We start from the raw sequence: 57,671 nt of genomic DNA on the forward strand, positions 1-57,671 counted from the left end.
GGCGCAGGACGATATCAAGCGCCTGATCGCCTATTCGTCCATAAGCCATCTCGGCTTCATTCTGCTGGGTGTGTTTTCGGGCACGCGCATCGGTATGGAGGGCGCTATCGCCCAGATGGTGGCGCATGGTCTGAGCACTGGCGCGCTTTTCGTAATCGCCGGTCTGCTGGAAGAGCGTCTGGGCACGCGTGACATGTCGAAAATGGGTGGTCTCTGGCCTGCCATGCCGCAATTCTCGGCGCTCGCCATGTTCTTCGCTGCCGCGTCGCTTGGCCTGCCGGGCCTGGGGAACTTCGTTGGTGAGTTTCTGGTGCTGATGGGAACGTGGCAGGTCAGCCATGTCATGACGTTCTTTGCAGCAGCAGGCCTCGTTCTTTCCTCGGTCTATTCGCTCACGATGATGCTTCGTGTGTTCTACGGCCCCAAGAAGACCGAAAGCCTCGCTCCGCTTGGTGCGCCCTCCGTGCCGCATATCGCCGTTCTTGGTGTGGCAGCCCTTCTTCTCCTTGCGCTTGGTGTCTATCCGCAGCCGGTTCTGAATCTTTCAGTCCCTGCCAGCCCCCATGTCGTGAGCATCGCTCAGGAGCAGGCACAGTAATGTCTTTCTCGTTCCTTCCCAACGCTGTGCTGGTGCTCTGCCTCGGGAGCCTGGTCCAGCTGGCCGCCATCTCCTGGCGGCGTCATGTCGCCCGTGATGCCATTCTGTGCGTCATCGTGCTCGTAGCCGCCCTAGCCTCGATCATGATGCCGACAGCCCTTCTCATGAACGGGGCGCTGCCGCTTTTTGCGCCCGATACATGGGCCTCCTTTGCCGGTGCGCTGATCATTCTCTCGGTGCTTGCCATCGTTCTGATGTCGCGCCATGGCGCGATCAGCGCTGACCCGACCGTCAACAGCGAGTATTTCCTGCTGCTGACGCTGGCGACGCTGGGCGGTGTTGCCATGACCGGCGCCGTTCATTTCATCTCGTTCTTCCTCGGCCTCGAAACGCTCAGCCTTGCCCTGCTTGGTCTGATCGCCTTCCAGAACAAGCGTCTGGATGCCGGTGAAGCCGCGATGAAATATCTGCTGCTCTCCGGTGTGGCATCGGCCACGATGGTTTTCGGTTTCGCGCTCATTTATGCCGAAACCGGATCGCTGCGCTTCGCTGTTCCGGATCTGTCGCATGCTCCCGAGCCGATTATCGGCACGATGGGCGTGATCCTGGTTCTGACGGGTATGTTCTTCAAGCTTTCCGCCGTACCGTTTCATCTCTGGCTGGCTGATGTGCTTGAAGGCACTTCGGTGCCGGTGGCAGCTCTTGTGGCGGTTACCTCGAAGATCGCGCTTTTCGCCGCGATGCTGCGCTATTTCTCGTCCGTCAATCTCGGTGTGCCCAGCGCACAGGTCAACGAGATCCTGATCGTGGCCATCCTCAGCATGCTGGGTGGTAACCTGATGGCCGTGGTGCAGACCGATCTGCGCCGCCTGCTGGCAGGGTCGTCGATCGCCCATGTGGGCTATCTGCTGGTGGCCTTCCTGTCGCCGGTTCCGTTTGGCGTGGCGTCGGCTGCTTTCTATCTGGCGGCCTATGCGATCTCGACCATTGGCGTATTCGCCATCATGAACGGTGTTCTGCCGCAGGGTACGGATATCCGCGAATGGCACGGTCTGTTCCGTCGCAAGCCCGCTGCGGCCTTGGCAATGTCTGTCATGCTGGTTTCGCTGGCTGGTATTCCGCCCGCAGTCGGCTTCTTCGCGAAGTTCTATATCGTGGCAGCCGGCGTATCGGCGCATCAGACCCTTCTGCTTTTCGTGCTTATCCTGAGCAGCACGATCGGCCTGTTCTACTATCTGCGTCTGATCCTGATCATGCTGACCCCGGCACCTGCCGGTCGCGAGGCTCATGCCGAGGTAACGTCGCCGACGCCGGTCAATGCCGCGCTGATCACGGTTCTGGCCTGCGCCACCATTCTGCTGGGTATTTGCCCCAGCACTCTGGTGCAGCACAGTCAGGCCCTGATCGTTGCTTCGCCTCTGCCGGTTGCAGCGCCGACCCAGCTTCCCTGAGACAGTTCTGCCTTTGCAGGCATAGAGAAAGCTGCATGTCGCAAGGTATGCAGCTTTTTTTTGTGAGCACGATCCTGCATTGGGCGCTATCAGGCGGGGATGAGCCGTAACCCGATGCGAAAAGGCTGGTGCCCAAGCCTTCATGCCCCCATGCAGACCCATGACGGGTGGCTCGTACGTGTCACGCCCGATCTTGAGGGACTGAGCCCGGCGCAGCTGTCGTTTCTGGCTGAAATGGCAGCGCGACAGGGGAATGGACGCATCACCCTGACCCTGCGCGGCAATCTACAATTGCGCGGCTTTCAGGAAGAAGCGGCGCGCCGTTTTGCGCTGCAAGCGGCCGAGGCCGGGCTGGGTCTTGCTGACCCGCAGCGGGAATCCCGCCGTCGCGTGCTTTTCATGTCTCCTCTGGCAGGGCGTGACCCTGCCTGCGCCCCTGACACGCTGGCTCTGGCGCGTGAGATCGAGGCTGCAGTCACGGCATCGGGCTTCGACTGGCATCCTCCTGAGAAATTCGGCGTGGTTGTCGATGGGGGAGGGCTCGTGCCGTCGGGCGCCATGCGCGCCGACGTGATGCTGCGTCATGAAGGCGGCTCATGGGTGCTCCATCATGGTGCCGTATCTCAGGCGACAGACAGGCAAGGGGCTGTTGCCCTTGTGATGGAGTGTCTCGAAGCGTCTTGCAGGCAACGGATGGAGGGGAGGGCACTGCACAAGGCATCGCCTTTCATCGGCAGGAGACCTGCTCTCATGGGGGCATTTCTTCCGGGTTGTTTCGGGGTGGAAGCCGTTCTTGGCGAAATCAGCAGCCAGAGCTGTGCCTTTCTGTCAGCGACAGGCGCCACGACGCGGGTTACCCCATGGCGTGGTCTGATTCTGGAAAGCCGGATCGAAGCCGCCGATCTGATGAGCGATCCGCAGGATCTACGCCGTGCGTTGATTGCTTGCCCCGGTGAGGGGAACTGTCATCAGGCGCTCAGCCCGACCCGCAAGGATGCGCTGTCTCTTGCCCCGGCCCTTCTGGGACGCAGTCTGCATGTATCGGGTTGCGCGAAAGGCTGTGCCTCGCGTGGTCAGAGCAATGTGACCCTCGTCGCGCGCGAGACAGGTTATGATCTCATCTGGAATGGCACAGTGGCTGACCGGCCGGTCGAGACTGGCCTTGGCATCGAGGACGTGCGAAGGCGTCTGCATCGGGACGATCCCGCCGGGAAAGACAGGAAGGAAGAAAACCGCCCATGACCGAGGGGAGCTATGATTACATCCGCGACGGGGCGGCAATCTATGCACGGTCCTTTGCGACGATACGGGCAGAAGCCGATCTTTCCGGGTTCACGCCGGATCAGTCGCGTGTGGCCGTGCGGGTGATCCACGCCTGCGGCATGGTCGAGGTGACGCGTCACCTGTCTTTCTCTCCTGATTTTGTCCCGGCGGCGCGAAACGCTCTCCTCGCGGGCAAGCCGGTTTTGTGTGATTCGGAAATGGTGGCGCATGGTGTGACCCGTGCCCGGCTGCCTGCGGCCAATCAGGTCATCTGCACCCTGCGGGACAAGCGAACGCCTGAAGTCGCTACGTTCATAGGCAATACGCGCTCGGCTGCAGCGGTCGATCTCTGGGGGGATGATCTCGATGGCGCGCTCGTGGCGATCGGCAATGCCCCCACGGCACTTTTTCGCCTTCTCGAGCTGATCGAGCGCGGCGGCAAACGCCCGGCGGCGATCATCGGCATGCCGGTGGGTTTTGTCGGTGCGGCAGAATCCAAGGAGGCTCTGGCAGTGTTCAACGAAATTCCCTGGGTCGTCGTTCGCGGCAGGCTGGGGGGGAGCGCCATGGCGGCTGCCTGCGTCAACGCACTCGCAAGCGAGACAGAATGAGCGGTGTCTGTCGCATCCTCGGCATGGGGCCGGGTGATCCTGAGCTACTGACTCTCAAGGCAGTGCGTCTTCTGGCGGAAGCCGATGTGGTGGCGTGGTTTGCCGCTTGCGGCCGACCCGGACATGCGCGTGTGATTGCAGACGGGCATATCCCCCGGAATGCGCATGAGCTGCGCTTCGACTACCCCTTTACCACCGGCGTGTCGGTTGAAGACCCGCGCTATCTCGCCGAGATGGGGGCTTTTTACGATTCCTGCGCCCGGGATCTCGCGAAGGAGCTCGCTGAGGGGCGGCAGGTCGCTCTTTTATGCGAGGGCGATCCCTTCCTTTATGGTTCGGCGATGTATCTGTTCGACCGGCTCAGTCCCGCCTATCGCTGTGAGATCGTACCGGGAATTTCGGGCATGAGCGGTTGCTGGTCGGCGGCGCACTTACCGATGGTGCATGGCGATGACGTGCTGAGCGTGCTGCCTGCCACACTGGATGAAGAGAGCCTCGCGCACTGGCTCGGTCGGGGCGATGCGCATGTCATCATGAAGCTGGGCCGGAATTTCGAAAAGGTGCGTGCGGCATTGCATCGAAGCGGCCGGGATGAAAAGGCGGTCTATGTCGAGCGTGGCACGCAGAGCGGCCAGATATGTCTGCCGCTTGATCAGGCTCCGGAAAAGGCCCCCTATTTCTCGATGGTGCTGGTGCCCGGCCGCAAACGCGCCCGATGACACCGCGTCTTTTCATCGTGGGACTTGGGCCGGGCGCAGAAGACCAGGTCACGCAGGAAGCGCGTGAGGCTCTGGCACAGGCGACCGATCTGCTTGGTTACGGGCTTTATGTCACGCGGGCTGTGATACTTGGCGCAGCAGATCAGGCCGTGCCCCATATGACTGATAATCGCGAGGAACTGGGCCGCGCTCGCCATGCGCTGGAGCTTGCCATGCAGGGGCGGGTGCCGGTGGTGGTCTCTGGTGGTGATGCCGGTGTATTCGGAATGGCCAGTGCCGTGTTCGAGGCCGTGGCTGAAGGGCCCGAGGCCTGGCGCGGAATCGATATCAGGGTCATTCCCGGTGTGACCGCGGTACTGGCAACGGCGGCTCGGCTGGGTGCGCCTCTGGGCGGCGATTTCTGTGTCATCTCTCTTTCTGACAATCTCAAGCCCTGGGACGTCGTGGTCAGGCGTCTGCGCCTTGCCGCAGAGGCAGGGCTTGTGATCGCGCTCTACAACCCGCGCTCCCTGGCGCGACCGGGGCAGCTCGATCTGGGTCTGGCGGCGCTGCGCGACGTGCTGCCGGGAGAGATCCCGGTTGTATTCGCGCGTGCGATCGGACGGCCCACCGAGCATGTGCTGAGCACGACATTGTCTCAGGCGAGAGGGGAAAGCGCCGATATGAGCACGCTTGTGCTGATCGGCTGCGCCCATACGAAGCAGATAGAGCGACCGGGCCAGTCCCCCTGGCTCTATACGCTGCGTCGGGTTCCCTGACGCGCGTTCTGTGCGACCCAGTCGAGAGCTTCCCCGACGCTCTCGCATTCCTGCGCAGGCGGCAGGACAGGGCGATCGACCATGATCACTTCAAGATCGAGCTGTCTTGCAGCATCGAGCTTGGCAGCAGTGGCATCCGAGCCGGCATTTTTCGTCACGAGACACTCGATCCCGTGCTGCGTCATGAGCGCGATCTCGTCATCCAGCGAGAAGGGGCCCCGCGCCAGAATCAGGGTCGTTCGAGGCGGAAGAGACAGAGTCGGCGTTTCGATGCTGCGCAGGAGGTAGCGGTGCGGGGTCATCATGAACGGGGCAAGGTCCTTGCGCCCCGTGGTGAGAAAGACATGACGAGGCGTTTCACCCAGAACGGCTGGTACCGCGTCGATGCTGTCGACGTGCCGCCACCGTGCCCCTGGCGACGCCTTCCATGCCGGTCGGGACAGACGCAGTAAGGGAAGGGCGCATCGCTTTGCGGCCTCGACGGCATGGCGGCTCATTTGCGCGGCAAAAGGATGGGTGGCGTCAATGACCGCATCGATCCCGTTGGCGCCGAGATAGGTCGTGAGCCCGTCAACGCCACCAAATCCGCCGATCCGCTTTTCAGAAGGGACGGGAAGTGCCGAGTTTGTGACCCCCGCCAATGAAAAAATGATATGATGACCGTGCCGAGACTCTAACGCCTGGCAAAGCTGGCGTGCCTCGCTCGTTCCTCCAAGGATCAGGATCTGCATCGTTTGCCTTCTCTTGCTTTTCACTCAGGCGCCACGCCCTGGCTCACCCTCATAGGGCTTGGTGAAGACGGGTTTGAGGCGCTTTCCCGGCAGGCGCAACGGGCAATCGCCGAAGCCTGCTTCATCATGGGGGGAAGGCGTCATCTTGCCCTGATCGAGGGGAAAAGCCACGCCGAGCAGCAGTCCTGGCCCTTGCCCTATGCGCAGGCTATGCAGGTACTTGAACGTTATGAGGGCAGGAAGGTGGTTGTTCTGGCTTCCGGCGATCCGTTCTTCTTTGGGGCCGGAACACAGCTTGTCGCGCGTTTTGGGCGCGAGGCGATGAATGTCCTGCCCGGGCGTTCCTGCCTGACCGCTGCCTGTGCCCGTCTGGGCTGGTCGGCGCAGGATATCAGTGTCGTTTCCCTGTGTGGGCGCCCGCTTTCGCATCTTGTGCCACATCTTCAGCCCAATGCGCGGTTGATGCTGCTTTCTGCTGACGAGACGACACCCGCCCGGGTGGCAGCCTTTCTGAATGAACGTGGATGTGGCCAGAGCAGGCTTCATCTGCTTGAGGCCCTTGATGGCCCCCGTGAAAGCCTGCGCACTCTGCGCGCCTGCGAGGCAATGCCGGAGCCTGTTGCCCGTCTCAATATGGTGGCGGTCGAGATCGTGGCCGAAGCCGGGGCCCGGCTTGTCCCCTTGAGCAGCGGCCTGCCGGATGATTTTTTCGAGCATGACGGGCAGATCACCAAACAGGAGATCCGTGCTGTCACGCTTTCAGCCCTGACTCCTCATCCGGGGCAGGTCTTGTGGGATCTGGGGGCGGGTTCTGGGTCGATCAGTATCGAGTGGATGCTGCGTCACCCTGCCAATCGTGCCTTTGCCGTCGAGCGTGATGCGGCGCGTGCAGCGCGCATTCAGCGTAATGCCGAGACATTGGGAGTGCCGGAGCTTCACGTGGAACAGCAGGCGCTTCCCTGCACGCTACCGGCTTTTCCGCCGCCCGATGCTGTATTTGTCGGTGGGGGTGTTGGTGTGCCGGGAGTGCTCGAAACGGGTTGGGCTGCCTTGAAACCCGGTGGTCGTATGGTGGCCAACGCTGTGACGCTCGAGGGTGAACAGAGGCTTTTCCAGGCTTTTCAAGCGTGGGGCGGTGCGCTATCGCGCATCGGCGTAGAGCGTCTAGGACCGATAGGAAATGTGTTTGGATTCAGGCCCGCTATGACAGTAACCCAGTATCAGGCTGTCAAAACATGATTATCGGGGGATTGGGCTGCAAGCTCGATGCCTCACCAGAGGCGATGATTGCGGTGGTACAGCAGGCTGTCGAGCGCTGGGGATTGCCCCAGAGTTTTGCCGTGCCGCCTTTCAGGCAGAATCACGCTGCGGTCCAGGCTGTTGCCCAGCTTTTCAACCTGCCGATTGCCATTGTCGATCTTCTGGCGCTGGCTTCGGCCCAGCCGCGTTGTCTTACCCATTCCGAGCGGGCGCGTATCACCATGGGGTTCGGCTCGATCGCCGAGGGCTGCGCGCTGGCGGCACTGGGCCCGCATGCGCAGCTTCTGGGCGCGCGTATTGCCGGAGAGGGGGTGACCTGTGCCTTTGCAGCGATCGCTACCGAGATGTCTGCTGCATGACTGTGCATTTCATTGGCGCTGGTCCGGGAGCCGCCGATCTCATGACCCTGCGCGGTCGCGACCTGCTGGCGCGACTGCCTCTTTGCCTTTACGCCGGGTCGATCATACCGCGTGATATTCTGGGTTTTTGCGGACCCCAGACCCGGCTGGTTGATACGGCACCGCTTTGCTTGGACGAGATCGAGGCCATTTTCGTTCAGGCCCATCATGACGGTCTGGATGTTGCCCGTCTGCATTCGGGCGATCTCTCGATTTACAGCGCCGTGGCTGAACAGGTGGCGCGCCTGAACAGGCACAATATTCCTTACACTCTGACCCCTGGTGTGCCGGCCTATGCAGCCTCTGCCTCTCTTTTGGGGCGGGAGCTGACGGTGCCTGGATTAGTGCAGAGTCTCGTGCTGACCCGAATTTCGGGGCGGGCCTCAGCGATGCCGGAGGCCGAGACGCTGGAGGCGTTTGCAGCAACTGGCGCGACCCTTGCCATCCATCTCGCCATACACAGGCTCGATGAGGTGGTGACGCGCTTGCTGCCCTTTTATGGCCCGGCCTGCCCTGTTGCGGTTGTTGCCCGCGCTAGCTGGCCGGATGAACGTTCCGTCGAGGCGACACTTGGCGAGATTGCTGCAATCATGGCCGCCGAACCCGAGACACGCACGGCCCTCATTCTGGTGGGCCGCGCGCTCGATCCGCCTATGGCGAGAGAGAGCGCGCTCTATGACGCGCATTATCAGAGGCGGTTTCGCGGGCGCGATGAATCGCCCCTGCGTGAGGTCGTCTGATCCATTTTTGTGCATCGGCGTGAACGGATCGGGGCCGGGCAATGGCAAGTAGCCTGAATCACCGGGATGACAAGGTCACCCGGCAGGCGGACTGACTCGCTCCGCCTTGCCCGTGACCCCGACTCTATCAGATGGCGCTGTCGCCTTCCTCTGCCTGTTTTGCCGTCGCCTGCTTATGGACCTGACGCTCCATCCATTTTTGCGCAGTCAATTTCAGTTCAGGGTCGAGTTGCCGGTAAAGGCGCAGAAGATCGTCTTCATCCGGGGTGAGAACAGCCGGGATATCTTCTTCGACCATGCCTGTCAGAAAGGCTTCGGTCGATACATCGAAGAGAACAGCGAGCTTGGGGATGTATTTACGCAGACTACCAACGCGCCCTGTTTCCCAAAAAGCAACAGCAGAGCGTGAGACCCCTAGCGCATCGGCAAGTTGCTGTTGACTAAGACCCTGACTCTTGCGAAGCATTGCGATGCGCCGCGTGAGAGCAAAGCTGGGTGAAACTTCTCCCTTCTGGTTTGTCGACATGATTTTTTGTTCTCTATTCTATCAAAAATAATCAGAGTTGATATTAGCACTTGCAGGTGAGGGAAATCAGCCCCCTTTTGAGTAAAATTGGCTGGATTAATTCCATGGTTTTTTTCGTAATATATTGCCTATATGGTCAAGAAAAGCTGAGACCCGCGCCGGGTGAGAGCGGCCCGGCGGCGTCAGCAGGCTGAGTTCGGTCTCGGGAAAGCGCCAGTCAGGCAGCACGGTTTCCAGCCTGCCGTCACCAAGCGGGGCTGCAATCATGAATTCCGGAAAGACGCCCATACCATGCCCCGCCAGAAGGGCGGGCAGAAACGCCTCGGCATTATTGGCGCTATAGCGCGTTCTGGGCGGCTCAACCTGAAGCGTCTCGTGCTCGCAACTCATGCGCAGGAAATTGCCAGCCTGATTGCTCGTATAGAGAAAACCCTCATGCTGCCTGAGCTCTCTCGGATGAGACGGCCGCCCATGCCGGGTCAGATAGCCGGGTGAGGCGACCAGCAGCAGGGGGATGCGGCAAAGGCGAAGCGCACGCAGTGATGAAGGGGCATGAGCCGCAATTCTGACCGCAATATCGAACCCGCCTTCAATCAGGTCGAGCTGTTCATCCGTATAGGTGATCGACAGGGTAATATCTGGAAATCGTGCCAGAAAATCCGGCAGGAGAGGCGCAACATGGCTGAGCCCGAAAGAAATGGGGGCCGTGATCCGCAGCAGGCCGTGTGGATGATGGACGGCCCGGCGCAATTCGGCTTCGGCGGCTTCGCCCTCTCCCAGAATACGCGTGGCATGAGCCAGAACGCGATGACCGGTCTCGGTCAGGGCGAGCTTGCGTGAGGTCCGGTTGAAGACAAATGTGCCCGTCGCCTGTTCGAGGCGTGTTATCGCCTTCGAGACTGTCGGGCGCGAGAGGCCGAGAACGCGGGCCGCAGCGCTGAACGACCCCAGCTCAACAATACGGGCAAAGATAGCAAGCGCTTCGAAATCCGGCAGGCGTGTTGTCATGAAATGGAACCAATCTGTTTCCATTATTTCTATATCTTGACTCTGTCCGGTTTTCCTATGGTGAGCGCATCAAAGGAAAAGGATTTTCTCATGATCGACTATCGTCCTTTCGCCTCTCTGGGCCATGCCGATCACGGCTGGCTCAAGGCGGCCCATCATTTCTCGTTCGCGAGTTATCATGACCCCGATCGCATGGGCTGGGGGGCGCTGCGGGTCTGGAACGATGACGAGATCGCTCCCGATAGCGGCTTTCCCTCTCATCCGCATCGCGACATGGAAATCATAACCTATGTGCGACGCGGGGCTATTTCGCATCGGGATTCCCTGGGGAATGAGGGGCGCACCGAGGCGGGGCAGGTTCAGGTCATGTCAGCGGGTACAGGCATCGTGCACAGCGAAGCCAATCTGGAAAGCGAAACGACAACGCTGTTCCAGATCTGGATCATGCCTGACCGTCGCGGTCACGCGCCCTCCTGGGGCACCCGGCCTTTCCCGGTCGAGGCACGCGACAACCGTCTGGTGACGCTTGCCTCTGGTGTGGCAGGTGACGAGGACGCGCTGAAGATCAATGCCACGGCACGCGTCAAGGCCGCGACGATCAGGCGTGGCGAGACGCTTTCCTGGGCGCTTGAGCCGGGATGGTCGGGTTATGCCGTTCTGGCCTCCGGGGCGGTCAGGCTCGGTGATCTGGCGCTGAAGCCACGCGATGGCGCAGCCATTCGCGATGAAGGGTCGCTCACGATTCTTGCTGATGAGGATTCTGAAATCGTTGTGGTCGAAACAGCGGGCTGACTACCGCTGATATCGCAAATCCTGCTTTCCTACACCCTCCCCCCTAGGGTATAGGGGTTCATATGAGCGTTCAGAAGCACAAGCAGATTGCCCTTCGCCTCAAACAGGCTCGGGGTCACCTCGAGAGCATTCTCGAGATGATCGAGGCCAATCGCAGCTGCGCTGATCTCGCGCAGCAGATACAGGCCGTCGAGAACACGCTGCGCAATGCCAAGCGCAGCCTGATCCAGGATCATGTCGAACACTGCATTGTCGAGGCCATGGCCGATGGCGGCATCACCCGTGAAGATGCCGTTCAGGAATTCGCCCGTCTCGTGAAATATCTTTGACAGGAACGCGCAGGATGCGGCTTTCGCTCTCACCGGTCCTGATCTCGGGCGCCCTGCTTGTGCTTGGCGCCCTTGTCGTGCCCGAGGCTCGGGCCGAAGAGCCCTGGCGTCATGTTTTCGAGCTGTCGTCAGAGGCCCAGCGCAACGAGCATGTTGCTGTTCTGCCTGTCGTTCAGGGCACGCTTTTCCATCAGATAGCGGCCATGGCGCGTGTCGATGCGGATACCAGCCGGGTGATCGATATCCATTCGGCCGGAAGTGGCAAGATCACCGCAGTGCATGTGACGCCCGGCCAGCGCGTGGCGCTTGGTGAGAGGCTGATTTCCTACACCGATCATTCTCTGCATGAGCTTCATCTCCAGCGCGAACAGGTCGTGGCGGCTCTCGACTCTGCCCGTGCCGGTGAGGCCGAGGCCAGTCTTCTCTACAAGCGCGGTCTGGCGCTGGCTGGCAGTGCCGTCTCGACCGGAGAGCTCGAGCGTCGGCGGATGGTGCTGCAACAGCAGCGCGGCCTGGTGACAGCGCGTCAGGCCGATCTGGCGACGCTCGATCATCGTCAGACAGAGGAGTTCACCTCGGTTACGGAGCGGGTCGTGCAGGATGAGGCTTCAGACCTGATCAGCCCGGTCAATGGCGTTGTGCAGACCGTGCGAACCGCTGTGGCCGCCGATGTCACTGCAGGCGATAATCTGGTGACCGTGGTCGACCTCTCACGCCTGTGGCTGGTGGCGGATATCTCGCCTGAGGATGCGGCCCAGCTCGCAACCGGGGCAGAGGCAATTTTTCGTCTCGCAGGGCAGGAGAAATCACCCGTTTTCCTTGCCAGGATCGGGACGATTGCCGGTCTTGCCGACCCGTCGACTGGGCTGGTGCGGGTGGTCTGCACGCTCGACAAACCGCCTGCTTCCATAAGGCCGGGCATGATGCTCGATGCGTTGTTTCAGAGCGGCGCGGGTAGCAAGGGGCTTATCGTACCCAGGGCGGCACTCCAGCAGATCGATGGTCACGACGTGGTTTTTTTGCGTCGTGATGCAACGCATTTCCTGCCGGTCGAGGTGCAGATCATCGAGCAGAATGAAGAAAGCGCCGTCATTGCCGGGGCGGTCCATGCAGGCGATCAGATCGTGGGCGAGGGCAGTTTCACGCTGAAATCCATGGCGCTGCTTTCCTCCATGGCGGATGACTGATCTGGCCATGTGGCAGTTTCTGCAAGCCAACAAACTGGCGGTTCTGGCGCTTTGCACCTTGCTGGTACTGGCAGGGCTCCTTGTCGTGCCCGGTTTGCCGGTGGAGCCAGTGCCCGATATCTCGCCGCAGCAGGTTCTGGTTTCTGTAACCGCGCCCGGCCTTGCCACCGAGGAGGTTGAAAAGCAGATCACCTTTCCGCTCGAGGCCAGTCTGACCGGTTTGCCTGATCTTGTGGACCTGCGTTCTGTCTCGCGCACGGGCGTTTCGGTTGTCTATCTGCAATTCGATGAGCATTCCGATCTCGATCTGGATCGGACACGCGTGAATGAGCGGCTGCAGAAGGCGCGTGAGAGTATTGCCGTGCCTGTCAGCCTCTCCATGGGGCCGCTCGCCACGGGTATGGGTGAGATCATGCAGATCCAGATCAGGGGGGATAAACATTATTCCCCTCTGGCGCTGAATCGCCTGATGACATGGTCGGTCGCGCCGCAGCTGCGTCTTGTACCGGGCGTGGCTGAAGTCAACGTCAATGGCGGGGCGGAGGAAACCTATACACTGACACTCGACCCGGCCCGTATGCGCGCCCATGACATTCCCATGGGGCGTATCTATGCCGCCATCGAGAGCAATAATGCCTCTTCCGGGGGCGGGTGGATTGCGCAGCAGGCCGAGCAGCAGATCGTGGTCGGTCGGGCCTTGGTAGGATCTCTGGCCGATTTCGCCTCCATCCCGGTTTCGATGGGCGCCAATGGCGTCGTGCTTCGGCTTCGCGACCTGGGGGCGGTGTCTCTGGGCGGCAGACTGCGTCTCGGTGCGGTGACGCGTGATGGCCAGGGCGAGATCGTCAATGGCGTGGTGCTGATGCAGAAAGGCGCAAGCTCGAATGCCACGCTTGCGGCCATCAACCGGGCCTTGCCGGATATAAGCCGCTCCCTGCCGCCGGGTGTGACACTCGAGCCTTTCTACAGTCGATCGACCCTGACGAATGAGACTGTGCATACGATCAAGGAAAATCTCCTGCTCGGTGCGGCGCTGGTTTTCATCACGCTGTTTTTCGTGCTGGGCAACTGGCAGGCCGCTCTGGTGATCATCTCGGTTATTCCGGTGTCGCTCGTCGCCGCCTTTGTGGGCATGCGCCTGTTTGGCATATCGGCCAATCTGCTGAGCCTTGGCGCTATCGATTTCGGTATGATCGTCGATGGTTCTCTGGTTGTCGTCGAGCATCTGATGGTCGAGCGCAGCCGTAATGAGAAAGGCGAGACGCTGGAAAGCCTTGCCGTGCATACGCTGCGCGCGGTGCTGCGTCCGGTCAGCTTTGCGATTTTCGTGATCATCATGGTCTATCTGCCCATTCTCACCCTGCAGGGGGTTGAGGGGCGGATGTTCCGGCCGATGGCGCAGACGATCATCATGGGGCTGCTGACCTCGCTCGTTTACTGCTTTGTGGTCGTGCCTGTTCTCTCGGCTCTGGCGCTGCGTCATGCCCGTCAGGATCGGGAGACGCGTCTCGTGGTCCGGCTGCGCGGCATTTACGAACCTGCCCTGGCCTGGTGTGCCACACATGCAAAGACTGTTTTCATGACGACAGGGGCGGTGTTTGCGCTGGCCCTGCTTCTGGCGTCGCGCCTTGGGGGCGAATTCGTGCCGCAGCTGGAAGAGGGCGCCCTTGTCGTGACCTCGATGCGGTTGCCGAGTGCCTCGTTGCCAACCGTGCTGCGTTCCGTCACGAGGCAGGAGCAGATCCTGCGCGAGTTTCCTGAAGTGGAAACGGTGGTGAGCAATACTGGCACTTCTGCCATTCCAACCGACCCGATGGGGACAAACGAGACCGACAGTTTCGTTTTTCTCAAGCCGCGCAGCGCGTGGCGGGCGGAGATGACTCAGGCGAAGCTGGTTGCTGCCATGAGCAGCAGGCTTTCTCATGATCTGCCCGATGCGGCCTATTCCTGGACACAGCCGATCGAGATGCGCATGGATGACATGCTCTCCGGGGTGCGCAGCCAGATTGCCATTTCGATCTATGGCGATGACCTGACATTGCTCAACAAGCTGGCGGGCAGGGTCGTTGGTATGGTCGCATCCATTCCCGGCGCAGCCGATGTGGCCCAGCAGGGCGAGGGGGCTGTTCCCTATCTGCATATTGACGTCAATCGCGATGCGGCGGCACGTCTGGGTGTTGCCGTGCCGGAAATTCTCGCGACCATCGAAGCCATTGGCGGACATATCGGTCGGCCGGTCATTCTGGACAATGCACTGGTGCCGACGCAGATCCGTTATCGCGAGGGGGCAACGGCTTCCGCCGAGCGCATTGGCGGCTTGCAGGTGCGTCGTGAAGACGGGCGAGGCTGGGTTTTGCTGAAGGATGTCACCCGTTTCTCGGTCGAGCAGGGTAATGCCCGCATCGACAGGGACTCCCTGCACCGCCGCGTGGTCGTGCAGGCCAATGTGCGGGGGCGCGATGTCAAATCCTTCGTGGCCGAAGCTCAGGCGAAAGTCGCAAAAGGACTGGTTCTGCCGTCGGGTTATCGTCTGACCTGGGCGGGGCAGTTTCGCAATCTCGACTCAGCGATGAAGCGTCTGGGCATGGTTGTGCCAATCGCACTGCTTCTGATTTTCGTGTTTCTGATTCTGGCGCTCGGCACACCGCGCGCGGCGCTGCTTGTGTTCATCAACCTGCCCATTGCCGCCACAGGGGGGATTTATGCCCTCGCACTCAGAGGGCTGCCTTTCAGCATCGCCGCCGGAATCGGTTTCATCGCTCTTTTCGGGGTCGCCATTCTCAATGGCGTGGTGCTGGTCAGCCAGATACGCGATTTTCGCCTTGCGGGCATGGTGGCAGCCGAGGCTGCTTTCGCGGCAGCGAAAGCACGTTTTCGCCCGGTGCTGGCGACAGCTTCTGTCGCAAGTTTCGGTTTTTTCCCGATGGCATTTTCTGCCAGTGCAGGGGCCGAGGTAGAGCGGCCTCTGGCGACTGTCGTGATTGGAGGGCTGATCACGTCAACCCTCCTGACCCTGCTCGTTCTGCCGCTGCTTTATGCCCGGTTTTTCACCGATGGGCCGCAGCAGGCAGCAGAAGCGCAAAGACCGGTTCAGCCCATCGGGTGAAGGGCACAAAGCTTGTTGCCTGAGGGGTCGCGCAGATAGCCCAGATAAAGCGTGCCGATGGGGGTCTCGCGCGGGCCGGGCGGGTTTTCGATCGCGACACCGCCATGCGCCAGACCGGCCTTGTGCCAGGCGTCGATGGCTTCCGGCGAGCCGGCGGAGAAGCCGATCGTGCCGCCATTCGCGCCACAGGCAGGCGCCCCATCGATGGGCTTGGTCACGACCAGTCTGCCGCCATCATGCACATAGAGCAGGCGACCCTTGCCATCGACCTGCGCAGGCGGACAGCCCAGCGCACCAAGCGTTGCGTCATAGAAAGCCTTCGAGGCATCGAGGTCGTTGCTGCCGATCACGATATGGCTGAACATGGATTTTCTCCTGATTTATGAGGCAGATCGCTCTGCGGCGCAGAGGATCATGCGCGGCAGGCCGACGTGTCAACACGCGGTGCTGCCGGGGGAAACCGTGCCGTCAGAACGCATGAAGCCGGAGGTGTTTCCACCCCCGGCTTCATCAGACCGCTGAAGGAAGCAGGTCAGAGGCTGGCGCTGATGCGGCCGAAATAATAGCCCCCGGTAAACGGCACCTGATTGGAGAACTGGTCATACATCGAGCCACCGGCAGGGACGAGATTGCCGGGCAGACGACGGGGGCGCACGTTGAACACGTTGTTGACGCCAATCGTCGCATGGACACGCGAGGTGATCTTGTAACCGATCTCAAGATCGGTCAGCCAGCGAGGGGTGTTCTTGAACTGGCCGAAGCAGGTCGTGGAGTAGCGCAGCGCACCGCCGCCGGGGCAGGTAGCCGAGGCAGGCGTCCAGTCCTGATAGGTCATCATGTTGGTGGTCTCGCCATAACGGCTCTGGCGGATATTCACGTCCCACTTGCCGATGGTCCACAGCGCGTTGAGGATGATCTTGCTGCGGGGCGTTGCGGTTGTGATGTAGCCGATGGTCTGGTCGTTGAGCAGCGGCTTGCCGATGGTCGAGACGCCGTTGTGATGCAGGCGGGTGCGGTTGAGGTTGAAGGCCGCCACAAGCGCCACATTGCCGTATTCATGCAGGTGCAGAAGATAATCGGCCTTGATGTCCAGACCCTGGGTGCGGGTGCTCGCCCCGTTGGAAAGGAAATAGGCTGAAGAGGCAGCGGCGTTGGTAGCCGTCGGGGAGACGTCGAAGCCAAAGGAGCGGATGGCATCGAGCGCCTGGGCGCCGCGTACTGTGCCACCCTGAACGATACGATCGCGCAGATTGATCTGATAGACGTCTGTCTCGACATGCAGGCCGCGCACAGGCTCCATGGTGAAGCCGGCGCTGGCATTGACCGAGCGCTCCGGCTTCAGGCCCTGAGCGCCCAGTGATCGGGCGGCTGCCGATTCAACCGGAAGCTGACCGCCGACACTGCCCGTGCCCGCAAAAATGTTCAGACGGCTGAAATGCGATTCCTGCAGGGTCGGGGCGCGGAAGCCGTTTGCGATGGTGCCGCGCAGTGCAAAGCGATTGGTGAAATCGTAGCGTGCCGAAAGCTTGCCGTTTTCGGTGTTGTCGGTGTCGGTGTAATATTCATACCGTCCGGCCACATCGATCGAGAGCTTGCGCGTGGGGCGGAATGTCGCATCGACATAGGCCGAGTAGATATTACGATACCAGGTACCAGCCGATTGCGGAGGAATACCGGCATGTTCGACCGGGCCGCCATCGAGATAGGATTCCGGATTGCCTGAAATGATCTGGTAGGAGTCCAGACGATGCTCACCACCGAAAGCGAGGCTGACAGGCATGGACCAGATCTTGAAGCCGCGACGCAGATCGAGATTATTCGTCCATTGCGTGTTTTTCTGGGTGTAATCCCAGAACTTGCTCGGCGAATAGCCGGTGCGGGCGAGCTGGCCGAGATTGACGACGTCGCGAATGCTGATGCGTGAATTATCGCCGCCATAGACGGTGGATAGATTCCAGTCGAAACCGAAAAGATTCTCGCCCTTCAGGCCCAGCTCTGCAGCGTAATCGAGTTCGTCATCACCCGTGATCGGGCGCAGTTCGGAAATGCCAGCCGCCGGTACGACATAGGGATATTTATAGGCCATCATCTCTGCATGGCGATAGCCAAGCGTGGCCTGACCATAAAGCTCGACGCCCGCCGCAAGCGGCTTGCCGAAATTCAGGGCGAAGGTCTCGCGCGTTTCCTTGGGCGTGCTCAGATAATCGGTCTTGCGGCCGCGCCAGCTCTCTGAACCGGGCTTGACGCCCACGAAATAATTCTTGGTGTCGGCACCAGCGGGCCAGTAGCCGAGCAGCGCGTGGTCCGGCCCCCAGGCGATGGCGTGCTGCGTCTGGTAGAACTGGGCGCCGAGATGGACATAGCCATCCTTGCCAAGCTTGAAGCCACCATCGGCGTCGAGCTGGTATTGTTCCCCGCTGCCGAGATAGGCATTGGCGCCGCCCTGGCCGCTGAGTGTCAGGCCGTGATCCTTTTTCTTCGTAATGATGTTGACCACGCCTGCGATGGCATCAGAGCCATACATGGCTGCCGCACCGTCTTCGAGCACCTCGATATGGTCGATCATGTTGCCCGCGAGCATGTTCAGATCGACACCCGAGGAGGCAAATTGCGGGCCGGGCTTCTGCACGATATTGGCCGTGGAATGACGGCGCTTGCCATCGACCAGAACCAGCGTTTCATTGGGTCCCAGACCACGCATCTGGATGGATGAAACGAGCGAGTTCGTGTTCGACCCTCGAGCGCTCATGGTGATGGACGGATAGGTGCGTGTCAGCGCATTGGCGACGTTGAGTTCGCCCGAACGCTCAAGCGTCTTGGACGAAATCACGACGACCGGGCTGATGCTCTGGCGCGCCTTGACGTGGCTCTCACGCGTGCCGGTCACGACCACCTGTTCGGCATCGTCCGACGGTCTGACGAATTTGTTCTTCTTCGTCAGTGCGGTCGCCTTGTCGGCTTTTTTCTGGGTGACTTCCTGCGCCTCGGGAGAAGCGGCTGCTTCGGCGCTCCGGCTCACGAATGGCGTGCAGGCAGTCGTTGCAACGAGGAACAGGGCAAGTCTTTTCACCGGTCTCTCCGACACGTCTCTGGATGTAACGGGTCGCAAAAGCGTTGCCGGGGCTGTCTGAGTAAAGTTAAGCTTTTATGGCAATATTTCGTATTATTTCCGGTATTTGATAGAGTATTTCAGGGCGCGAAGGGTCGATAAATCCTGACTCCCGCTTCGTCGTATTTTGAGAGAAGAGGAATGATAAAGGATTTGCGAATTCTCTCATTCGTCGCGGATAAAACGAATTCGCTTCATGTCCGGCGTAATTTCAAAGCGAGACGAGCATCACTTTAGGCCCGCTGTTAATGGTCACTAGGGTGCATTGTCATTGGTCCGAATGGAAAACGTCTCCTGTAAATTCTGAAACGTCATGTAACTACTTTGTGAAAACTGTTTCATTCTTTCCGGGCGGGTATCGGGTCGGGCAGGCAGGATATTGCCATCATGGCTGCCCGTTCCGGCGCTGTCATGAATTTGTCATGGTGTTCTTCCCTTGCTGTGACAGGGAAAATCGTAATGTTGCGGCCTCGATATAAAAGAGATCGATCAGGGCGCCGGATTCCGTCGCGGGTCGCGGCGGCGGTCTGGTGATGGCACTCCGGCAAGACGATACGTTCTCGCCCGGTTGCAAATCGCATCGCGATATGGATTGATACATTATATCATTATCCAGTCGCGAGTTTCGAGCCATGTCCTTCAAACGATCCCCGCTTCTGCTTTCCTCTGCGCTTGTCGGTGCTGTCGCCTTTGCGGGCACGGCACATGCGGATGAAGGCATGTGGACCTTCGACCACCTCCCCAAAGCCGCCTTGCAGAAAAGCTATGGCTTTACGCCCGATGCCAGCTGGATCCAGCACGTGGTCCAGTCATCGGCGCGTCTGGCAGAAGGGTGCTCGGCCTCGTTCGTGTCCGGTGACGGGCTGGTGATGACCAATCACCACTGCGCCAATTCCTGTCTCGCAGCCCTGTCGGACAAGGATCACGATTATTTCCGTGACGGGTTCACGACCAGGGATCTGGCCGACGAGCGTCAGTGCCCCGGTATGGAACTCGACCGTCTTGATACGATGAAGGATGTTTCCGGCCCCGTAGCCGACGCCACAAAGGGCAAGCAGGGCGCGGCCTATGCTGCGGCCCTTCAGGAAGTGGAAAGCAAGCTCACCAAAGATTGTATCGGTGGTGATGACGCCCATTGGCGCTGCGACATGGTCTCGCTCTATCATGGTGGACAGACCGCGCTTTACCGCTACCGCCGTTACAAGGATGTGCGCGTGGTCATGGCGCCCGAGCAGGGTATCGCGTTTTTCGGGGGTGACCCCGATAATTTCGATTACCCGCGTTATGATATCGATCTGTCGATGCTGCGTGTCTATGAGGGCGGCAAGCCGGTGCATACGCCTTACCTGCAATTCGACCCGGCAGGCCCGAAGGCGGATGATCTGGTCTTTACATCTGGCAATCCGGGGCGCACGCAGCGAGGCCTTCCGGCGGCGGCTCTCGCTTTTCAGCGTGACGTGATCAATCCGACCGTGATTGCCTTGTATTCGGTGCGCGAGGGCATGTTGTGGCAGTATGGGCGCGAGAGCGCCGAGCATGCCAAGCAGGCTGAAGACATTTTGTTTGGTGTCCAGAACGCCCTGAAATCCTTTTCCGGCACGCAATCGGCGCTGCAATCGAGCGATATTATTGCCCGTCGTGCCAAAGAAGACGCTGACCTTCAGGCATGGATCGACGCTGATCCGGCCAGAAAATCGGCTTATGGCGAGCCTTTCAAGGCGGTCGATCAGGCCATTGCCCTCGAAAAAGATTTGTTCACGCGCAATCTCGCACTGAGCATGGTCTTTGGTGGGGCACTCAATAATGTCATGGCTCTGGTGGAGGGCGCGAACGAGCGCAGCAAGCCCGATGCCAAGCGTCATTCCGGGTTTCATGACGCGCAGCTTGGAGAGATCGAGACGGCGCTTGGCGCAAAGGAGCCGTTTTACCCCGAACTCGAAACCGCTCTCTTCGCGCTGCGTCTGACAAGCCTGCGTCAGACCATCGGTGCCGATGATGCGCTCGTGCATCTGGCGCTTGGCAACGATGCCCCCGATGAACTCGCTGCCCGTCTGATCAAGGGCACGAAAATGGGCGATCCGGCGGCGCGACTGGCGCTATGGAAGGGCGGTCTGAAGGCTGTCGAGGCCTCGAATGATCCGCTGGTCGTTTTCGTCCGCAAGCTTTACCCAAGCTATGCTGCGCTGCGTGAGCAGATGCGCAATGAGGTTACTGCACCCTTGCACAAGGCCCAGGGCGATATTGCGCGTGCCCGCTTCGCTCAGGCCAAGGCTGATGGGCGTCTCGATACGCTCTATCCTGACGCCACGTTCTCGCCGCGTCTTTCCTATGGAACGGTCAAGGGCTGGCGCAAGAACGGTGTCGATGTGGCGCCCTTCACCGATTTTGCCGGGATGTACCATCATGCTACCGGCAGCGAGCCTTTTGCCCTGCCCAGGCGCTGGCTCGACGCCAAGGATGAAGTCAATCCGTCGACGCATCTCGATTTCGTCTCGACCAATGACATCGTGGGTGGCAATTCCGGTTCGCCGGTCATCAGCCGAGAGGGCAAGGCTGTCGGTCTGATTTTCGACGGTAATCTGCCCAGCCTTGCTGGCGATCTCTATTACGACATCAGCAATAACCGTGCGGTCGCGACGGATACGAGCGCCATCATCACGGCATTGAAGATTGTCTATCATGAAGATGGACTAGCCAGCGAGCTGATCAACGGCCATCGCTGAACGTGGTCTCTGCGGGGCGCTGCCCCGCACCCCGGAAAGGGGCAGGCCCCTTTCATCCCTGGTAGAGGGCTTCCAAAGGGCGACAGCCCTTTGGCGGGGTGATGGGGCCATGGCCCCATACACTCAGATAACCGGCGTACCACCCGTCACGGCGATGGTGGCGCCCGAGATGTAGCTTGCTTCATCGCTGGCGAGCATCACATAGGGGGCAATCAGCTCGACAGGCTGGCCAGGACGGCCGAGCGGTGTGTCGGCACCGAACTCATGCACATGATCGCCATGCATCGTGGCGGGAATGAGCGGGGTCCAGATCGGCCCGGGGGCGACGGTGTTCGAACGGATGCCCTTCTCGCCGAGAAGCTGGGCGAGACCACCGCTGAAATTCTGGATGGCGGCCTTGGTTGCTGAATAGGCCAGAAGGCGCGGCTTGGGGCTGTCGGCATTGACCGAGATCGTATGAATGATCGACGCCCCGCTTTTCATATGGGCGACAGCATGCCGTGTGAGGCGGAAGGTCGCACCGATATTGGTGGCGAAAGTGTCATCCCATTCGTCTTCGGAAATATCTTCCAGCGCGAGACGCTCGACCTGAAAGGCAGCGTTGTTGACGAGGACATCGATGCGCCCGAAGGCAGCGACAGTCTCGTCCACGACGGTCTTGCAGATTGCGCGTGATTTCAGGTCGCCGGGAAGCAGAAGCGCCTTGCGGCCTGCCTTCTCGATCCAGCGCGCCGTCTCTTGTGCGTCCTTTTCTTCTTCGGCAAGGAAGGAGAGGGCGATATCGGCACCTTCGCGGGCAAAGCCGATGGCGACAGCGCGGCCGATACCGGAATCGGCACCCGTGATGAGGGCAATCTTGCCCGTCAGACGTCCGGAACCCTGATAGCTGCTTTCACCATGATCAGGCAGCGGGGTCATGGCCTCGGTCTGACCGGGGATACGGTCCTGGAGAGGGGTGTCGAAAGGGGGCTTGGGGAAAGTCGTCATGATGAACACCTTCGTGCGGGAGAAGGAAAAAAGCGCGGCCCGCGGCCTGCCTGTGTTCATCGCGAAAACGTGAGGTTTAGTTCCGTGGCAAAGGATATCAGGGGTGAAAACCCCTGATATCCGGATCATCAATCAGGCTGAGCGGATCAGTTTGTGATTGACGAATTCCTCGATCCCGTTCGAAGAAAGCTCACGGCCATAGCCGGAATTCTTGACACCACCGAAGGGCAGCTCGGGAGCGGTGCCTGTCGGCTCGTTGATGAACACCATGCCGGTCTCGATGCGCTCGGCAAGCTTGCGGCCACGCTCGACATCGCTGGTATGGATCGAGCCACCCAGACCGTAAGGCGAGTCATTGGCCAGTGCGATGGCGGCATCGTCGTCAGCCACGGGGTAGACGATGGCGGCCGGACCGAAGATCTCTTCGTAGAAGATCGGGTTATCCTTGGTCACGCCGGTCAGCAGCGCTGCCTGCATGAAGAAGCCTTCGCGGTCGAGCTGCTTGCCGCCCACGACCAGCTTCGCACCGTTAGAGACGGCCTTTTCGACCTGGCTCAGGGCCAGCTTCATGGCGTTTTCGCTGCTCATCGGCCCATGGGTCACGCCCTGTTCCAGTGGGTCGCCATAGCGGAACTCGGCGATGGCATCGGAGAGACGACGGACGAACTCGTCGGCAAGCGATTCATGCACGATCATGCGTTTGGCTGCTGTGCAGACCTGACCGTTATTGGACATGCGACCGGCAACAGCGTTGGGGATCACCTCATCCAGATTGGCGTCTTCGAGCACGATGAACGGGTCGGAACCGCCAAGCTCAAGCGTGGTCTTCTTGAGCGCCTTGCCTGCCTGGGCGGCGACCGCGCTGCCCGCACGCTCGCTCCCTGTCAGGGCAACACCGCGGACTTCGGGGCGGGCGATCAGCTCTTCAGATACATCGTTGTCGATGAAGAGATTGGTCCATGCTCCCTTCGGGGCCCCGGCTTCGACGAACAGGGCCTCGAAGGCGAGCGCACATTGCGGTACGCCGGGCGCGTGCTTGGCCAGCACGACATTGCCTGCCATCAGGTTCGGGCCAGCGACGCGGGCGAGCTGGTAATAAGGGAAGTTCCAGGGTTCCACGCAGTAGATGACACCCAGAGACTGGCTCAGCACGGTGGCACGTCCCTTGGCGACTTCAATCTCGCGCGGAGCGAGGAATTTCTCTGCGTTCTCGGCGTAATAGCGCAGGATTTTTGCTGAAAGCTCAGTTTCCGCGATGGATTCCGGCAATACCTTGCCCATTTCGATGGCGATGAGGCGTGCGTATTTTTCCTTGTTCTGCTCAAGGATTTCCGCAGCCTTCAGCACAATGGCCTTGCGCTCGTCAAAGCTGCGATGGCGCCAGTCGCTGTTATAGAACTCGTGGGCAGCCTCGAGTTTCTCGAAGGCCTGGGCCTTGGTGTGAAGCTCGAATTCGCGCTCGGTCTTGCCGGTTGCCGGGTTGATTGTCCGATAAAGGCTCATCGTGATGGCTCCTTTCTTGAGGACCCCCGGCCTCACGGTCGGGTGATCTGCATGGTTTCAGAAAGGCCGAGCCGCGGGATGGTTGCGTGATTTTTTATGCGAAAGACTGTGTCAGCGGGGGCAGGAGCATGGCGATGCAGCGCAGAAAACAGGGAATCAGACAGGGGAATTGGCTTGGCTTTCAGGGCTGTGAGTGGTTACTTCCGTTTCTGTCGAAGGTCTCGCGCAAGCGAGTGAAAAGGGAATGCCGAACGGGCTGGCAGATCCGCTCAGGATCGGGCTTGCGGCGGCAGCTGTCCCCGCAACTGTGAGCGGTGAGTTCCTGCTCGGGCCACTGGGAGCGTGCTTCCGGGAAGGCGCAGGATATGATGACCCGCGAGCCAGGAGACCTGCCTTCGTCTTTGCTGCCATGGCAGCCGGACGGGACGATCCGGCAGCCGGAGACGAGGTTTTGTTCAATCACGCGTTTGAAAGCCCCTTGCGCCACCGGACAGGGATGACGCGCTCATGACGATGGTGAGCGGGGGGATAAACCCGCCTGAGAAAAGCCTGCGTCTGCGTATCTCGATCCTTGGCCTGTGTCTGATACTGGTCAATCTGGGCTTGTGGATCTGGAGCTTCCTCCTGCTGCGTGACAGGCCTCTTCTGCTTGGCAATGCCTTGCTGGCTTATGGTTTTGGCCTGCGTCATGCAGTCGATGCCGATCATATCGCGTCAATCGATAACGTAACGCGTAAGTTCATCCAGATGGGGCGTCAGCCGCTTCTGACAGGGTTCTGGTTTGCCATCGGTCATTCTCTTATCGTTGTGCTGGCGGCGTTGGGAACGGCATTGCTGTCTCAGGCGATGCAGGACCGTTTTGGCGCCTGGCGTGATATCGGCAGCGTGACCGGCACGCTGATTTCAGCCGGCTTTCTGTTTGCGCTGGCGATAACGAATTTCATCGTGCTGCGTGGCGCCTGGCGTGCCTGGCGTCATGTGAAGTCTGGCGGTGCGGTTGAGGAAATCGACATCGATGCGTTGCTGGCCAAGGGGGGGCTGCTGGCCCGTCTGCTGACGCCGCTTTTCAGGCTCGTCTCCAGAAGCTGGCATATGGTGCTGCTTGGCTTCTTGTTCGGTCTGGGCTTCGATACGGCGACAGAGGTGTCCCTGCTCGGCCTGTCTGCCTCTCAGGCCAGTCATGGCGTTTCGGTTGCGACCATCATGATCTTCCCGGCGCTTTTTGCAGCTGGCATGGCCCTGATCGATACGGCTGATGGCGTGCTGATGCTCGGGGCCTATCGCTGGGCGTTTGTCGATCCACTGCGCAAGCTGCGCTACAATATCATCATCACCCTGATCTCGGTCATTGTGGCTGTCGGGATCGGCAGCATCGAAACGCTGAAACTGCTGGGAGACAAGATCGGCTTCGAAGGGCGTTTCTGGCAGCTCGTTTCACTGGTGAGTAACAGTTTCAACCAGATCGGCTTTATCGTGATCGGCCTCTTCGTGCTGGCCTGGATGGCCTCGCTGATCTTTTATCGCGTCGACAGGCGTCGCCGGGGATAAAGTCCGAACCGCCCCATCGACACATGAGTTTGCCTTGCGGCGGCGTCAGAAACTGGCGCCGATACGCATCTGGAAGCTGCGCCCTATCAGGGCTTCATAGTAACGGGTGAGGTTGTAGATGCCGGAATCTTTCGGCAGGGCATCGGTGATATTGTTGATCACGAAATTCGTTGAAAGGTTTTTCGTGATTTCGTAGCCGAGCGAGAGATTGAACTGGGCAAAGGCCGGGCGCTTATTGGCCTCATAACGTGTGGAGGGCACCTGAAGCATGAAAAGGCTCGGCCCGTACCACATCGTCTGCCATTGCGCCGTGAGCGCGCCGCGCTGCCAGGTGGTGTTGAGTGTGAAATTATCCTTGGGCGACGCCGTGCTTCCCGCCAGCAGATAGGTGGTGGAGAGGTAACGCTGCTGGCTTTTGAGGTAATGAACGTAATTGCCCTGCAGATCGACCGTGCCGAAATTGTCGGACAGGCCGAGGCGTCTGAGAGGCAGGATATAATCAAGCGTCGTCTGAAGCGCCTGCGTTTCATAGCTGGCGATATTATAATAGCCGGACTGGAACGAGGTGATCTGTCCGGAGGAATTACGCCTGAAGGTCGAGCAGAACGGGTTGCTCTCATAATCGGCGGAATCATAGCAGGCAGCGAGCAGGTTGCTGGCGCTCAGATAGGTAATGGCGTCAGCAACTTTCACATCGACAAACGAGGCCTTCATGTCGAAACCGCGTATGAAATGAGGGCGAAATTCGAGACTGCCTGTAAAGCTTCTGGAATGTTCATTGCGCAGATGCGCATTGCCTCCTGCTGAGCCCGGTAAAGAGTAGGATTCGAAGTTTGACGTGAAATTCCGGGGCAGGCCCGCCTTTGCACAATTGGCAGCGCGCAGGGCCGGATTGGGGCCAGACGTGATGCTGGCGCTCGAGCAGGGGTCGGTTCCGCTCTCATAGGTGGTCGAACGTGGTGAATAGAGTTCACCGACAGACGGATTGCGAACGGAAACGGCGTAGTTGCCGCTCAGTCCGAAATCGCGCATCGGCCACCAGGATGCGCCCGCCATATAGGTCCAGTAGGCACCGGTGATACTGTTATAAGTCAGGCGCCCATTGGCTGTGAGCGAAAGATGATAGATGCCGGGCATATGCATGCCGGGCGAGACGAGCGGCACGTCGAGTTCGCCAAAGCCCTCATGGGTATGATAGGCGCCGCCCGTGGCCGGAATGACGGCATCATTGCCATATTGTAGCACCGTGCCATCTGCCTGTTCCCAGCCGCTGAGATAGGTGCCGGGGCTGAAATGATAAGCTTCGCGCCGATGCTCGTAACCAAGATCCCAGCGTATAGCGCCAGCAGGAAGTCGGAAAACGGTGGAACTGATTTCAGCCTGCAGATCGCGCTGCGTGTTGCGGTTTGACGAACGCGAGATCGCTGTCACGTAATCGCGTGCGGCCTGGCTCATCTGGTTGTAGCCGAACGGGTTCAGGGGCGCGCAAACGGCGCTACGTGTGGCAATGGGCGCGTTTTCATAACCGGGTGCACATTCGATCGTTCCATCGGCAGCACGCACGGCATTCAGGGCATTGACCAGATTTGGGATGACCAAAGAGGGTTGGGTGGTCACATTGGTGTAGCGTGTATATTCGCCGTTGGTCTTCCATTTGAAGTCGCGGTTCAAAGCCCTGAAATCACCGTGCAAACCACCCTGAAAGCGGAACATCTGCAGGGTGGTGCGGTAATAGCCAGTGTCCAGATCCTGGTTGAGACGGTTCAGATAGAACTGGTCTGTCGGCAGACCATTCGCGGCCAGAGCGTTTTTAATGGTGCTGCTTTCTGTACTGGTCAGATAGGGGTTGTCGGTGCTCAGCGCGAGCGGTCCGTTAACCACCCCTTCAGTAAAATAGCTGCTGCTTTGCGGGCCATCGCTGTTGGATGTCAGGGCATTATCGAAAGCGGCGCTGCTGAAGGTGCCGTTATTGACTTGGTTCGATGAACTGCCTCTGGCATACCAGCCCTGCCATGTGGCGTGGAGATGATCCGTCAGATCATAATGACCCAGAAGCGTGAGATTGAGCCTGTCAGAGGGGGTGCGCATCTGGATGTAATTGCGCAAGGCCAATCCGTCACCGCCGATACCTAGCGCATTATCCCCCTTGAGCAGGGTGCCGCTGTTGAACGGGACGAGTGACTGGCCATTCTGGCTGAAAACCAGAGGTGTGCCGTTTGCGCTGGCAATGCCTGCATCGGCAAGCCCGGCATAGGTCGCGCCGTATAGCCCCCCGTAGACAGGAAGATCGCCGTAATTTCCCGTCAGGGTGGGCATGCCTGTCAGCGAATTCTGTATATAGCGCGTGCCCGGGCCGAGCACGAATGTATAGGGTGAATTCTGCCCCAGCGCGGCGCGATGATAGATGACGGCATTCTCGCCGAAACTGTCAGGCCGGTCACTGGCGAGCATACCCGCCTGGTTACGGTATTCGAGATCGAAAACCAGTCCGCCACGATCATGGTCGAACCCTGTTCCTGCCTTGAAGGCGATCTTCTCGGCTGCGTTGTCGAGTTTCTGCGACCAGTCTCCCTGCGCGTTGAGCGAGACCCCTTTGTAATGATCATCGAGTTCGTAGTTGATCACGCCAGCCACGGCATCGGCGCCATAGGCGGCGCCAGCGCCTCCGAGACGCGTATCGATCGATTTGATCAATGATGTCGGCAGGGCGCTGATATCGACTTCGGAACCCGGCCCGACACCATAGATCGAGGCGGTAGCACCGCCCCCCATGCGCATGCCATCCACAAGTGTAAGGGTGCGCTGTGACCCGAGATTGAGCAGACTGACGAAGGATTGCCCCGCACCGAAAGCGCTCTGGGTGCCGAGAGGCGAGTTGTCGCCAACACTTACCGCCGGATTTTCACGCAGCAGGGCCAGACCCAGATCGAGATAGCCGCGCCGCTGCAACTGGTCTGCACTCAGGGTCGAACCGGCCATGACATTGGTGAGGCGCGATTGTGTGAGTCGTGTTCCGGTAACGTAAAGCATCTCTGTGCCAGAGGGAGGGGCCGTTACGGGAGCAGAAAGGGCTGCTGCCTTGACGGCCACGCTACCGGAGGTCTGCTTCGTGGCATCATGAGGGGCGTGCGCGGTATTGCGTTTTTTTGCATCCAGATGATTGTGTTTCGTTTCCGTATCAGCAACCGCGATGGTAGAAAGCGCGGTGCTTCCGGCCAGAAGAGTGACAAGGAATGTAACGATCTTCTTGTGATGAATACCCAGAATTGCTGCGTGTCCGGGAAGCTTCATCGATCTGGCCTTGTGCTCGTTTTGTGATCTGGGAAACGTTATTTATTGCCTATTCACGATGGGGCGAAACAAGTCTCGCGCTAATGTCGCTGAAATGGCGCGGAATGTTGTATATTAATCACGGTTTTGCGATAGTGAGCACTACTTAATGCAAGGCTGAGCAACAAATTAATGGATTTTCGGGCAGTTGCCGATACTTTGAGGGGACGTTGCGCGTCGAAATACGCGTCTATCCGGATAGTCCTATCTGTATTGCAGAGAGCCCACGTGTAGATACCGGGGGGGGGTGCGACATTGTCATATTGGCGTGTTATTCCCTTGCCGTCTGGCCTGTAAAATGGAAATTCCCACAACCCTATTCGGGAGGTGTGACCAACCTCCCATGGTCAGCCAAGCCGATATGCAGGGCTGTGCTGCGCGGGTGCCAAAGGCGATGGTGCAGTCTGACAGATTTTGTTCAGTGACGCAGAAGGGATAATGCATCCTGTCTGTGCGCGGTATCATGCGACCGGTATTCTGGAAGGAGGCCAGATCATATGCGTCTGTACGTTTCCTTTCGCTGACATCGGGGCAATATCAGGTAAAAAAAGCAGCCCATTGAGGGGATATGAGAAATTTTTATAAGAAAAATCATAAATCAAGATGAAATACTTATAGTTATATCGTTATTTAATCTACGATAAATTTTATCATTGCTTATAAAAAGTATTTTTTATGATTTTTCATAATTATATTTTATTGTTTGCAAATGAGAAATATCATAATATCCATTACTGCTAGTAAAAATTTATTGTCTCAAATCTTTGTAAAATAAATAGAGCGGTAAGGTAATATTTCCTCAGCCTGATGATAAAAACAATAATGTTGATTTGCATCAATGATCGGAAAATTCTGGGCGCCCACTATGGGGTTATCAGGAACGCGACCTTTCTTATGGTCGCGAAGTCCAGATTTGGTTGATAATTGTTATCAACTTGAGTCGGGATTGAAAGAGGGAATGGATCTTTCCGATGCCGCTGAAGCTGCGCGAACTCAACAGGGCTCTTCATGTCAGAACGCGCGTCGGAGTGGGTAGCCTGCGCTCACGGCGCCCCGACTATGTCTCCTATCTTCCTCCTTGCAATCATGCTTGTCCCGCGGGGGAGAACATCCAGGGCTGGCTGTCTCTGGCTGAAAAGGGAGAATACGAGGCGGCGTGGCGTCTGCTGACGCAGGAAAACGCATTGCCCGCTATTCACGGTCGTGCCTGCTATCATCCCTGTGAAGGTGGCTGTAATCGCGCGGATATGGATGCCCCCGTGGCCATTCATGAGGTCGAGCGTTTCCTGGGCGATCGCGCAATGGAGTCGGGCTGGGTGGTCGAGACTGCTCCCGCTTCGGGCAGGAAGGTACTCGTGGTGGGGTCTGGCCCGGCAGGTCTGGCCTGTGCCTATCACCTTTCCCGCCTTGGTCATGAAGTCGAGATAAGAGAGGCTTCGGCGCGTGCTGGCGGGATGCTGGCCTATGGGATTCCGGCCTATCGACTGCCGCTTTCGGTGCTCGATGCAGAGATTGACCGTGTTCTGTCCATGCCGGGCGTCTCGCTGCGCTGCAATGCGCCGGTGACAGACATACGTAGTGTGATGGAGCAATCCGGGTTCGATGCGGCGTTTATCGCGGTAGGGGCGGCGCGTGCGCTCACCATGGCGCTGCCGGTCGATGGAAAACGCCGCGTGATGGAGGCCATCGATCTGCTGCATCAGGTGCGCGAGGGCGCCCGGCCCGACCTTGGGCAGGTGGTGGCTGTGATCGGGGGCGGCAACGTTGCGATGGATGCTGCCCGCACGGCAAGACGTCTGGGCGCGCAGAATGTGTTCATGGTCTATCGACGCGACCGCGACCATATGAGCGCCCTGTCCGAAGAGATCGAGGCGGCGCAGGAAGAGGGCGTGACCATTCGCTATTGCAGTGTGGTCAGGCATTTCGGCCCCGAAGGTGTCGAGATCGAGACGATCACCCTTGGTGCCGATGGCAGTATCACGCCGACAGGTGAAACCGAGATCGTTGCGGCTGACTCGGTCATTCTGGCCATTGGTCAGCATGCCGATCTCTCTCTCTGCGCGGGATTTGCCGATATCGCCATCGGCAAGGGCGATGTCCTGCAGGTCGATCGCGCTTTCATGACCGGGCACGCCGGTATTTTCGCAGGCGGCGACTGTGTGCCGGGAGCGCGCACCATGACCACCGCAACGGGGCATGGCAAACATGCGGCACGTGCCATTGATGCCTTTCTGAAAGGCGAGGCTCTGCCCGAGAAAAAGCCGCGCGATATCGTGACATTCGACATGCTGAACATGCCCACCTTGCTCGAGGCCGGGCGTGAAGAGGCTGTGGAGCTTCCTCCAGCCCGACGGTCGGGGTTTGAAGAGATCATCGCCGGTCTGGCCGAGCACGAAGCACGACGTGAGGCGGGGCGCTGCCTCTCCTGCGGCAATTGCTATGAATGCGATAATTGCTACGCCGCCTGTTCCGAACAGGCGATCACCCGGCTCGGCAAGGGGCAGGGTTATGCGATTTCGGCGGATCTGTGCACGGGATGTGGCGATTGTGCCGCGCAATGCCCCTGCCATGCCATTGCCATGACGCCCGAAGCCGAAGGCAGCGCGACAGCGTCTGACGGGATCGGCGAGCTGGTTTCTCCGACAAAATTCGTGGTGCGGGCATGAGCGCGACAAAAGAGGGCATGAAAATGAGCCGCAAGAATGCAGAAAGCACCGTCAAGGCCGTGCCCGCTCCGGAAACTGGCGCTTCGGGCGCCAGAATGACCACGCTCGATGGCAATGCTGCTGTCGTTCATGTGGCGTATCGCGTGAACGAGATCTGCGCGATCTATCCCATTACCCCCTCTTCACCCATGGCAGAGACAGCCGATAGCTGGGCCTGTGAGGGCGTGAAAAACCTGTGGGGCAATGTGCCCATCGTGCAGGAAATGCAGGCCGAAGGTGGCGCAGCAGGCTGTGTGCATGGTGCGTTGCAGAGTGGCGCCCTGACCACGACATTCACGGCCTCTCAGGGTCTTCTGCTCATGATCCCCAATCTCTACAAGATTGCGGGTGAGCTTTCCTCGACGGTGGTGCATGTGGCGGCGCGCGCCCTTGCCGCCGGGGCATCGTCGATTTTCGGCGATCATCAGGATCTGATGGCGGTGCGCCAGACCGGGTTTGCCCAGCTTGGCGCAGCATCGGTGCAGGAAGGGCATGATCTGGCGATCATCGCCCAGGCGGCGACCCTGGCCTCGCGTGTGCCTTTCATTCATTTCACTGACGGCTTTCGCACGTCGCACGAATATAATTCGCTCGCCCTAGTGCCTGACGACCAGATCAGGGCGATGATTAATGAGGATCTGGTGCGCGCCCATCGCGCCCGCGCACTGAGCCCGGATAACCCTTTCATCCGGGGGACGTGGCAGAACCCCGACACCTATTTTCAGTCACGCGAGGCGGTAAACAGCTTCTATCAGAAGACACCGGCAATCGTGCAGGGAATGATGGACCGGTTTGCGTCGCTGACCGGGCGTCACTACAGCCTGTTTCGCTATGACGGGCCGAAAGACGCAAGGCGCGTCGTCATCGCCATGGGTTCCGGTGCCGAGGTGGTGCGTGAAACGGCAAACTGGCTCAACGCGCAAAACCCGGATGAGAAGATCGGCGCCTTGCAGATCCTGCTCTATCGTCCTTTCGACGCCGAGGCCTTTCTCGCCGCCCTGCCGCGCAGCGTGGAGCGCATAGCGGTTCTGGATCGCACGAAAGAGCCAGGCGCACCGATGGAGCCCCTCCATCTCGAGGTGCTCTCGGTACTCGCTGATGCCGTGGCGACCGGAAGATTTCCCCATATGCCCCGCGTGATTGGCGGGCGATACGGTCTGTCTTCCCGTGACTTCCATCCCGGCATGGCCAAGGCTGTTTTCGATGAACTCGCCCGCCCCGAGCCGAAAAACGGTTTCACCATCGGGCTGATCGACGATGTGACGCATCTGAGCCTTGAGTATGACGAGGCTTTCGACATCGAGCCCGAAGGTACGACACGCTGCCTGTTCTACGGCCTTGGGGCTGACGGGACAGTGGGCGCCAACAAGAACAGCGTCGAGATCATTGGCGAGATAGAGGGGCGCTATGCCCAGGCCTATTTCGATTATGACTCGCATAAATCCGGTGCCGAAACCGCCTCGCATCTGCGCTTTGGCAATGCCCCCATCAATGCGCCCTATCTGATCCGCCATGCCGATTTCGTGGCCTGCCACAAATTCGGCTTTCTTTTTCGGCGTGATCTGCTCGGTGCCGCAAACAGGGGCGGTATCTTCCTGCTGAACAGCCCTTATGGGCCCGATGAGGTCTGGGACCAGCTGCCGCGCAAGGTGCAGGATCAGATCATCGACAAGAAGCTACGTTTCTATGTGGTCGACGCGTCCAGCGTCGCGCAGGAGATCGGTCTCGGCCAGAGAACCAATACGATCCTCCAGACCTGCTTCTTCCATCTGGCGGCAATCCTGCCTGCCGAACAGGCCGTGGCGTCGATCAAGGCCTATATCGAAAAATCCTATGGCGCCAAGGGGCGCAAGATCGTCGAGCTGAACCACAAGGCGGTCGATGCTGCTGTGGCGGCGTTGCATGAGGTGACGGTGCCCGGACGTGCCGAAGGCAGTCGGGAAATGCCAGCCATCGTGCCCCCCGAAGCACCCGGTTTCGTGCAGCGTGTGACGGCTGAGATCATGGCCGGGCGCGGCGAGTTGATTCTCGTCAGCGCGATGCCTGTCGATGGCACTTTCCCCGGCGGCACGACACGCTATGAAAAGCGTAATATCGCGCTCGAAGTACCAGTCTGGGAGCCGGCAAGCTGCATCCAGTGCGGTCAGTGCAGCATTGTCTGCCCGCATAGCGTCATTCGTGCCAAGACCTATGACACTGCGCGTCTGGAAACGGCGCCAGCCCAGTTCAAATCGGCGCCGATCAACGCCAAGGGCTATCCCGACTCCCGCTATACCTTGCAGCTCTACGTCGAAGACTGCACAGGCTGTGGCGTCTGTGTCGAAAACTGCCCGGCCATAGACCCTCAGACGCAGGAACGTGCCATCAACATGGCCGACAAGCTGCCCCTGTTGCAGGGCGAGCGCGAGAATATCGGGTTTTTCGAGAGTCTGCCCGAGATGGATCGCACCCAGGTCAACCCGACCACGATCAGGGGTGTGCAGTTCTATGAGCCACTCTTCGAGTTCAGCGGGGCCTGCGGCGGATGCGGTGAAACGCCCTATCTCAAACTCGTCTCGCAGCTTTTCGGTGACCGTCTGCAAATTGCCAATGCGACAGGGTGCTCGGCCATTTTCGCGGGCAATACGCCGGCCCATCCCTGGAAGGCCAATGCCGAAGGGCGTGGTGTGGCGTGGTCGAATTCCCTTTTCGAGGATAATGCCGAATTCGGTCTCGGCTTTCGTCTTGCCATCGACAAGCAGACGGAGCTTGCACGCAGCCTCGCCGAGCAGATGAAAGAGCGTATCGGCCCCGATCTGGTTCAGGCCCTGCTTGATGCGCCGCAGGAAAGCGAGTGGGATTTCGCCATCCAGCGCGAGCGCGTGTCCACGCTGAAAAAGACGCTGGCAGGCGCGACTGAGCCCGAGGCCGAGATGCTGCTCTCGGTTGCCGATCATCTCGTGCGCCGCTCGGTATGGATCATCGGTGGTGACGGCTGGGCCTATGATATCGGCTATGGCGGTCTCGACCATGTTCTGGCGCAGGACCGCAACGTCAATATTCTGGTGCTGGATACCGAGGTCTATTCCAATACGGGTGGTCAGTCCTCCAAGGCGACGCCACTCGGCGCCTCGGCCAAATTCGCGGCGGCAGGCAAGCGCGTGCCACGCAAGGATCTGGGGCTCCAGGCCGTGTCTTACGGCAATGTGTACGTGGCGCAGATCGCCCTTGGCGCCGACCCGGAACAGGCACTCATCGCCATGCGCGAAGCCGAGGCTCATGACGGGCCATCGCTCATCATCGCCTATTCGCAGTGCATCGCCCATGGCATCGACATGCGCGACGGCATGAAGCAGCAGGCTCGTGCGGTGGCTTCGGGGTACTGGCCGCTCTTCCGCTTCGATCCGGCCATGCGCAAGGAGGGCCTCAATCCGTTCCAGCTGGATTCAACGCGCCCGCGTATCCCGTTCAAGGATTATGCCTATCGCGAACTGCGTTACAAAACGCTCTCGCGCACCAATCCCGAGCAGGCAGAGCATCTACTGCATCAGGCCGAAGCGTCAGCCCTGGAGCGCTATCGCCTTTATGAGGATATGGCGGCCCGCGATGGCAGGCGTTTCCTCCCGCATTGGGAAGACGTGCAGTAAGGCGCGCCAGGAGGGCTTTTTCCCCTCCCGTCCGAAAAGGGGCGGAAAGGGGAGTTTTCAGGCGGGCGCATTTCAGGAAAGAGCGAGCAATGAACACTGTGGCACCCGATGCGGCACAGTTTACCAACAGAACCATTTTTGACGGGCTGATTGCGCGCGCTGCCGCACTTGGTGCCGTGCCTTATGCCATTATCTGGCCCTGTGAGGCGCATGCCCTGGCAGGCGCGCTCCAGGCTGCAGAGCGTGGCATTCTGGTGCCGGTACTGGTGGGTGATTCGACGCTTATCAGCACTGCGGCGCACGAGGCCGGGCTTTCGCTCGCAGGCCATCGCATTGTCGAGGCCGCCACGCCGGCTCTGGCTGTCAAACGGGGTATCGAGCTTGTGCATGGTGGCGAGGTGCATGGTCTGGCCAAAGGCAGCCTTCATACCGACACGCTCATGCATGGTGTGGTGGCACAGGAAAGCGGATTACGCACCGGGCGTCGCATGAGTCATGTGTTCGTCATGGCGGTGGCAAGACGGTCGGAGCCGGTTTTCATTACCGATGCCGCCATCAACATCACGCCCGATCTCACGACAAAGCAGCATATCGTGCAGAACGCCATCGATCTGCACCAGGCGCTTGGCTTTGGCGCACCGCGCGTTGCCATCCTCTCGGCGGTTGAAACCCTCAATCCGAAAATTCAGGGAACGCTCGACGCGGCTTGTCTGAGCAAGATGGCCGAACGCGGCGAGATTACCGGCGGGTTGATTGACGGCCCTCTGGCGCTCGATGGCGCGGTCGATCCGACCGCCGCGAAAATCAAGAACCTGACCTCGCCCGTTGCGGGGCGGGCACAGATACTGGTCGTGCCGGACCTTGAAGCCGGGAATATTGTGGTCAAGGCGCTCAGCTTCCTGGGCCAGGCAAGTTCGGGCGGTATTGTGCTGGGGGCCAGCGTGCCTGTCCTGCTGACAAGCCGCGCCGACAGCATAGAAGCCCGCCTCGACTCAGCGGCTCTTGGCGCTCTTTACGCCCGTGCCCTCAAGGAGCAGGCGGGATAACGAGAAGGCCGCAGTCGCGATGGAATGAGGGCAACGCCTCGCCTCCCAGGCGGAGGCGAGGCAGCGAAGAGGCTGGCTTGTTGGCCAGCCTCTTCTTGCGTCAGAACAGGTTGAATTTGCGGGTCAGGGGCAGGGTTTCTGCGGGTTCGATGCCGATGGCTTCGCCGTCGATGCGTACCTCATAGGTTTTCGGGTCGACCGTTACCTTCGGTGTCGCGTCGTTCAGCTTCATGTCTGCCTTGCCGATGCCACGGCATTTGCGCACGGCTTCGATGCGCTTGCCCAGCCCGTAAGACAGCACGCCCTGCTCCGTGATAGAGGCCTCGCTGACGAACAGGATCGAGGTGCCTGCCGTGCCGCGTGCCTTGGCCGCAAACATCGGGCGCATCAGCACGGGCTGCGGCGTCGGGATGGAGGCATTGGCGTCACCGATCTGGGCAAAGGCAATGAAGCCGCTTTTCAGAACGAGTTCAGGCCGTGTGCCGAAGAAAGCAGGCTGCCAGAGCACCAGATCGGCAATCTTGCCCTTTTCGATCGAGCCGATCAGATGACCCATGCCGTGAGCAATGGCTCCGTTGATCGTGTATTTCGCGACATAGCGCTTGATGCGGAAATTGTCGTTTCGAACGGAATCTTCCGGCAGCTTGCCACGCTGGCGCTTCATCTGGTCGGCAATCTGCCAGGTGCGCGTGATGACCTCGCCCGCGCGCCCCATGGCCTGGCTGTCTGATGTCATCATCGAGATCGCGCCGATATCGTGCATCACCCCTTCTGCCGCGATGGTGTTGGGGCGGATGCGGCTTGCGGCAAAGGCCACGTCTTCGGGGATATGCTTGTCGAGGTGATGGCAGACCATGAGCATGTCGAGATGCTCGGCCACGGTATTGACCGTATAGGGGTTGGTCGGGCTGGTCGAGCTGGTCAGGATATTCGGCTCGCCGCAGACACGCATCAGGTCAGGGGCATGACCGCCGCCAGCGCCTTCGGCGTGGTAGGTGTGAATGGTGCGGCCAGCGAAAGCCTTGATCGAATCCTCTACCGTGCAGCTCTCATTGATCGTGTCGGTATGGATCGTGACCTGCACACCGTAATCATCGGCCATGGAGAGGCAGGTATCGATGGCGGCAGGGGTGGTGCCCCAGTCTTCATGCAGCTTCAGACCGCCAGCACCGGCCAGGATCTGCTCTTTCATGCCGTCAGGCTTGGAGGAGTTGCCGCGCCCGGTGAACACCAGATTGACGGGAATATCGTCCGTCGCCTGCATCATGAGCTTGAGATAGGCGGGGTTTGGCGTGCAGGTGGTGGCAAGCGAGCCGGTTGCCGGACCCGTGCCGCCGCCTACCAGCGTGGTGATGCCGCTCGATGCCGCCGTGAAAGGCTGCTCGGGGCAGATATAATGGAAATGCGTATCCACGCCGCCAGCGGTCAGGATCTTGCCTTCGCCCGAGATCACCTCGGTATTCACGCCGATGATCAAATCGGGGTCCACCCCGGTCATGACGTCGGGGTTACCGGCCTTGCCAATCCCGGCGATCTTGCCGTTCTTGATGCCGACATCGGCCTTCACGATACCGGTATAGTCGATGACCACAACATTGGTGATGACGCAGTCGAGCGCGCGGCTGGAATCGACGCCGGTCATCTGCCCCATGCCATCGCGGATCACCTTGCCCGCGCCGAACATGCATTCATCGCCGTAGCTGATGAAATCCTTTTCGATTTCGGCATAGAGGCAGGTATCGCCCAAGCGGATCCGGTCGCCGGTCGTGGGACCGAACAGGGAGGCGTAATCGGCGCGCGTAATCTGATAAGCCATGATGATGCTCCCCTGTTTCAGTCTTTGTTGGCGAAGGCGCGGGCACCCACGCGATCGAGCGTGTTGCGCCGATTGGCCGCCCCCACCTGACCATCGGCAAGGTTGTTGCCGCCGCGAATGACGCGATTGCCGGCAATATCGATCAGGGTGACAGTCTTGGTTTCGCCGGGTTCAAAGCGGATGGCCGCTCCAGCCGGGACATCCAGACGCTTGCCATAAGCCGCCTCGCGGTCGAATTTCAGCCTCGGATTGGCCTCGACGAAATGGAAATGGCTGCCAATCTGGATGGGGCGCAGATCGGTATTGGTCACGTCGATTTCGAGGGTCGGACGGCCCTCATTGAGCGTCAGCGTGCCCTCATCGGCGTCGATGGCGCCCGACACATCCTCGCCGCCGGGGCCGAACAGGGCGGCATCGGGCAGGGCCAGAAAGCTGCCGAACAGCGCCAGGGCAAGATCGCCCTCGGCACGGGTGATGGGCGACTGCACGGCAACGAGCTTGGTGCCATCGGGAAATGTGCCCTCGATATGCACCTGGGCCACCAGATCGGCCACGCCGGGCTGAACCTCGCGCTTGCCGAGAATGGTACCGCCCATGGCCATGAGCTCGGCTACCGAGTGACGCCCGTCGCGGATCAGTTCGAGCAGCACGGTCGAAATGAGCGCCACGGCTTCGGGGTAGTTCAGCCTCAGCCCGCGCGCCAGACGACGCTGGGCCAGAAGACCTGTTGAAACAAGAGTGAGTTTATCGACTTCATATGGCGCCAGATGCACGATCCTGCCCTTTCGTCCGTGTCGGTTCGCAACCGCGTTTTCGCCCTTGATGGTTAGACAAAAACGGCCGGAACCGGACTACGCATTTCTGCGTAGAGCAAAGGGCACGGGACAAAGGGACAGGACGCAGAGGTGGGGTCAGATCGCCACGTAGCGGCGTACGTCGTCAGCCTCGAGTGTTTCGGCTGCTCCGGATACGACCACACGCCCACGGTCCAGCACGACGATCTGCTGGGCAAGTTCGAAGGCGAAATCGAAATACTGCTCGACCAGAAGAATGGCCATGTCACCACGCTGGCGCAGGCTGTCGATGACGCGCCCGATATCCTTGATGATGCTGGGCTGAATGCCCTCCGTCGGTTCGTCCAGCACCAGCAGTCGGGGTTTGATGACGAGCGCGCGCGCAATGGCAAGCTGCTGCTGCTGGCCACCCGAGAGATCGCCCCCCCGGCGCGCCATCATTTTCGCGAGCACCGGAAACAGGTCAAAAATCTCGTCAGGCAGGCGTCTCTGCCCGCGCGGCAGAAGCGCCAGCCCGGTTTCGAGATTTTCGCGCACCGTCATGAGTGGGAAGATATCGCGCCCCTGCGGCACGGTGGCGATGCCACGACGCGCCCGCTCATAGGCAGGCAGGTTTGTGATATCTTCCCCCTCCCAGGTGATGCGCCCTGACGAGACGGCATGCATGCCGGTCACGGCGCGCAGCGTGCTGGTCTTGCCCACGCCATTACGCCCCAGAAGGCAGGTGACGGACCCCTGATGGGCTTCTAGCGAGACACCGCGCAGGGCAATGGCCGCGCCATAATGCATCTCGATCTGGTCAACAGTGAGCATGGCAGCCTCCTTAGCGCCCGAGATAGACTTCGATCACGCGCGGATCGGCGCTGACCGTGTCGAGATCGCCTTCTGCCAGAACCGTGCCTTCGTGAAGCACGGTTACGGTCACATCCAGGGCGCGCACGAAATCCATGTCATGTTCGACCACCACCACGCTGCGCGAGCGGTTGATGTCGCGCAGGAGATCGGCGGTGGCGGCAGTTTCCGCATCGGTCATCCCCGCAACGGGCTCATCTACCAGAAGCAGATCAGGTTCCTGTGCCAGCAACATGCCGATTTCGAGCCACTGCTTCTGCCCATGGCTGAGCCCGCCTGCCGGGCGTGTGCTTTCCGGGGCTAGGCGGATGGTGGCGAGCAGGGCTTCGATGCGCTGCACCTCCGATGAGGAGAGCCGTGCAAAAAGCAGCTTGTGCGGGCGACGCAACCCCTTGAGGGCCAGAAGGAGATTATCCCAGACACTCAGCGCCTCGAAGACGGTGGGCTTCTGGAATTTCCGCCCTATGCCAAGCTCCGCAATGGCGGGTTCATCCAGCCGTGTCAGATCATGCCCGCGAAACGAGACCGTTCCTGTATCGGGGCGTGTCTTGCCCGTGATGATGTCCATCATCGTGGTCTTGCCTGCTCCGTTGGGGCCGATGATGGCACGCATCTCACCCGGGGCGAGGCGGAGCGACAGGTTGTTGATGGCCCTGAATCCGTCGAAGCTGACGGAAACATCCCGCAGATCGAGAAGAGCGTCGGTCGTCATGCGTTCGATCCTTCGGGGTTGGTGATTTCAGGCGTGACTTCTTCTTCGCGCTTGCGCGGCACGTGGCGCAGCAGCCCCATCACCCCATGCGGCAGGAAAAGCGTGGTGGCCAGAAACAGCGCCCCCAGCCCGTAGAGCCAGAATTCGGGCAGAATGGCGGTGAAGAGCGTCTTGCCCAGATTGACGAGAACTGCACCGATCACGGCGCCGGTCAGTGTGCCACGCCCGCCGACTGCCACCCAGATGACGGCTTCAATCGAATTGGCTGGGGCAAACTCGCCCGGATTGACGATGCCGATCTGCAGCACATAAAGGGCGCCACCAAGGGCTGCGATCAGGGCCGAAACGACCCAGACCAGCAGCTTGATCTGTTCAGGGCGGTAAGCCAGGAAACGCGTCCGGGATTCCGTGTCACGCACGGCGACCAGCAGCCTGCCATAGCGGCCGCCCATCAGGAAGCGCGCCCCCATCAGCACCGCCCCGAGAATGAGGCCGGTCAAGGCGAGAAGCGTGGCGCGTGTGCCGGGTGCCGTCAGGTCAAAGCCCAGAACATCTTTGAAGCCGGTCAGACCGTTATTGCCGCCAAATCCCATGCCGTTCTGGAAGAAGGCGAGCATGAGCGCATAGGTGAGCGCCTGGGTGATGATCGAAAGATAGACGCCAGAAACGCGCGAGCGAAAGGCCAGCCAGCCGAACAGGCCTGCCAGCACGGCCGGAACGCCCAGCATGAGGGCGAGGCTGATGGCGAAATGGTTTGACCCCCACCAGTACCAGGGCAGGCGATGCCATGAGAGGAAGACCATGAAATCAGGCAGGTCGGGATTGCCATACACACCGCGCGCACCGATTTCACGCGTCAGATACATGCCCATGCCATAGGCGCCCAGAGCGAAGAACGCGGCGTGGCCAAGGGTGAGAATACCGGCAAAACCCCAGACCAGATCGACCGCCAGTGCGAGCAGCGCATAGGAGAGATATTTGCCGCAAAGCGTCACGACGAAAGGCGAGACACTCAGCGCGCTGCTTTGGGGAAGGAGGCTGGCGAAGGCCAGAACCACCGCCAGCACGACGACGGCAAGCGCCGTCCAGCGTGCGCTGCGAAAGGAGAAGTCGGTGCTCATGATTCGATCCCCCGACCGCGCATCGGGAACATGCCGCGTGGATGACGCTGAATAAACAGGATGACGAGAACGAGCAGCAGGATCTTGCCCGAGACGGCGCCGATAAGCGGCTCGAGACCCTTGCCGCCGATGCCCAGAGCGAGAGCGGCCGCCAGACTGCCCCAGAGATTGCCCACCCCGCCGAACACGACGACGAGGAAACTATCGATGATATAGCCCTGGCCGAGATTGGGGCTGACATTATCGATCTGGCTGACAGCCACACCGGCCAGCCCGGCAATGCCCGACCCCAGCCCGAAGGTCAGGGCGTCGACACGTGCGGTACGGATACCCATGAGGGCTGCCATCCGGCGGTTCTGGGTGACGGCACGCATATGCAGCCCAAGTGGCGTGCGCTTGAGCACGAGCGTCAGAGCGGCCATGACGGCAATGGCGAAAAGGAAGATTGCAAGACGTACGGTGGTGATTTCAAGCCCGCCGAGCGCGAACGATCCGCCCAGCCATCCCGGCGTGGTGACCGCCACATTGGTCGGGCCGAACACCGAGCGTATGGCCTGTTGCAGGATGAGAGAGACACCCCAGCTTGCAAGCAGCGTTTCAAGCGGACGCCCATACAGGAAGCGGATCACGCTGCGTTCGATCAGAATGCCAAGCCCGCCACTGACGACAAAAGCGACAGGCAGGGCCAGGATCAGGCTGAAAGGCGCCAGCGCCGGTATATAGGCGGCGACCAGACGCTCGACCATGAATGTCGTATAGGCTCCAACCATCATCAGCTCGCCATGAGCCATGTTGATGACTCCCATCACCCCGAAGGTAATGGCAAGCCCCATGGCGGAAAGCAGCAGGACCGAACTCAGGCTGACGCCATAAAACAGATCCTGCCCGTAGCCCCAGAGCTTGAGACGGAAATCGATCGACGCTACGGCCTTGCCTGCGGCTTCGCGTGTCTGCGGGGCAAGGGGGACGAGCGTTGCGGCACGAGACAGCAGCGATTTGGCAGCCAGGCCTCCCTGCGCCTTGATGGCGGCCACTGCCGCCAGCTGTTCGGAGAGCGCAACGGGCTGGGCACCGGGGCTGAGGAGAATGGCAGCACGGGCGGCGTTCAGGCTGCCGGCCAGGCTTTTATTGGAGGGATCGGCCAGAGCCTTGTCGAGAACCGGCAGCATGGCGGCATCGGGATGGGCCTGGATCTGGGCAAGCGCATCGCGTCGCTCGGCCTGTGTCCCTTGGGCGAGGAGCAGTTCGGCACGCGCCGAGGCAAGGGTCTGCCGGACGCGGTTATTGAGCCTTACCGGGTGCAGACCGGTCAGATCGGCAGGGGCGTTCTGACCCGTGCGCGCGTCCACAAGACCAGTATCCGTGCGGATGTAAACCGTATCATTGCCAGCGAGCAGCTTATGCGCCTCGAGAGCCTGAAGGGCCGCGAGGGCTCTCGCCTCGCCCGAGCGCCCCAGTCTCTCGACGCCACGGATAATGGCGTCGAAATGGGTCGATGCCATGTCTGTATAGGCATCGGCCGGTGTCTGGACGGGCGCTGCGACGGAGGGCGCAGCCGGGGGCAGGGCAGGGGCTTCCTGCGCATAGGCAGGCTGACAGGCCAGCGCCGTGCAGAAGGCAAGAGCAAGGAGAGCCTTACGCATGGTGCGATCCGAGGCAGGCTTTCTTCTGGGTGTCGTAATTTCCGCAATTGACGGGTGCGGTCCAGTCACCGGTCAGATGCGCGGTTTCCGGCACATAGGGTGACCAGGCCTGGCCCGGTACTTCATGCGGCGTCTGCCAGACAACGTTGAACTGCCCGTCTTCCTGGATCTCTCCGATATAGACCGGCTTGGTGATGTGATGATTGGGCAGAACCTGCGCAATGCCGCCGGTGAGATTGGGCTGGCGCAGCCCCACCATGGCCGCGATGACCTTGTCATGATCGGTCGTGCCGGCTTTTTCGACTGCCTGAACCCAGAGATTGAAGCCGATATAATGGGCCTCCATCGGGTCATTGGTGGTGCGCTTGGGATTTTTCGTGAATTTATGCCAGTCGGCAATAAAGCTCTTGTTTGCGGGTGTGTCGATGCTTTCGAAGTAATTCCATGCTGCGAGCTGGCCCACGAGCGGTTTGGCATCCATACCCGCCAGCTCTTCTTCGCCGACACTGAAGGCCATGACAGGAATATCGGTGGCCGTGATGCCTTGGGCGCCGAGTTCCTTGTAGAACGGCACGTTCGCATCGCCATTGATGGTCGAGATCACGGCAGTCTTCTTGCCTGCCGAGCCGAACGCCTTCACCTGCGACACGATGGTCTGCCAGTCGGACTGACCGAAAGGCGTATAATTGATCATGATGTCGGCATCAGCGACGCCCTTGGATTTCAGATAGGCCTGCAGGATCTGGTTGGTCGTGCGGGGATAGACGTAATCCGTGCCGATGAGGGCAAAGCGCTTGGCGCCGCCGCCATCCTCGCTCATGAGATAATCGACGGCGGGAATGGCCTGCTGGTTGGGGGCCGCCCCCGTATAGAACACATTGCGGCTGCATTCCTGCCCCTCATACTGCACGGGGTAGAACAGGATGCCGTTCAGCTCTTCGAAAACCGGCAGGACCGATTTGCGCGAGACGCTGGTCCAGCAGCCGAAAACCGAAGCGACCTTGTCAACGCTCAGGAGCTGTCGCGCCTTTTCGGCAAAAAGCGGCCAGTTCGAGGCCGGATCGACCACCACGGCCTCGATGGGGCGGCCTAGCAGACCGCCTTTCCTGTTCTGGATATCCACCAGCATCAGCATGACATCCTTGAGTGTCGCCTCGCTGATGGCGAGCGTGCCCGAGAGCGAATGCAGGATGCCGATGCGGATCGGTTCGCCTGACGGGGCGGCCGCCCGTGCACGATCTGTGCCAGCCAGCATTGCCGCCGAGGCAGCAAGGGTGAAACGGGTGAAGGCGCGACGTGAGAGCGGCGGCGGACGGGTCATGGCTCGGGATTCCTTTTCGGATGCTGCCCGATTTGGTCCCAAAACAAGTGCCGCGGCCTATACGCAGTCTTGCGTATCGTGCGCTATGCTGCGGATATTGTTAACTCGACGATGGAATGAAGATGCCCCTCAATACGCGTCTGCGCGGGGAGGCGCGCCGTCTGCGCATCGTGCGTATGCGGCGCGACTATAATAGCTGGGTCGCCGATCAATCGACCGAGGATTATGCCCTGCGCTTTACGGCCAAGAGCGCGCGGGCCGCATCACCCCTGCGGGCGGCCCTGACCGCGCTGGGCTCGATCTCGTTCATGGCGCTCGAGGCGATCGGTGCGACGCTGACCCTGGCTTTTGGTTTCGGGAATGTCGCAGCGGCGGTGGCACTCGTCTGTCTGGTCATTTTTCTGGTCAGCCTGCCGATCACGATCGCGGCTGCGCGCAGCGGGCTCGATATCGATCTCCTCACTCGAGGGACGGGGTTCGGCTATATCGGCTCGACGCTTACCTCGCTGATCTATGCCAGCTTCACCTTCATTTTTTTCGGGATTGAAACAGCCATTCTGGCTGCCATGCTTGCGCATATCGACTCTCTGCCGCCCTGGATGACCAATCTCATAGCGGCTCTGATCGTCATTCCGCTGGCGGCAGGCGGGTTTCGTTTCATCGCGCGGTTCCAGATCCTCACGGCACCGCTCTGGCTTTTGCTTAATACGGTTCCCCTGCTCGCCGCTCTGTTCCTGCATCCCGAATGGCTCGGCAGCTGGGTGCATTTTTCTGGGTCCCCCAAGGTGGCGGGGCTCAATCTGCTCTCTGTCGGCAGCGCGGCCTCGGTGATGATGGTGCTGATCTGCCAGAGCGCGGAACAGGTCGATTTCCTGCGCTTTCTGCCCGAGCGCACGCGGGAGAACCGTTTTGGCTGGTGGGCGGCGGCTCTCATCGGTGGGCCTGGCTGGGTCGTGCTCGATGCGGTCAAGATCCTGGCAGGGTCGTTTCTGGCCTGTGCTGCGTTGCGTCTGGGGCTTGATGCGAGCGAGGCCGCCCAGCCGCAGGCGCTCTATCGTCTGGCCTATGGCACGTTTCTGCCGCCATTTTTTGCCCTGCTCGCCACGTTTCTGCTCATCCTGATCGCCCAGACACGGATCAATCTGACCAATGCCTATGCGGGATCTCTGGCCTGGTCGAATTTCTTCTCGCGCCTCACCCATAGTCATCCGGGGCGGGTTTTCTACATTTTCTTCACCATCGGTCTTGCGCTGATCCTGCTCGAAGCGGGCATTGTGAGCACTATCGAGACGGGGCTTGTTTTCTATGCCGTGCTGGCCACTGCATGGATGGGGTCGATCGTGGCTGATCTGGTGGTGTGCAAGCCTTTGGGCCTGAGCCCGAAGCAGATCGAATTTCGTCGTGCCATGCTGCCTGATCTCAACCCCGTCGGGCTGGGGGCGACAGTCTCTGGCGTGCTGCTGGGGTTGCTGGCCCTTGGGGGGCGCCTCGGCGTGGCGGCCCATGCTTTCGCGCCGTTCATCTCGCTTGGGGTGGCGCTGCTTGTGGCCCCTCTCATCGCCGTTCTTGTGGGGAGCCGCACCTATCTTGCTCGGCGCCCCTCGAAACATCACGCCCATGCGGGTGAGGCCCATTGCGTGCTGTGCGAGCGCTCTTATGAAGCCCCCGACATGGCTTTCTGCCCGGCTTATGCAGGCATGATCTGCTCGCTTTGCTGCTCGCTCGATGCACGCTGCCATGACCGCTGCAAACCGCCTTCCACCCGGATGGCCCGGCAGATTGCGCGCCCGCTCGACTATCTGCCCAAGGCAATCGGCGCTGGTTTGCGGCATCCTGTTGGCAGGTTTCTATTGCTCTTTGCGCTCGTCTTTGCCGTGCTGGGCGGGCTGGCTCTGTCCTCTTTCGCGCAGGAGCATCCCTATCTTCTGCTCTGCATGGCCGCGGCCATCGGCTCGATGCTGATCCTTCTGGCGCAGGAGAGCCAGCGTGTTGCAGGCGAGGAAACCGAGCGCCAGACGCGTCTGCTGCTCAACGAGATAGCCGCCCATAAGCGCACCGATGCGGCTCTGATCAAGGCACGAGAGAAGGCCGAAGCCGCAAGCCATGCCAAGACGCGGTTTCTGAGCGGGATAAGCCACGAGATACGCGCACCGCTCAACACCATCATGGGATATGCGCAGATACTCGAAGCCGATCCCCGCATACCGGCCGAGCGTCTCAATGCGCTGCGTACCATTCGCGAGAGTGGTGATCATATGACGGCATTGCTGACGGGGCTGCTCGATATCTCCCGTATCGAGGCGGGACGTATCGAGATCTATCGCGATCGTATTCCCTTTGCGCAGTTTCTGGAATCCGTCGCGCAGATGGTCCGGCCGCAGGCTGCGGCAAAAGGGCTCGATTTCGTTTTCGCACCCGGCACTCTGCCGAAAATGGTCAATGGCGATGCCCACAGGCTGCGTCAGATCCTGCTCAATCTGCTGTCAAACGCAATCAAGTTTACCGATGCTGGCAGGGTCACACTCAGCGTGAGCTGGCGCAGCCAGATTGCGGAATTCGTGATCGAGGATACCGGGCCGGGCATCGCGCCGGAGCATCACGAGCGTATCTTCGAGCCCTTCGAGCGTGCTGCTGGCGATGCCATACCGGGCACTGGCCTGGGCCTGACCATCACACGGCTGCTGACAGAAGTGCTGGGGGGTGAACTCACCTTTTCCTCCTCGCAGGACCCGGCCAGCCACGGCACGCGCTTTAGGGTGAGGCTCTTTCTTTCGGATCGCGAGGAGAATGCTCCCCAGCGCCTGATGCAGCTCCCTGTCGCGTATAAAGGACCGCCGCGTCGTATCCTGATTGTCGATGACAACCCGCGTCATAGGGAGATGCTGACCGACATGCTGACGCCGCGTGGGTTTGAGATCGAATGCGCGGCCAATGCGCTGGAGTGTCTCAATCGCCTGTCGCTCTATCAGCCCGATCTGCTGCTGCTGGATCTCTCGATGCCGGGCATGAACGGGCGCGATCTGGCGTTGTCGATCAGGGAGACGCATGCGGGTGTAATGCCGATCATTTTCATTACCGGGAACATGGCGGAACTGGCGGCCCAGCGTGTGCCATCGCTCGATGACTGCCCTGTGCTTGGCAAGCCGGTCGATTTCGTGGCGCTTTTCGAGGCAATGGGGCGTGTTCTCGGGCTGGAATGGACGCTTCGTTCAGAAAGCACGGACTCCGATCTGGCATCTGAAGATCTGTCGCTCCTGCGCGACGAGGCGTCACCGGCGGAAGAACGTCGCCTGAGCGGTGAAGAGCGCGAGGGGCTGCGTCATCATCTCGAACGCGGTGATCTGCGCAGTTTCCGTGCGGCGCTTGACGAGCTGGAACAGGCCGAGCCAGCTCTGAAGGAGGCTCTGGTGCCTTTGCGTGAGGCCGCGCAGGGCTATCGTCTGGCCGAGCTGGCAACAATGCTCGCAGGAGAAGACGCATGACGACCGAACGCCCGACCATATTGGTGATCGATGATGATCCGGCGGCGCTCGGCATGATGGATGCTGCGCTCGACGAGGCGGGGTTTACGGTTCTGCTGGCGCAGTCAGGCGCGGCAGCCTTTGCCATCATGGCGCATCGACGGCCCGATCTGGCGCTGGTCGATGCCATGATGCCGGGCATGGATGGATGGGAAGTCTGCGCCCGCATGGCGGCAGAGCCCGAGCTTGCGGCAGTGCCGGTGATTTTCATGACCGGGCTGACCGAAATCGAGCATGTGCTTCGTGCCTTCGATGTCGGCGCGCAGGATTATGTGACCAAACCCTTTCATTTCGACGAGGTGCTTGCGCGTATTCGTGTGCGTCTGGCGGCGAGCCAGCAGGTGCGGGCTGCTCATGCCGCGCTTGACAGAGCCGGGCGCTATCTGTTCGGGCTCGACATGCAGCGTCGGCAGATTGCCTGGAGCACGCCTCAGGCTGCCGAGCGTCTGGCGCTCATGCCGGTGGATCTCTTCGATGAGCTGGCCACACCCGATCTGGACGATCTGGCTCCCGGCACGTTGCTGGGCCATTGGGTGGTGGAAGACACGCCGCACAAGATCCTGCTTGTCGGGCGCGAAGGGCCGGAAATCCTGCTGCTCAAGATTGCCCCCGTTCCTGCTGCGCCGGAAATTGTTCTGCAGAAAGAGCTCGGGCTGAGTGCCCGTGAGGCGGAAGTCCTGCTTTGGATAAGCCGTGGCAAATCGAGCCGCGACATTGCCGATATCCTCAAGGTCAGTTCGCGCACGATCGATAAACATACCGAGCAGCTCTATAACAAGGCCGGGTTTAGCGGTCGTGCCGCCGCTGCAGCAACTGCCTCACGCCTGCTTCGGGAAAACGAATAGAGAGCCCCCGCCTGTTCCCGACGGAGGGCAAGGGCTGTGCAAGGATCAGGATCTTTGTTCGTCAGATCATACCGCTTGCTGGTTTGCGTCCAGAGGCCTCGTGTCTGCTTGAGCATGCGGAAAGAAATTGCGGGTTCCATCAATTGCTGCTCAGCGAACAAGAGCCGCGCTGCCAGCCCCTCGAAACCCGGCATTCTGTCACCGGTCTTTGCGCTTCGGGGCTAGCACTGGCGGTGCCTTCGTTTGACGATACATTGCCCTCTGGGGTGCTGTCACCTTAGCTGCGGCGTGTTAGACGCTGGGGATGAGAGCGTCCTCTGTGAGCTACAAGCGGCACCGATTTCCGAGCGAACTGATCGCTCATGCGGTTTGGCTCTATTTCCGTTTCCCGCTGAGCTTTCGTCTTGTCGAAGAAATGCTGCTCAAGCGGGGCATTGTCGTCTCGTATGAGACGATCCGTCGATGGAGCTTGAAGTTCGGCACAGCCTACGCTCGCTCCCTGCGTCGCAAGGCAGCAAGACCGGATGATGTCTGGCACCTGGACGAGGTGCGGATTGTGATCCGTGGCAAGCCTCACTGGCTATGGCGGGCAGTCGATCAGGATGGGTATGTTCTCGATGAAATCCTGCAGACCCGACGGAATACCAAAGCAGCAAGGCGTCTTCTGACATGGTTGCTGAAACAGCAGGGGCTTCGCCCCGGTCGCCTGATTACTGACAAGCTGAAATCCTACGGGGCGGCCAGACGCAAAATGCGTCTTTCGATACGGCATCTCTCGCACAAGGGTCTGAACAACAGGGCAGAGGACAGCCATCTGCCCCTGCGAAAACGCGAGCGTACCATGCAGCGCTTCCGTTCACCAGGCGGGTGTCAGCGCTTCGTCTCCGTCTTTTCGGCCATTCGTAATCTCTTCGTCCCGCCCGCCTCCGTCACCACCACTCTTTCGCGTCACATCCACCAGATCAGGGCTTTCGCTCAGTGGAGCAGCGCGACCGCTCTCAGCGTCTGATTTCGACATAAACACAAAACACTCGGCCGGGGGCGGTTAACGTGACAGCTCTCGTCTTCTCAACGGCGAAGGTCCTAGCGGTATAGCGAGGCAGGCGTAAGATCTTGTCAGCGGAGATCTGGCTGGTCATATAGTCCGCTCTCTTCGGCAAGGTCTGCATGCGACAGAAACTGCTCTTTCTTACGGGCGGTCGTCTCATCTTGTCTCAACTTACCCGACGAATTTCCCCTATGGGGCAGGCGCCGATCTATCCTATAGGGCTGAGACAATCGGTGTGCGTGACCAGAGATATCCAGGGCAGAATAATTGAAATGAAATTTTTCACTGAAGAGAAAAAATCGGGAATAGCGGAAAATGTTTTGCTGTCCCTGTTTATCATGCTGGGTCTTTCTCTCGTGTTTCTGTCCAGATACGGATTTTCTGACGATTTCTCAGTGATCTATTATCACTATACGTCGCCGGGATGGGGCATACAGTGGGAGGCAATGTCAGGCCGTCCGGTATATGGCGCATTGCGTCAGATGATGACCTATACGATCGGCAGTGTATCCGGATTTTCCTGGTTCCGCTTGCTGTCGGTCATCTTCATCGCGCTCTATGCCGTCCTGTTTTGCAGCTATCTGAGAAGAAACAACCTGTTCAATTCGCTTTATGAGCGCATGACAATTGCAGTCGGTATCGCTTTTCTCCCCGCGATGCAGATATACGCAGCATGGGCGATGACCTACCCGTTTGCGCTTTCTCTTTGTCTGGCATTCCTGTCTTTTCTTGCTGTCAGCACAAATAGAGGAAATAGAAGAGTAAACGAGGGTCTGGGCTATGTTCTTCTGACGCTGAGTTTTTTCATCTATCAGCCCTCCGCGATGATCTTCGTCTTTTTCGTTTTCTTCTTGGCGTTTTTCGACCCGTCCAGAAAACTCAGTGAGATCATCAGATACGGTCTCATTCTTGGCGCTGCCATGGCGACTAATTTTCTCTATGTGAAAATATACACAGCCTATTTCGGGTCGACCGGAAGAGACGGGTTGGAGCATCATGTCTTCCACAAGATATTGTGGTTCATAAATAATCCGGTCGCGCAGTCGATCCAGAACTATAATATACACCGCTCTACGCTTTATGGTGTCTTGAGCGCCCTTCTGATTTTATATGGCATCTGGTACACACCGAGAAAAATCGGATTTCCGACCAAGATCGTTCTGGTATTCGCGTTTTGCCTCGCAATCTATGCGCCAAACCTCATCGTTGCGGAAACGTCTTCGCCCTACAGGACGCTGGTCGGACTGGAAACGATTTTCGTTGTGCTTTTCTTCAATGGTCTGTTCCACATCTTCCGTGCGAATTATCGCTATGTGTTCCCATTCGTTGTTTTTCTGATCGTCTTTTCTGCGGATTTTAATATCGAGCACTATATCATCGCGCCACAGCAGAGACAGATGGCCGAACTCGCTCAGGCCCTGAAGTCTGTTCCTCATGGGCAGCCGGTCGATTTCGACATACGGGATGTCGATAGCGCTGCCTATTCCCGCTTCAGGCGCTTCGAGTTTGGTGGTCTTTCCATCGACAACAGCTGGACTCCCAAGGGCATGGCGATGACGGTCATCAGGAACAGCCATCTGGACGATATAAAGCTGACTGACGGTATCCTCGTCTCCAGCCCGGACACGAAAGGCGTCTATTATCTGCGGATGAAGCTTATCAGGAATCTTGATTACTAATTTTTTCTCCCGTCCCGCTTGTCGCGAGGGCGGTACTGGACAGGTCAGCGTCGGTTGTCAGCGGGTCATCTGTGCCAGTCGCAGGATATCGGGAGTGTCACGTCCGTTATCGCCGGTCAGAAGAAAAGAGGCCCGGCGTTCGACCGCGCCTCCCTGACCGTCTTCCACCCTGACGAGAATATCGACGCTTGTGCCATGGGCCTGACCCGGCTGGAGCGGGGGCAGCGGAGCCATTCCCGAACGGGCGAGGGCAGCGCGGGCGACAGGGTCTGTCAGAGGCAGGCGGAGATCTTCTGTCTGGGTCAGGGAGAGATGCGGCAGCAGACGGTCGAGCAGAGGCGCCGTCATGCCGGGCACGAGTGCGAGCTCCTGAAGAGACTGGAAGGGCGCATGAGGGGGCCGATAGGAGAGGCCAGCGCCCAGAAAGCGTTTCTGCTCATTCGGGTCGTTGTTCTGACTTCTGCTGCGCCATGCGACGATATCGCCAGCAAGCGCGTCGGCTTGCGGAGGTGTCGCGCCGCCTTGTTGCAAAAGCGCAGCCAGCAATGGGCGTGGCGCTATGTTGGGGTTGATGCGGCTTGCCTGTGACTGCACCCTGATCGTCAGCTTCATGCCATCCTGCATCAGTGTGTGCGGGGTACCATCGCTGCTCCAGCGGTTTTTCTCCGGGCCGAGTTCGTGAAAAACACCGGTCCAGATGCCCCCCTCTGCAACGCTGTCCATCTGGGCCGTGCGGCGTAAAAGCCGCGTTTCACGCAGTTCCGACCCTGCGCTGGCCAGAATCATGGCTACGAGAAAAGACAGCCCGGCCAGCGTCCAGAGCGTAATCAGCAGCGCAAAACCGCCCTCGTGCTTCTTTCGTATGGCGCTCAATGATCCAGCCTGAGGCTTTCGCGAATGCGCTTTTGCGGGTCCGCACTACCCGTGCCATGCATCGGCGTCAGCTCATTGGGCACGTCGGCAGCATTGGGGTGGGTGTCGCGCAGGTCTTCCATCAGATCGACAGCCTCGCGCTGGTCATGGATGACATGCGGTGTGATCAGGATAAGCAGTTCTGTGCGCTGACGGCTGTTGTTCTGGGTGCCCGCCAGAAAGCCGAGCACGGGGATATTCTTGAGCCATGGAATGCCGCTATTGGCCCGGCTCGAGTTCTCGGTGATCAGTCCGGCAAGGCCGACTGTCTGGCCGTCCTGAACCACGACGCGTGAATTGACCGAGCGATCATTGAAGGTGGGGTTTGCAGCGCTGCTGCTGTTGCTTGCCGCATTGGCACTGACCGAACTCACCTCTTGCGAGACATCGAGCGTTACCAGCCCGCTCTGGCTGACATGGGGGGTCACTTCCATGATCACCCCGGTCGGCTGATAGGTAAACTGGTTATAAACGGACGTGCCGATCGTGCTCGATTGCGACCCGATCTGCACCGGTACGAGCTGACCTACCTGAAGACGCGCTGCCCGGTTGTCGAGCACCATGAGCTGCGGTGAAGACAGCACATGCACGGTGGTGACATTCTGCAGCGCGTCAATTGCAAAAGGCGCGCCACCACCACTCGCCCCACCGATGATGAAGCCGGGCAGGGTATGGCTGAAAGCCGCCGTCGCCAGCGTGCCTGCCGTGATGCTCTGGCTGTTATTGCTCAGCACACCATTGATGCCACCGGATTTGAAAAAGAACTGTGTGCCATATTGCAGCGCGTCATTGAGCTGGACCTCGGCCACGACCGCATCGATACGCACCTGAAGCGGCATGACATCGATACGCCGCAGCATCTGGTCGACCTCGTCACTCTCCTGATCGGTAGCGAAGACGAGAATGGCATTATGCTGTGCGTTGGAGAGAATACGCAGCGTATCGGTGTTTTTCTCACCATTGCTTCCGCTACTGTCCAGCCCTCCCAGAAGAGGGTTGTTCAGCGCCGCCTGCTGCGTGCTCTGGCCCGTAGTCTGTCCAAGCCCTGTCGTGGCATTTCCCCCAAGGCCGGTCGTACCCTGATTGCCCGTAAGACCGCCTGCGAGCCCCGTCGCGCCCCCAAGCCCTCCTGTGCCGCCGCCTGCACCGCCACCTACGGCGCTCGACATGGCACCTGTGAACCCCGTCTGCGTGTTCTGGCCTGTGCCGCTGGTGCTGCCAGGGGGCAGGGCCGTGACATTCTCGGGGGTAAAAGCCTGCTGCAGCGTGTAGGTGACATCATTCACGCTTGAATTCTGCACATAGAAAATATGCCAGCTGCGGACGGTCGCGCGCCTGTGACGTTCGATCAGCGCAAAGAGGCGTCTGGCATCCTCGATGTAGCGTGGCGTGCGCGAGACCACGAGAACAGCATTGACGCGGCTCAGCGGCAGAACCTGCACGAGTTGCGACAGGGAGTTGTTGGTGCCGTGCAGAGCGCTTTGCAGAGCCGTTGCCATGTCTTTGGCGTTGCCGGAATCGACAGGCAGCAAAGCGTAGGATTGTGCGCTCAGCCAGTCGACGTCAAAAGCCCGGATCACCTCGATCAGCGCGTTGCGTGCCGAAGGGTCGCCGCTCACGAGCAGCGCATTGCCGCTTTCGACCGGTGTGACACGCGCACCGTTCTGCACGAAAGGCTGCAGGGCGTGAGCCAGATTGCTGGCCTGGGCATAACGCAGGGCCACCATCACCTCGCCGCCCATCGAGAGGCTGTCTGCCATGCCCGCGACCGCGCCTTGCGCTGCGCCCGGTGCCGACTGGCTGGGCACTACGCGATAAAGCCCGTCGGAATGAATCAGAACGGCATGAACCTGGGACAGCAGAACCTGCAGGGCGGGTAGAATCTGCGCATTGGTCAGAGGCTCGCTGGTGCGCAGCGTAACCTGCCCTCTGACAGCCGGATCGATGGCATAATTGACGTGCAGGATATCATTCAGGATCTGAGCGACCGCGTCGCGGATATCGGTATCGGCAAAGTTCAGCGAGATCTGGCCGATACCCGTGGTGCTGCCCGCAACCGGCAGGCTGGGGAGTGCCGCCCGACCGAGGCTGGTCTGAGCCTGTCCAGGTGTCGTGCCCTTTGTGAGACGTCCTTCAGAGAGATCCTGCGACAGGCCTGACAGAGGCAGTGGGCCGCCGAGCGGCTTGACCTTTGGAGGCCCCTTGTCGCAGCCCGACAGACCCACAAGCATGACGGCACAAAGCGCGGTGCTTGATACGAAGGTGACAGCGCGCGCGCGGGAAAAGCGAAAACGGGAGAGAGCGCGAGGCTGGAAAATCATTGCGGCATACCTGGTGGAGCGTTGTCGAGAGAAGAGGCGGGCGGAGCGAAATCGGGCTCGGGTCGTGGGGCGGGTTGCGATGAAGGGGCAAAGGGAAGCGGGTTTGGTGCGGCATGCTCGGTACGCTCACGGTCGGGGCGGAGCACTCTCTCGCCATGTCCGTCCCTGATGCGTACGGCGCCGTTTTCGATTCCGGTTACCTGCCACGCCCCGATGACACCGTTCACCGGCACGACGACCCCGCGATCGCGGCCCGGAAGCATGAAGATGGCACGCTGCGGGCCGGTGCCGTCGATAATGGCCGAGAGACGCGGCGTACCGGCCATCATGGCAGTGCTTGGCGGCGGCCGTCTTGTCGGGGTGAAAAGCGGGCGGGCCAGTATCTGCTCCTGCCGGGTCAGAAGTGTCTCGACAGGGGCTGGCGGCGCAGCGAGCCCCGGCGTCGTCTGGAGGCCCGCCAGAAGGAAAAGCAGCCAGAGGCGGTCAGGGAAACGCATCATGGGGCGCTGCCTTTCTGTGCTCCGGTGTCGCGGCGATAGGCAAAGACATTCATGTCGCAGCTCATGCTGTCAGGCGCAGCGCCTTCGCTTTCTGCTTCATGCAGATGCAGATGCAGCGCATCGCTCACCATGGCCGGTGTGCTGGTTTCAAATGACGTCAGCACATGCACCAGCACCGCATAGGGCGCGGTCAGGGTGATATGCAGCCCGATGCGGCGATAATGCCCGTCCCTGACCGGAGTGAGGGTCTCGGTGCTGCCCAGATCGGCCCCCTGAGTGCTGGCGATCTTCTGCACCAGATCCTGCAGATTTGCGCCTGCAATGGCATCACTGCTGCCCTCGATCAGGCGCGAACCCTCTTGCGGGAGACGGGCTGCGGTCAGGCGCAGATGAGGCAGGATCTCCTGCAGATGGCGCATGCGCTCGAGTGTCTCCTCTGCCACTGCGATGCGGTGCGCGCGTGCCGCATAAAGCCCGAAGACCGGGCCAAGCGCGACGCTCCAGACCAGAAAAAGAGCGATCACCAGCAGCGCGCAGGCGAGTATCTGCCCGCGGCGGCCTTCGGGAAGGGACGAAGACGATGCCTTCATGGAGTGGCGCCCTCGGGTCTGCCGCTTTTCGGCGTGTCGATATCGGTCCGGATCGAGAACAGGCTGGCATTCTGGCCCGAGAGATGTGTCACTGGCGCGATGAAGGCGGGATTATGGAAGAGCGGCGTGCGGCTCAGGGTCTGAATGAGGGCGGTCGGTTCCGAGGATTGCCCGCTGATCAGCAGCTGCCCCTGTCGCAGGCTCAGATCGGTGAGATAGGAGCGGTCGGAAAGAGCATTGGTCAGTGCCGCCAGAATAACGAGAGGATCCCCCCAGCGCTGGCGCGCCTGATCCATGATCCTCGCTTCTGCCTGATGGTCTTCGATCTGGCGTCGCAGGGCGCTCGCCTGCCGGGCGGCAGGACGTAAGGCGGCCATTTCGGCGTCAAGGCGGTTCAGACGCAACGATTGCTGCCAGAAACCGAAGGTTATCAGCACGACGAGCATAAGGGCGCCGCCTGCCCATGCCAGACGGCGCGGGTCTGAAAGGCCCAGACGCGCTCTTCCCCGTTGGGGCGAGAGCAGGATCTGTTTTGAGCCGCTGGCGTTTTCGAGCCTGTCCGGGTTGCGACCAAGCGTCGAAAGCGGCGCCAGAAGCGGTTCGATAAGCGCGCGTCTGGCCAGAGAAAGGCTGAGCGTGACGGTCTTCTGGGAGGGATCACGATGCGTCACCGCATGGCTCCAGAAGAGCGTTTCGGCAGGGAACGGGGTGAGGCGATCCATCTCGAAGCCCAGCACGGTTTTCAGGTCGTTTTCTGCAGCCAGAGGTAGGGTCACGCTGCGCTGCATGATCTGCGTTTCGGGAAGGATCATGATCAGCCGCGCCGGTCGTGAGGCTTTTTTCAGGGCGTTCTGACAGCGTGAGCGCGTCTCGTCATCTTCCGCGTCAGAAAGGCCCAGCCTGCCCAGAGCCATGGTCTTGCCGTGAAAGGAGAGGGTGAGCGCGAGATGGTTCTCCTGTGGCACAGCAGACAGGACCGGTCGGGCAGGGATGAAACGTGTTTCCCTGAGGCGCTGCGGGATCAGGGAAAAAAGCTGACGCCCCCACCAGAGCAAGAACATACGCAGTGTCATGAAGCGCCGTTCTTTGCGCTCATGGCATCGGGTCCAGCAGGGGAGCCGCGACGATATCGGGCCAGTGACGTGGATCGCCTTCTGCAAAATGCAGGCGCAGCCGCACAAGCTGGGGCAGTTTGTTGCCGTACCATGTCGTGTTCCAGTGTCCGTCTGAGTAGTAGCTGCAATCGAGGCCCGTGAGGCCCTCAAGCAGGATCCGGGTGCGAGGGGGCGGGGTAGGCTCGATCACGTGTCGGTGAGGTGTCCAGATCAGCACAAGCCGGTGTGCCTCATCAACAGAGAGTCGCATGTTCGCGCGCGCTTCAGGACTGTCATCCAGGGCGTGCGGTGTCGGGCCGCGCAGAACCAGACCATGCGCCCTGCCCACGAAGAGCGGCCCTTCCTGCCCGGCACCGGGGTCGGCAGTGGCGATCAGCTGGCGCAGAAACCGATCGACAGCTCCCAGATCGCCCTGTGCCGAAAGAGAGGTGCGTTGCTTCTCGAAAACGCGCGTGGCCGCATCGAACCCCTGACGCAGGACCAGCATGACGATCGAGAACACGACCAGAGCGATCAGCATTTCGAGCAGGGTGAAACCGACTTCCTTCTGGCGGCACCGGTTCATGACGGTGTTTCCGGGGCGCCGAGGCGGAGCGTGGTGAGGGTGAGCGCACGACGTCCTGACCCGGTCATCGGGTCAGGCCAGGATTCCGTCACGGCGACATGATAGAGCACCATACCGGCAAGCTGTTGCTGCGGTATCATCACCACCTTCCAGCGAAAGCCGCTGCCATCTTCGCCGCTCTGCTCATGAGCCCCCAGACGCATGCCATGGCCTATGGCCGCCATATGCGACTGCGCGCGTGACAGCGCCTCATGCGTGGCAT

Annotated in this window: 44 protein-coding genes and 1 riboswitch (2 of these 45 cut by a window edge); of the genes, 22 read left to right on the forward strand and 22 right to left on the reverse strand. The window is 60.1% G+C overall.

Annotation, left to right across the window (positions count from 1 at the left end; all coding sequences use genetic code 11):
• The 6 genes from IEV53_RS10705 to cobJ form a co-directional block, all read left to right on the forward strand.
• On the forward strand, nucleotides 1-598 hold the 3' portion of the coding sequence (locus tag IEV53_RS10705) for a complex I subunit 4 family protein (RefSeq protein WP_306414290.1). The gene continues 905 nt to the left of window position 1, outside the view; the window shows 598 of its 1,503 coding nt (coding positions 906-1,503); the start codon falls outside the window, past its left edge; the stop codon is at nucleotides 596-598.
• Nucleotides 598-2,049 (forward strand): NADH-quinone oxidoreductase subunit N, encoded by a 1,452-nt coding sequence (locus IEV53_RS10710; RefSeq protein ID WP_188426770.1) that lies wholly within the window; start codon nucleotides 598-600, stop codon nucleotides 2,047-2,049. Before IEV53_RS10705 ends, IEV53_RS10710 begins: the two co-directional genes overlap by 1 nt.
• 99 nt (nucleotides 2,050-2,148) lie before the next feature.
• A complete protein-coding gene (locus IEV53_RS10715; RefSeq protein WP_188426771.1) occupies nucleotides 2,149-3,291 on the forward strand; it encodes a hypothetical protein in 1,143 nt (380 codons plus the stop codon).
• Nucleotides 3,288-3,923, forward strand: a complete 636-nt coding sequence (locus IEV53_RS10720) for a precorrin-8X methylmutase (protein ID WP_188426772.1) — start codon at nucleotides 3,288-3,290, stop codon at nucleotides 3,921-3,923. Before IEV53_RS10715 ends, IEV53_RS10720 begins: the two co-directional genes overlap by 4 nt.
• The gene (locus IEV53_RS10725; protein ID WP_188426773.1) at nucleotides 3,920-4,642 is read left to right on the forward strand and encodes a precorrin-2 C(20)-methyltransferase; all 723 of its coding nucleotides are present in this window, start codon (nucleotides 3,920-3,922) and stop codon (nucleotides 4,640-4,642) included. The genes IEV53_RS10720 and IEV53_RS10725 overlap by 4 nt, the downstream gene beginning before the upstream one ends.
• The gene (gene cobJ, locus IEV53_RS10730; RefSeq protein ID WP_188426774.1) at nucleotides 4,639-5,400 is read left to right on the forward strand and encodes a precorrin-3B C(17)-methyltransferase; all 762 of its coding nucleotides are present in this window, start codon (nucleotides 4,639-4,641) and stop codon (nucleotides 5,398-5,400) included. Before IEV53_RS10725 ends, cobJ begins: the two co-directional genes overlap by 4 nt.
• On the opposite strand, the gene IEV53_RS10735 is transcribed toward cobJ, so the two are convergent.
• Complete coding sequence (locus tag IEV53_RS10735; RefSeq protein ID WP_188426775.1) at nucleotides 5,376-6,131, reverse strand: cobalt-precorrin-6A reductase; 756 nt, start codon at nucleotides 6,129-6,131, stop codon at nucleotides 5,376-5,378. The genes cobJ and IEV53_RS10735 overlap by 25 nt on opposite strands.
• A 3-nt stretch (nucleotides 6,132-6,134) precedes the next feature.
• Between IEV53_RS10735 and cbiE the strand changes: the two genes are divergently transcribed.
• From cbiE to cobM, 3 genes are read left to right on the forward strand one after another with little or no spacing between them, the layout of a single operon-like run.
• Entirely contained in the window at nucleotides 6,135-7,370 is a 1,236-nt protein-coding gene (cbiE, locus tag IEV53_RS10740; RefSeq protein WP_188426776.1) for a precorrin-6y C5,15-methyltransferase (decarboxylating) subunit CbiE, read from the forward strand.
• Nucleotides 7,367-7,750 (forward strand): cobalamin biosynthesis protein, encoded by a 384-nt coding sequence (locus tag IEV53_RS10745; protein WP_188426777.1) that lies wholly within the window; start codon nucleotides 7,367-7,369, stop codon nucleotides 7,748-7,750. Before cbiE ends, IEV53_RS10745 begins: the two co-directional genes overlap by 4 nt.
• Nucleotides 7,747-8,529: a precorrin-4 C(11)-methyltransferase gene (gene cobM, locus IEV53_RS10750; RefSeq protein WP_188426778.1), complete on the forward strand. Its 783-nt coding sequence runs from the start codon at nucleotides 7,747-7,749 to the stop codon at nucleotides 8,527-8,529. Before IEV53_RS10745 ends, cobM begins: the two co-directional genes overlap by 4 nt.
• Before the next feature lie 127 nt (nucleotides 8,530-8,656).
• On the opposite strand, the gene IEV53_RS10755 is transcribed toward cobM, so the two are convergent.
• Entirely contained in the window at nucleotides 8,657-9,055 is a 399-nt protein-coding gene (locus IEV53_RS10755; protein ID WP_188426779.1) for a helix-turn-helix domain-containing protein, read from the reverse strand.
• A gap of 96 nt (nucleotides 9,056-9,151) precedes the next feature.
• Nucleotides 9,152-10,063, reverse strand: a complete 912-nt coding sequence (locus IEV53_RS10760) for a LysR family transcriptional regulator (RefSeq protein WP_188426780.1) — start codon at nucleotides 10,061-10,063, stop codon at nucleotides 9,152-9,154.
• A 90-nt stretch (nucleotides 10,064-10,153) separates the two neighbouring features.
• On the opposite strand from IEV53_RS10760, the gene IEV53_RS10765 reads away from it, so the two are divergent.
• From IEV53_RS10765 to IEV53_RS10780, 4 genes are all read left to right on the forward strand, one after another.
• A complete protein-coding gene (locus IEV53_RS10765; protein ID WP_188426781.1) occupies nucleotides 10,154-10,855 on the forward strand; it encodes a pirin family protein in 702 nt (233 codons plus the stop codon).
• A 62-nt stretch (nucleotides 10,856-10,917) separates the two neighbouring features.
• On the forward strand, nucleotides 10,918-11,184 hold the full coding sequence (locus tag IEV53_RS10770; protein WP_188426782.1) for a metal-sensing transcriptional repressor: 267 nt from the start codon (nucleotides 10,918-10,920) through the stop codon (nucleotides 11,182-11,184).
• Between the two features lie 14 nt (nucleotides 11,185-11,198).
• A complete protein-coding gene (locus tag IEV53_RS10775; RefSeq protein WP_188426783.1) occupies nucleotides 11,199-12,371 on the forward strand; it encodes an efflux RND transporter periplasmic adaptor subunit in 1,173 nt (390 codons plus the stop codon).
• Between the two features lie 7 nt (nucleotides 12,372-12,378).
• Nucleotides 12,379-15,477 carry an efflux RND transporter permease subunit gene (locus IEV53_RS10780; RefSeq protein ID WP_188426843.1) on the forward strand — a complete coding sequence of 1,033 codons (3,099 nt, stop codon included), beginning with the start codon at nucleotides 12,379-12,381 and terminating at the stop codon, nucleotides 15,475-15,477.
• Here the strand turns inward: IEV53_RS10780 and IEV53_RS10785 are convergent.
• A complete protein-coding gene (locus IEV53_RS10785; protein WP_188426784.1) occupies nucleotides 15,462-15,842 on the reverse strand; it encodes a VOC family protein in 381 nt (126 codons plus the stop codon). The genes IEV53_RS10780 and IEV53_RS10785 overlap by 16 nt on opposite strands.
• Nucleotides 15,843-16,009: 167 nt before the next feature.
• Nucleotides 16,010-18,547, reverse strand: a complete 2,538-nt coding sequence (locus tag IEV53_RS10790) for a TonB-dependent receptor plug domain-containing protein (protein ID WP_229719827.1) — start codon at nucleotides 18,545-18,547, stop codon at nucleotides 16,010-16,012.
• Nucleotides 18,548-19,218: 671 nt separating this feature from the next.
• On the opposite strand from IEV53_RS10790, the gene IEV53_RS10795 reads away from it, so the two are divergent.
• Nucleotides 19,219-21,309: a S46 family peptidase gene (locus tag IEV53_RS10795; protein WP_188426786.1), complete on the forward strand. Its 2,091-nt coding sequence runs from the start codon at nucleotides 19,219-19,221 to the stop codon at nucleotides 21,307-21,309.
• 123 nt (nucleotides 21,310-21,432) lie between these two features.
• On the opposite strand, the gene IEV53_RS10800 is transcribed toward IEV53_RS10795, so the two are convergent.
• A complete protein-coding gene (locus tag IEV53_RS10800) occupies nucleotides 21,433-22,296 on the reverse strand; it encodes an SDR family oxidoreductase (RefSeq protein ID WP_188426787.1) in 864 nt (287 codons plus the stop codon).
• A gap of 132 nt (nucleotides 22,297-22,428) precedes the next feature.
• Nucleotides 22,429-23,799, reverse strand: a complete 1,371-nt coding sequence (locus IEV53_RS10805) for an NAD-dependent succinate-semialdehyde dehydrogenase (protein ID WP_188426788.1) — start codon at nucleotides 23,797-23,799, stop codon at nucleotides 22,429-22,431.
• Nucleotides 23,800-23,998: 199 nt separating this feature from the next.
• Nucleotides 23,999-24,210, forward strand: a riboswitch (cobalamin riboswitch).
• 96 nt (nucleotides 24,211-24,306) lie between these two features.
• Here IEV53_RS10805 and IEV53_RS10810 point away from each other — a divergent pair.
• On the forward strand, nucleotides 24,307-25,347 hold the full coding sequence (locus IEV53_RS10810) for a HoxN/HupN/NixA family nickel/cobalt transporter (RefSeq protein ID WP_188426789.1): 1,041 nt from the start codon (nucleotides 24,307-24,309) through the stop codon (nucleotides 25,345-25,347).
• Between the two features lie 45 nt (nucleotides 25,348-25,392).
• Here IEV53_RS10810 and IEV53_RS10815 read toward each other — a convergent pair whose 3' ends face one another.
• The gene (locus tag IEV53_RS10815) at nucleotides 25,393-28,638 is read right to left on the reverse strand and encodes a TonB-dependent receptor (RefSeq protein WP_188426790.1); all 3,246 of its coding nucleotides are present in this window, start codon (nucleotides 28,636-28,638) and stop codon (nucleotides 25,393-25,395) included.
• 1,010 nt (nucleotides 28,639-29,648) lie between these two features.
• Here IEV53_RS10815 and IEV53_RS10820 point away from each other — a divergent pair.
• From IEV53_RS10820 to IEV53_RS10830, 3 genes are all read left to right on the forward strand, one after another.
• Entirely contained in the window at nucleotides 29,649-31,343 is a 1,695-nt protein-coding gene (locus IEV53_RS10820; protein WP_188426791.1) for an NAD(P)-binding protein, read from the forward strand.
• A gap of 95 nt (nucleotides 31,344-31,438) precedes the next feature.
• Nucleotides 31,439-35,008: a pyruvate:ferredoxin (flavodoxin) oxidoreductase gene (gene nifJ / locus IEV53_RS10825; RefSeq protein WP_306414293.1), complete on the forward strand. Its 3,570-nt coding sequence runs from the start codon at nucleotides 31,439-31,441 to the stop codon at nucleotides 35,006-35,008.
• 89 nt (nucleotides 35,009-35,097) lie between these two features.
• Nucleotides 35,098-36,054 (forward strand): bifunctional enoyl-CoA hydratase/phosphate acetyltransferase, encoded by a 957-nt coding sequence (locus IEV53_RS10830; RefSeq protein WP_188426793.1) that lies wholly within the window; start codon nucleotides 35,098-35,100, stop codon nucleotides 36,052-36,054.
• A 100-nt stretch (nucleotides 36,055-36,154) separates the two neighbouring features.
• Here IEV53_RS10830 and ureC read toward each other — a convergent pair whose 3' ends face one another.
• From ureC to urtA, 7 genes are all read right to left on the reverse strand, one after another.
• Entirely contained in the window at nucleotides 36,155-37,870 is a 1,716-nt protein-coding gene (ureC, locus tag IEV53_RS10835; protein WP_188426794.1) for an urease subunit alpha, read from the reverse strand.
• 17 nt (nucleotides 37,871-37,887) lie between these two features.
• A complete protein-coding gene (gene ureB / locus IEV53_RS10840; protein WP_188426795.1) occupies nucleotides 37,888-38,643 on the reverse strand; it encodes an urease subunit beta in 756 nt (251 codons plus the stop codon).
• Between the two features lie 138 nt (nucleotides 38,644-38,781).
• Nucleotides 38,782-39,477, reverse strand: a complete 696-nt coding sequence (gene urtE, locus IEV53_RS10845) for an urea ABC transporter ATP-binding subunit UrtE (protein ID WP_188426796.1) — start codon at nucleotides 39,475-39,477, stop codon at nucleotides 38,782-38,784.
• A gap of 10 nt (nucleotides 39,478-39,487) precedes the next feature.
• Nucleotides 39,488-40,228, reverse strand: coding sequence for an urea ABC transporter ATP-binding protein UrtD (gene urtD / locus IEV53_RS10850; RefSeq protein ID WP_188426797.1), 741 nt, complete (start codon nucleotides 40,226-40,228; stop codon nucleotides 39,488-39,490).
• Nucleotides 40,225-41,349 carry an urea ABC transporter permease subunit UrtC gene (gene urtC / locus IEV53_RS10855; RefSeq protein WP_188426798.1) on the reverse strand — a complete coding sequence of 375 codons (1,125 nt, stop codon included), beginning with the start codon at nucleotides 41,347-41,349 and terminating at the stop codon, nucleotides 40,225-40,227. The genes urtD and urtC overlap by 4 nt, the downstream gene beginning before the upstream one ends.
• On the reverse strand, nucleotides 41,346-42,992 hold the full coding sequence (urtB, locus tag IEV53_RS10860; RefSeq protein ID WP_188426799.1) for an urea ABC transporter permease subunit UrtB: 1,647 nt from the start codon (nucleotides 42,990-42,992) through the stop codon (nucleotides 41,346-41,348). Before urtB ends, urtC begins: the two co-directional genes overlap by 4 nt.
• Complete coding sequence (urtA, locus tag IEV53_RS10865) at nucleotides 42,985-44,313, reverse strand: urea ABC transporter substrate-binding protein (protein WP_188426800.1); 1,329 nt, start codon at nucleotides 44,311-44,313, stop codon at nucleotides 42,985-42,987. The genes urtB and urtA overlap by 8 nt, the downstream gene beginning before the upstream one ends.
• A gap of 122 nt (nucleotides 44,314-44,435) precedes the next feature.
• Here urtA and IEV53_RS10870 point away from each other — a divergent pair, with 122 nt between their 5' ends.
• The 4 genes from IEV53_RS10870 (at nucleotide 44,436) to IEV53_RS10885 (ending at nucleotide 51,406) form a co-directional block, all read left to right on the forward strand.
• On the forward strand, nucleotides 44,436-47,795 hold the full coding sequence (locus IEV53_RS10870; RefSeq protein ID WP_229719828.1) for an ATP-binding protein: 3,360 nt from the start codon (nucleotides 44,436-44,438) through the stop codon (nucleotides 47,793-47,795).
• Nucleotides 47,792-48,679 carry a response regulator transcription factor gene (locus tag IEV53_RS10875; RefSeq protein WP_188426801.1) on the forward strand — a complete coding sequence of 296 codons (888 nt, stop codon included), beginning with the start codon at nucleotides 47,792-47,794 and terminating at the stop codon, nucleotides 48,677-48,679. Before IEV53_RS10870 ends, IEV53_RS10875 begins: the two co-directional genes overlap by 4 nt.
• A 304-nt stretch (nucleotides 48,680-48,983) precedes the next feature.
• Nucleotides 48,984-49,688: an IS6 family transposase gene (locus IEV53_RS10880; RefSeq protein WP_188426802.1), complete on the forward strand. Its 705-nt coding sequence runs from the start codon at nucleotides 48,984-48,986 to the stop codon at nucleotides 49,686-49,688.
• A 359-nt stretch (nucleotides 49,689-50,047) separates the two neighbouring features.
• On the forward strand, nucleotides 50,048-51,406 hold the full coding sequence (locus tag IEV53_RS10885) for a glucosyltransferase domain-containing protein (RefSeq protein ID WP_188426803.1): 1,359 nt from the start codon (nucleotides 50,048-50,050) through the stop codon (nucleotides 51,404-51,406).
• A gap of 57 nt (nucleotides 51,407-51,463) precedes the next feature.
• Here IEV53_RS10885 and IEV53_RS10890 read toward each other — a convergent pair whose 3' ends face one another.
• The 7 genes in view from IEV53_RS10890 to IEV53_RS10920 are tightly spaced (at most 19 nt apart) and all read right to left on the reverse strand, a layout consistent with a single transcriptional unit that may run on beyond the window.
• The gene (locus tag IEV53_RS10890; RefSeq protein WP_188426804.1) at nucleotides 51,464-52,279 is read right to left on the reverse strand and encodes a type II secretion system minor pseudopilin; all 816 of its coding nucleotides are present in this window, start codon (nucleotides 52,277-52,279) and stop codon (nucleotides 51,464-51,466) included.
• Complete coding sequence (gspD, locus tag IEV53_RS10895) at nucleotides 52,276-54,639, reverse strand: type II secretion system secretin GspD (RefSeq protein WP_229719829.1); 2,364 nt, start codon at nucleotides 54,637-54,639, stop codon at nucleotides 52,276-52,278. Before gspD ends, IEV53_RS10890 begins: the two co-directional genes overlap by 4 nt.
• Nucleotides 54,636-55,139: a general secretion pathway protein GspN gene (locus tag IEV53_RS10900; RefSeq protein ID WP_188426805.1), complete on the reverse strand. Its 504-nt coding sequence runs from the start codon at nucleotides 55,137-55,139 to the stop codon at nucleotides 54,636-54,638. Before IEV53_RS10900 ends, gspD begins: the two co-directional genes overlap by 4 nt.
• Nucleotides 55,136-55,729 carry a type II secretion system protein GspM gene (gene gspM / locus IEV53_RS10905; RefSeq protein ID WP_188426806.1) on the reverse strand — a complete coding sequence of 198 codons (594 nt, stop codon included), beginning with the start codon at nucleotides 55,727-55,729 and terminating at the stop codon, nucleotides 55,136-55,138. Before gspM ends, IEV53_RS10900 begins: the two co-directional genes overlap by 4 nt.
• A complete protein-coding gene (locus tag IEV53_RS10910; protein WP_188426807.1) occupies nucleotides 55,726-56,802 on the reverse strand; it encodes a PilN domain-containing protein in 1,077 nt (358 codons plus the stop codon). Before IEV53_RS10910 ends, gspM begins: the two co-directional genes overlap by 4 nt.
• Before the next feature lie 19 nt (nucleotides 56,803-56,821).
• A complete protein-coding gene (locus IEV53_RS10915; RefSeq protein ID WP_188426808.1) occupies nucleotides 56,822-57,409 on the reverse strand; it encodes a prepilin-type N-terminal cleavage/methylation domain-containing protein in 588 nt (195 codons plus the stop codon).
• Nucleotides 57,406-57,671 carry the 3' portion of a type IV pilus modification PilV family protein gene (locus tag IEV53_RS10920; RefSeq protein ID WP_229719830.1) on the reverse strand. The gene runs 124 nt beyond the window's last position, so the window shows 266 of its 390 coding nt (coding positions 125-390); the start codon falls outside the window, past its right edge — the gene reads right to left on this strand; it ends in the stop codon at nucleotides 57,406-57,408. The genes IEV53_RS10915 and IEV53_RS10920 overlap by 4 nt, the downstream gene beginning before the upstream one ends.

This window comes from Asaia siamensis (genome assembly GCF_014635085.1).
Taxonomy (GTDB): Bacteria; Pseudomonadota; Alphaproteobacteria; order Acetobacterales; family Acetobacteraceae; genus Asaia; species Asaia siamensis.

Bases quoted from the DNA above. Each gene is read 5' to 3' on its own strand.
- IEV53_RS10710 (WP_188426770.1), top strand. From the start codon at position 598: ATGTCTTTCTCGTTCCTTCCCAACGCTGTGCTGGTGCTCTGCCTCGGG.
- IEV53_RS10715 (WP_188426771.1), top strand. From the start codon at position 2,149: ATGAGCCGTAACCCGATGCGAAAAGGCTGGTGCCCAAGCCTTCATGCC.
- IEV53_RS10720 (WP_188426772.1), top strand. From the start codon at position 3,288: ATGACCGAGGGGAGCTATGATTACATCCGCGACGGGGCGGCAATCTAT.
- IEV53_RS10725 (WP_188426773.1), top strand. From the start codon at position 3,920: ATGAGCGGTGTCTGTCGCATCCTCGGCATGGGGCCGGGTGATCCTGAG.
- cobJ (WP_188426774.1), top strand. From the start codon at position 4,639: ATGACACCGCGTCTTTTCATCGTGGGACTTGGGCCGGGCGCAGAAGAC.
- IEV53_RS10735 (WP_188426775.1), bottom strand. From the start codon at position 6,131: ATGCAGATCCTGATCCTTGGAGGAACGAGCGAGGCACGCCAGCTTTGC.
- IEV53_RS10745 (WP_188426777.1), top strand. From the start codon at position 7,367: ATGATTATCGGGGGATTGGGCTGCAAGCTCGATGCCTCACCAGAGGCG.
- cobM (WP_188426778.1), top strand. From the start codon at position 7,747: ATGACTGTGCATTTCATTGGCGCTGGTCCGGGAGCCGCCGATCTCATG.
- IEV53_RS10755 (WP_188426779.1), bottom strand. From the start codon at position 9,055: ATGTCGACAAACCAGAAGGGAGAAGTTTCACCCAGCTTTGCTCTCACG.
- IEV53_RS10760 (WP_188426780.1), bottom strand. From the start codon at position 10,063: ATGACAACACGCCTGCCGGATTTCGAAGCGCTTGCTATCTTTGCCCGT.
- IEV53_RS10765 (WP_188426781.1), top strand. From the start codon at position 10,154: ATGATCGACTATCGTCCTTTCGCCTCTCTGGGCCATGCCGATCACGGC.
- IEV53_RS10770 (WP_188426782.1), top strand. From the start codon at position 10,918: ATGAGCGTTCAGAAGCACAAGCAGATTGCCCTTCGCCTCAAACAGGCT.
- IEV53_RS10775 (WP_188426783.1), top strand. From the start codon at position 11,199: ATGCGGCTTTCGCTCTCACCGGTCCTGATCTCGGGCGCCCTGCTTGTG.
- IEV53_RS10780 (WP_188426843.1), top strand. From the start codon at position 12,379: ATGTGGCAGTTTCTGCAAGCCAACAAACTGGCGGTTCTGGCGCTTTGC.
- IEV53_RS10785 (WP_188426784.1), bottom strand. From the start codon at position 15,842: ATGTTCAGCCATATCGTGATCGGCAGCAACGACCTCGATGCCTCGAAG.
- IEV53_RS10795 (WP_188426786.1), top strand. From the start codon at position 19,219: ATGTCCTTCAAACGATCCCCGCTTCTGCTTTCCTCTGCGCTTGTCGGT.
- IEV53_RS10800 (WP_188426787.1), bottom strand. From the start codon at position 22,296: ATGACGACTTTCCCCAAGCCCCCTTTCGACACCCCTCTCCAGGACCGT.
- IEV53_RS10805 (WP_188426788.1), bottom strand. From the start codon at position 23,799: ATGAGCCTTTATCGGACAATCAACCCGGCAACCGGCAAGACCGAGCGC.
- IEV53_RS10810 (WP_188426789.1), top strand. From the start codon at position 24,307: ATGACGATGGTGAGCGGGGGGATAAACCCGCCTGAGAAAAGCCTGCGT.
- IEV53_RS10815 (WP_188426790.1), bottom strand. From the start codon at position 28,638: ATGAAGCTTCCCGGACACGCAGCAATTCTGGGTATTCATCACAAGAAG.
- IEV53_RS10820 (WP_188426791.1), top strand. From the start codon at position 29,649: ATGCCGCTGAAGCTGCGCGAACTCAACAGGGCTCTTCATGTCAGAACG.
- nifJ (WP_306414293.1), top strand. From the start codon at position 31,439: ATGACCACGCTCGATGGCAATGCTGCTGTCGTTCATGTGGCGTATCGC.
- IEV53_RS10830 (WP_188426793.1), top strand. From the start codon at position 35,098: ATGAACACTGTGGCACCCGATGCGGCACAGTTTACCAACAGAACCATT.
- ureC (WP_188426794.1), bottom strand. From the start codon at position 37,870: ATGGCTTATCAGATTACGCGCGCCGATTACGCCTCCCTGTTCGGTCCC.
- urtE (WP_188426796.1), bottom strand. From the start codon at position 39,477: ATGCTCACTGTTGACCAGATCGAGATGCATTATGGCGCGGCCATTGCC.
- urtD (WP_188426797.1), bottom strand. From the start codon at position 40,228: ATGACGACCGACGCTCTTCTCGATCTGCGGGATGTTTCCGTCAGCTTC.
- urtC (WP_188426798.1), bottom strand. From the start codon at position 41,349: ATGAGCACCGACTTCTCCTTTCGCAGCGCACGCTGGACGGCGCTTGCC.
- urtB (WP_188426799.1), bottom strand. From the start codon at position 42,992: ATGCGTAAGGCTCTCCTTGCTCTTGCCTTCTGCACGGCGCTGGCCTGT.
- urtA (WP_188426800.1), bottom strand. From the start codon at position 44,313: ATGACCCGTCCGCCGCCGCTCTCACGTCGCGCCTTCACCCGTTTCACC.
- IEV53_RS10870 (WP_229719828.1), top strand. From the start codon at position 44,436: ATGCCCCTCAATACGCGTCTGCGCGGGGAGGCGCGCCGTCTGCGCATC.
- IEV53_RS10875 (WP_188426801.1), top strand. From the start codon at position 47,792: ATGACGACCGAACGCCCGACCATATTGGTGATCGATGATGATCCGGCG.
- IEV53_RS10880 (WP_188426802.1), top strand. From the start codon at position 48,984: ATGAGAGCGTCCTCTGTGAGCTACAAGCGGCACCGATTTCCGAGCGAA.
- gspD (WP_229719829.1), bottom strand. From the start codon at position 54,639: ATGATTTTCCAGCCTCGCGCTCTCTCCCGTTTTCGCTTTTCCCGCGCG.
- IEV53_RS10900 (WP_188426805.1), bottom strand. From the start codon at position 55,139: ATGATGCGTTTCCCTGACCGCCTCTGGCTGCTTTTCCTTCTGGCGGGC.
- gspM (WP_188426806.1), bottom strand. From the start codon at position 55,729: ATGAAGGCATCGTCTTCGTCCCTTCCCGAAGGCCGCCGCGGGCAGATA.
- IEV53_RS10910 (WP_188426807.1), bottom strand. From the start codon at position 56,802: ATGACACTGCGTATGTTCTTGCTCTGGTGGGGGCGTCAGCTTTTTTCC.
- IEV53_RS10915 (WP_188426808.1), bottom strand. From the start codon at position 57,409: ATGAACCGGTGCCGCCAGAAGGAAGTCGGTTTCACCCTGCTCGAAATG.